The 57,671-nt window shown below is 64.1% G+C and carries 48 protein-coding genes (2 of these 48 cut by a window edge); 27 read left to right on the plus strand and 21 right to left on the minus strand.

Annotated elements, in window-relative coordinates:
- Together BLT98_RS29675 and BLT98_RS14225 are read right to left on the minus strand one after the other, a co-directional pair.
- Positions 1–103, minus strand: the 5' portion of a protein-coding gene (locus BLT98_RS29675; protein WP_092608861.1) for a S8 family serine peptidase. Its footprint begins 3,062 nt before the window's first position; the window shows 103 of its 3,165 coding nt (coding positions 1–103); the start codon lies at positions 101–103; the stop codon falls past the left edge of the window.
- 1 nt (position 104) lies between these two features.
- Positions 105–920: an NF038120 family PEP-CTERM protein gene (locus tag BLT98_RS14225; protein ID WP_170846387.1), complete on the minus strand. Its 816-nt coding sequence runs from the start codon at positions 918–920 to the stop codon at positions 105–107.
- Positions 921–1,349: 429 nt separating this feature from the next.
- On the opposite strand from BLT98_RS14225, the gene BLT98_RS14230 reads away from it, so the two are divergent.
- A complete protein-coding gene (locus BLT98_RS14230) occupies positions 1,350–2,258 on the plus strand; it encodes a histidine kinase (RefSeq protein ID WP_170846388.1) in 909 nt (302 codons plus the stop codon).
- Positions 2,255–2,923 carry a response regulator gene (locus tag BLT98_RS14235; RefSeq protein WP_244517493.1) on the plus strand — a complete coding sequence of 223 codons (669 nt, stop codon included), beginning with the start codon at positions 2,255–2,257 and terminating at the stop codon, positions 2,921–2,923. Before BLT98_RS14230 ends, BLT98_RS14235 begins: the two co-directional genes overlap by 4 nt.
- Here the strand turns inward: BLT98_RS14235 and BLT98_RS14240 are convergent.
- A complete protein-coding gene (locus tag BLT98_RS14240) occupies positions 2,920–5,418 on the minus strand; it encodes a TonB-dependent receptor (protein WP_244517494.1) in 2,499 nt (832 codons plus the stop codon). The genes BLT98_RS14235 and BLT98_RS14240 overlap by 4 nt on opposite strands.
- 92 nt (positions 5,419–5,510) lie before the next feature.
- Positions 5,511–5,972, minus strand: coding sequence for an Lrp/AsnC family transcriptional regulator (locus BLT98_RS14245; RefSeq protein WP_034784295.1), 462 nt, complete (start codon positions 5,970–5,972; stop codon positions 5,511–5,513).
- Positions 5,973–6,071: 99 nt separating this feature from the next.
- On the opposite strand from BLT98_RS14245, the gene ilvB reads away from it, so the two are divergent.
- Positions 6,072–7,832 (plus strand): biosynthetic-type acetolactate synthase large subunit, encoded by a 1,761-nt coding sequence (gene ilvB, locus BLT98_RS14250; RefSeq protein ID WP_092608870.1) that lies wholly within the window; start codon positions 6,072–6,074, stop codon positions 7,830–7,832.
- 98 nt (positions 7,833–7,930) lie between these two features.
- On the opposite strand, the gene BLT98_RS14255 is transcribed toward ilvB, so the two are convergent.
- The gene (locus BLT98_RS14255; RefSeq protein WP_225317173.1) at positions 7,931–8,788 is read right to left on the minus strand and encodes a helix-turn-helix domain-containing protein; all 858 of its coding nucleotides are present in this window, start codon (positions 8,786–8,788) and stop codon (positions 7,931–7,933) included.
- A gap of 114 nt (positions 8,789–8,902) precedes the next feature.
- On the opposite strand from BLT98_RS14255, the gene BLT98_RS14260 reads away from it, so the two are divergent.
- From BLT98_RS14260 to bamE, 5 genes are read left to right on the plus strand one after another with little or no spacing between them, the layout of a single operon-like run.
- Entirely contained in the window at positions 8,903–10,345 is a 1,443-nt protein-coding gene (locus BLT98_RS14260) for a cytochrome P450 (RefSeq protein ID WP_244517495.1), read from the plus strand.
- A 36-nt stretch (positions 10,346–10,381) separates the two neighbouring features.
- Positions 10,382–10,843: a GNAT family N-acetyltransferase gene (locus BLT98_RS14265; protein WP_092608877.1), complete on the plus strand. Its 462-nt coding sequence runs from the start codon at positions 10,382–10,384 to the stop codon at positions 10,841–10,843.
- Complete coding sequence (locus BLT98_RS14270) at positions 10,840–11,199, plus strand: nucleotide pyrophosphohydrolase (RefSeq protein ID WP_092608880.1); 360 nt, start codon at positions 10,840–10,842, stop codon at positions 11,197–11,199. The genes BLT98_RS14265 and BLT98_RS14270 overlap by 4 nt, the downstream gene beginning before the upstream one ends.
- 49 nt (positions 11,200–11,248) lie before the next feature.
- The gene (locus BLT98_RS14275) at positions 11,249–12,037 is read left to right on the plus strand and encodes a hypothetical protein (protein ID WP_092608883.1); all 789 of its coding nucleotides are present in this window, start codon (positions 11,249–11,251) and stop codon (positions 12,035–12,037) included.
- Positions 12,034–12,342 carry an outer membrane protein assembly factor BamE domain-containing protein gene (gene bamE, locus BLT98_RS14280; protein ID WP_034784303.1) on the plus strand — a complete coding sequence of 103 codons (309 nt, stop codon included), beginning with the start codon at positions 12,034–12,036 and terminating at the stop codon, positions 12,340–12,342. Before BLT98_RS14275 ends, bamE begins: the two co-directional genes overlap by 4 nt.
- 84 nt (positions 12,343–12,426) lie before the next feature.
- Here bamE and BLT98_RS14285 read toward each other — a convergent pair whose 3' ends face one another.
- From BLT98_RS14285 to BLT98_RS14295, 3 genes are all read right to left on the minus strand, one after another.
- Entirely contained in the window at positions 12,427–14,088 is a 1,662-nt protein-coding gene (locus BLT98_RS14285) for a methyl-accepting chemotaxis protein (RefSeq protein ID WP_092608886.1), read from the minus strand.
- A 436-nt stretch (positions 14,089–14,524) separates the two neighbouring features.
- A complete protein-coding gene (locus tag BLT98_RS14290) occupies positions 14,525–16,681 on the minus strand; it encodes a DEAD/DEAH box helicase (RefSeq protein WP_071653749.1) in 2,157 nt (718 codons plus the stop codon).
- A 271-nt stretch (positions 16,682–16,952) separates the two neighbouring features.
- Positions 16,953–17,798 carry an alpha/beta fold hydrolase gene (locus BLT98_RS14295; protein WP_092609893.1) on the minus strand — a complete coding sequence of 282 codons (846 nt, stop codon included), beginning with the start codon at positions 17,796–17,798 and terminating at the stop codon, positions 16,953–16,955.
- A 135-nt stretch (positions 17,799–17,933) separates the two neighbouring features.
- Here BLT98_RS14295 and BLT98_RS14300 point away from each other — a divergent pair, with 135 nt between their 5' ends.
- Positions 17,934–19,550 carry a M28 family peptidase gene (locus tag BLT98_RS14300; RefSeq protein ID WP_092608889.1) on the plus strand — a complete coding sequence of 539 codons (1,617 nt, stop codon included), beginning with the start codon at positions 17,934–17,936 and terminating at the stop codon, positions 19,548–19,550.
- Positions 19,551–19,641: 91 nt separating this feature from the next.
- On the opposite strand, the gene BLT98_RS14305 is transcribed toward BLT98_RS14300, so the two are convergent.
- From BLT98_RS14305 to BLT98_RS14315, 3 genes are all read right to left on the minus strand, one after another.
- Positions 19,642–20,058, minus strand: coding sequence for an SRPBCC family protein (locus BLT98_RS14305; protein WP_092608892.1), 417 nt, complete (start codon positions 20,056–20,058; stop codon positions 19,642–19,644).
- A 140-nt stretch (positions 20,059–20,198) separates the two neighbouring features.
- The gene (locus tag BLT98_RS14310; RefSeq protein WP_092608895.1) at positions 20,199–20,897 is read right to left on the minus strand and encodes a dienelactone hydrolase family protein; all 699 of its coding nucleotides are present in this window, start codon (positions 20,895–20,897) and stop codon (positions 20,199–20,201) included.
- A 249-nt stretch (positions 20,898–21,146) separates the two neighbouring features.
- Positions 21,147–24,158, minus strand: coding sequence for a polymer-forming cytoskeletal protein (locus tag BLT98_RS14315; RefSeq protein WP_092608898.1), 3,012 nt, complete (start codon positions 24,156–24,158; stop codon positions 21,147–21,149).
- A gap of 262 nt (positions 24,159–24,420) precedes the next feature.
- On the opposite strand from BLT98_RS14315, the gene BLT98_RS14320 reads away from it, so the two are divergent.
- Positions 24,421–25,425, plus strand: a complete 1,005-nt coding sequence (locus tag BLT98_RS14320) for a GlxA family transcriptional regulator (RefSeq protein ID WP_092608901.1) — start codon at positions 24,421–24,423, stop codon at positions 25,423–25,425.
- A 12-nt stretch (positions 25,426–25,437) separates the two neighbouring features.
- On the opposite strand, the gene BLT98_RS14325 is transcribed toward BLT98_RS14320, so the two are convergent.
- Positions 25,438–25,671, minus strand: a complete 234-nt coding sequence (locus BLT98_RS14325) for a hypothetical protein (protein ID WP_092608904.1) — start codon at positions 25,669–25,671, stop codon at positions 25,438–25,440.
- 125 nt (positions 25,672–25,796) lie between these two features.
- The gene (locus BLT98_RS14330) at positions 25,797–26,903 is read right to left on the minus strand and encodes an S-(hydroxymethyl)glutathione dehydrogenase/class III alcohol dehydrogenase (RefSeq protein WP_034784313.1); all 1,107 of its coding nucleotides are present in this window, start codon (positions 26,901–26,903) and stop codon (positions 25,797–25,799) included.
- 257 nt (positions 26,904–27,160) lie between these two features.
- Between BLT98_RS14330 and BLT98_RS14335 the strand changes: the two genes are divergently transcribed.
- From BLT98_RS14335 to BLT98_RS14345, 3 genes are all read left to right on the plus strand, one after another.
- A complete protein-coding gene (locus BLT98_RS14335; RefSeq protein WP_092608907.1) occupies positions 27,161–28,609 on the plus strand; it encodes a PQQ-dependent sugar dehydrogenase in 1,449 nt (482 codons plus the stop codon).
- Positions 28,610–28,740: 131 nt separating this feature from the next.
- The gene (locus tag BLT98_RS14340) at positions 28,741–29,184 is read left to right on the plus strand and encodes a thioesterase family protein (RefSeq protein ID WP_034784316.1); all 444 of its coding nucleotides are present in this window, start codon (positions 28,741–28,743) and stop codon (positions 29,182–29,184) included.
- Between the two features lie 41 nt (positions 29,185–29,225).
- Positions 29,226–30,023: a substrate-binding periplasmic protein gene (locus tag BLT98_RS14345; protein WP_211614967.1), complete on the plus strand. Its 798-nt coding sequence runs from the start codon at positions 29,226–29,228 to the stop codon at positions 30,021–30,023.
- On the opposite strand, the gene BLT98_RS14350 is transcribed toward BLT98_RS14345, so the two are convergent.
- Both BLT98_RS14350 and BLT98_RS14355 read right to left on the minus strand, forming a co-directional pair.
- Positions 30,011–30,553 (minus strand): DUF3016 domain-containing protein, encoded by a 543-nt coding sequence (locus BLT98_RS14350; protein ID WP_092608910.1) that lies wholly within the window; start codon positions 30,551–30,553, stop codon positions 30,011–30,013. The two genes, BLT98_RS14345 and BLT98_RS14350, sit on opposite strands and share 13 nt — an antisense overlap.
- Positions 30,554–30,710: 157 nt before the next feature.
- Complete coding sequence (locus BLT98_RS14355; RefSeq protein WP_092609900.1) at positions 30,711–31,214, minus strand: DUF3016 domain-containing protein; 504 nt, start codon at positions 31,212–31,214, stop codon at positions 30,711–30,713.
- A 436-nt stretch (positions 31,215–31,650) separates the two neighbouring features.
- On the opposite strand from BLT98_RS14355, the gene BLT98_RS14360 reads away from it, so the two are divergent.
- On the plus strand, positions 31,651–33,156 hold the full coding sequence (locus tag BLT98_RS14360; protein ID WP_070259910.1) for a DUF3369 domain-containing protein: 1,506 nt from the start codon (positions 31,651–31,653) through the stop codon (positions 33,154–33,156).
- A 193-nt stretch (positions 33,157–33,349) separates the two neighbouring features.
- Here BLT98_RS14360 and BLT98_RS14365 read toward each other — a convergent pair whose 3' ends face one another.
- Positions 33,350–35,305 carry a GAF domain-containing sensor histidine kinase gene (locus BLT98_RS14365; RefSeq protein WP_092608913.1) on the minus strand — a complete coding sequence of 652 codons (1,956 nt, stop codon included), beginning with the start codon at positions 35,303–35,305 and terminating at the stop codon, positions 33,350–33,352.
- Positions 35,306–35,490: 185 nt separating this feature from the next.
- Here BLT98_RS14365 and BLT98_RS14370 point away from each other — a divergent pair, with 185 nt between their 5' ends.
- The 5 genes from BLT98_RS14370 (at position 35,491) to BLT98_RS14390 (ending at position 43,203) form a co-directional block, all read left to right on the plus strand.
- Positions 35,491–37,038 carry a C13 family peptidase gene (locus BLT98_RS14370; RefSeq protein WP_170846389.1) on the plus strand — a complete coding sequence of 516 codons (1,548 nt, stop codon included), beginning with the start codon at positions 35,491–35,493 and terminating at the stop codon, positions 37,036–37,038.
- A gap of 42 nt (positions 37,039–37,080) precedes the next feature.
- Positions 37,081–37,455: a cation efflux protein, CzcI family gene (czcI, locus tag BLT98_RS14375; RefSeq protein WP_092608919.1), complete on the plus strand. Its 375-nt coding sequence runs from the start codon at positions 37,081–37,083 to the stop codon at positions 37,453–37,455.
- A gap of 91 nt (positions 37,456–37,546) precedes the next feature.
- Complete coding sequence (locus BLT98_RS14380; RefSeq protein WP_139179264.1) at positions 37,547–38,785, plus strand: TolC family protein; 1,239 nt, start codon at positions 37,547–37,549, stop codon at positions 38,783–38,785.
- Between the two features lie 13 nt (positions 38,786–38,798).
- A complete protein-coding gene (locus BLT98_RS14385; protein WP_092608922.1) occupies positions 38,799–40,022 on the plus strand; it encodes an efflux RND transporter periplasmic adaptor subunit in 1,224 nt (407 codons plus the stop codon).
- Between the two features lie 25 nt (positions 40,023–40,047).
- A complete protein-coding gene (locus tag BLT98_RS14390) occupies positions 40,048–43,203 on the plus strand; it encodes an efflux RND transporter permease subunit (protein WP_092608925.1) in 3,156 nt (1,051 codons plus the stop codon).
- Between the two features lie 70 nt (positions 43,204–43,273).
- Here the strand turns inward: BLT98_RS14390 and BLT98_RS14395 are convergent, their stop codons facing one another.
- Positions 43,274–43,783, minus strand: coding sequence for a hypothetical protein (locus BLT98_RS14395; protein WP_092608928.1), 510 nt, complete (start codon positions 43,781–43,783; stop codon positions 43,274–43,276).
- A gap of 359 nt (positions 43,784–44,142) precedes the next feature.
- Between BLT98_RS14395 and BLT98_RS14400 the strand changes: the two genes are divergently transcribed.
- Complete coding sequence (locus BLT98_RS14400) at positions 44,143–44,781, plus strand: Npun_F0296 family exosortase-dependent surface protein (RefSeq protein WP_092608931.1); 639 nt, start codon at positions 44,143–44,145, stop codon at positions 44,779–44,781.
- 84 nt (positions 44,782–44,865) lie between these two features.
- On the opposite strand, the gene BLT98_RS28810 is transcribed toward BLT98_RS14400, so the two are convergent.
- Entirely contained in the window at positions 44,866–45,102 is a 237-nt protein-coding gene (locus BLT98_RS28810; RefSeq protein ID WP_139144203.1) for a hypothetical protein, read from the minus strand.
- A gap of 212 nt (positions 45,103–45,314) precedes the next feature.
- On the opposite strand from BLT98_RS28810, the gene BLT98_RS14405 reads away from it, so the two are divergent.
- Entirely contained in the window at positions 45,315–45,689 is a 375-nt protein-coding gene (locus tag BLT98_RS14405; RefSeq protein WP_052140298.1) for a hypothetical protein, read from the plus strand.
- On the opposite strand, the gene BLT98_RS14410 is transcribed toward BLT98_RS14405, so the two are convergent.
- On the minus strand, positions 45,690–48,689 hold the full coding sequence (locus tag BLT98_RS14410) for a sensor domain-containing diguanylate cyclase (protein WP_244517496.1): 3,000 nt from the start codon (positions 48,687–48,689) through the stop codon (positions 45,690–45,692). It lies immediately after the preceding gene.
- A gap of 301 nt (positions 48,690–48,990) precedes the next feature.
- Between BLT98_RS14410 and BLT98_RS14415 the strand changes: the two genes are divergently transcribed.
- From BLT98_RS14415 to BLT98_RS14435, 5 genes are all read left to right on the plus strand, one after another.
- Positions 48,991–49,869, plus strand: coding sequence for a helix-turn-helix transcriptional regulator (locus tag BLT98_RS14415; protein ID WP_092608934.1), 879 nt, complete (start codon positions 48,991–48,993; stop codon positions 49,867–49,869).
- Between the two features lie 113 nt (positions 49,870–49,982).
- Positions 49,983–52,097 (plus strand): TonB-dependent siderophore receptor, encoded by a 2,115-nt coding sequence (locus tag BLT98_RS14420; RefSeq protein ID WP_092609909.1) that lies wholly within the window; start codon positions 49,983–49,985, stop codon positions 52,095–52,097.
- Positions 52,098–52,104: 7 nt separating this feature from the next.
- Positions 52,105–52,503 carry a cupin domain-containing protein gene (locus BLT98_RS14425; protein ID WP_092608937.1) on the plus strand — a complete coding sequence of 133 codons (399 nt, stop codon included), beginning with the start codon at positions 52,105–52,107 and terminating at the stop codon, positions 52,501–52,503.
- Positions 52,500–53,738 (plus strand): RhtX/FptX family siderophore transporter, encoded by a 1,239-nt coding sequence (locus BLT98_RS14430; RefSeq protein WP_092608940.1) that lies wholly within the window; start codon positions 52,500–52,502, stop codon positions 53,736–53,738. Before BLT98_RS14425 ends, BLT98_RS14430 begins: the two co-directional genes overlap by 4 nt.
- A gap of 46 nt (positions 53,739–53,784) precedes the next feature.
- Positions 53,785–54,468: a helix-turn-helix domain-containing protein gene (locus BLT98_RS14435; RefSeq protein ID WP_092608943.1), complete on the plus strand. Its 684-nt coding sequence runs from the start codon at positions 53,785–53,787 to the stop codon at positions 54,466–54,468.
- Here the strand turns inward: BLT98_RS14435 and BLT98_RS14440 are convergent.
- A complete protein-coding gene (locus BLT98_RS14440; protein ID WP_092608946.1) occupies positions 54,452–55,357 on the minus strand; it encodes a sterol desaturase family protein in 906 nt (301 codons plus the stop codon). The two genes, BLT98_RS14435 and BLT98_RS14440, sit on opposite strands and share 17 nt — an antisense overlap.
- Before the next feature lie 78 nt (positions 55,358–55,435).
- Entirely contained in the window at positions 55,436–56,158 is a 723-nt protein-coding gene (gene queC / locus BLT98_RS14445) for a 7-cyano-7-deazaguanine synthase QueC (protein WP_092608949.1), read from the minus strand.
- A gap of 222 nt (positions 56,159–56,380) precedes the next feature.
- Here queC and BLT98_RS14450 point away from each other — a divergent pair, with 222 nt between their 5' ends.
- Positions 56,381–57,671, plus strand: partial view of an autotransporter assembly complex protein TamA gene (locus tag BLT98_RS14450; RefSeq protein ID WP_092608952.1) — the 5' portion only. 623 nt of this gene lie beyond the right edge of the window; 1,291 of the gene's 1,914 nt are visible here — the first part of the coding sequence; the start codon lies at positions 56,381–56,383; its stop codon lies beyond the right edge, outside the window.

The following is a 57,671-nucleotide window of genomic DNA, read 5'->3' on the forward strand; positions in this document are numbered from 1 at the left end:
CGACCAATTGCACGATGTAGGAGCGGCGTTCCTGCGCCTGCGCCGCTTGCGCCAGGCTGGCGGCCAGCAGGAGGATACCGAGTGAAACGGGACGTAATTTCATCTCACGCTCCTTGTACGGTGAACGCTGCGAACTTGCCGGTGCGGCGGCGCGACAACATGCCGATGGCGCCCAGGCCGACCAGCATCAGCATGTAGGTCGACGGTTCCGGCACGGCGCTGATGTTGATATTGTCGAGCGCAAACTGGCCCTGGTTAAAGGCGGGGAAATCGATGGAATTGCTGCACGCGCCAGTGTCATTGAAAATGCACGCGTTGAAGGTCAGGCCCGTAAACGCGTAGTTGCTGAAGCCGCCCAGCAGGGAAGCGCCCTGGAAATGGTAATTGCCATCGCCGCCCTGGCCGGGAAACGCCAGCGAGGTGCTGATCACCTGGCCGTTGCTCAGGGTGCCGCTCAGCTGCAACTGGCCCCAATTCATGTTGGGCAAGCCGGATACGGGCGCGATGAAGGAATAATCGAAACCGGCCAGGCTGAACGCCTGGCGGTCGGCACGCGAAAAATTCACGCCGCCATCGTTGAGGATGGCCAGGTAATTGCCGGTGGCGCCCTGCGGGCAGGCGGCGATATCGCACGACGAGCCCACGCGGCCATCGAGGATGGCGCCCACGCCGCTGACGCCGCCGCCGGCCGCCGTGGTCGGATCGGCCAGGAACAGCAGGTTGTAGCTCGACGTATTGAGCGTCTGGCCGCTGGCATACACGTCGGGGCGCAAGTTATCGAAGGTCAGGACATCGGCCATGACCGGCGCCGAGGCCAGCACGGACAAGGTGGCCAGCGCGGCCAGGATGGTGGCGCGACCGCGGGTAGCGGGCGGATTGGCGGTGGCGGGCGATACCCGCGCATGTGATGAACGATTCATTCTATTCCCTTGTTTGTTGTGGATAGATAGGTCGGCAGGTCTGGCGCCCGCTTTCAGCTTTTTCACAAAAGTGTCAACAAATATAGCAAATCGCATAAAACAAATAACATATTTTTAATATCATTTATTTATTTTTTATCTAGCTCCGCGAAACTTTGTTTTGTTTTATCTATGAAAGCTTGAGCAATCTCAACGTTACATTGGAACAACAATGCTGCGCACTGCAGACGTGCGCGCCAGCGTGCCGGTCCGACTTCAGATAAGCTCGAAAACCGCGCCTGCCGCACCGTCATCTTCCCGTCACATCGCGGTACACCTGTTCCATCCTGGAACACTTGTCTCTCCCGCCACGCGCCCGGCCACAGCCCCTGCAGCGATGGCATGAAGCTTGCACAACAAAGAGATCGACCGTGCTCAGGGAGCAGCATCATGGAACACTACCAACTGGCCGGCAGCGGCCGCTCAGGCACGCTGCCGGCCCGGCGCATCATCGCGTGCGGCACGCTGGCGCTGGCTTTTTTCCTGCTGGCCGCCAGGCTGGACCTGGCCGAACGGCTGACGCGCGCGCTCTGGCGCCAGGAACACTGGCAACTCGATGAACTGGTCCTGAGCCTGTTGCTGCTGGTGCTGACGCTGGCCGGCTTTGCCGTGCGGCGCGGACGCCAGGTGGCGCTGCTGCTGGCGCAAAACCGCGCCCTCACGCAGCGCCTGCTGCGCGCGCAGGAAGAGGAGCGCTGCGCGCTGGCGCGCGAGCTGCACGATGAAGTGGGACAAGACTGCACGGCCATCCGCGCCGCCGCCAGCTACATCCTGCGCGCGCGCGATGGCGACCAGGCCAACGTGCAGGCCTGCGCCGCCAGCATCGCCCGCTCCTCGGAAGCGCTGCATGCGATGGTGCGCACCATGCTGCGCCGGCTGCGCCCGCCCGTGCTCGACAGCCTGGGCCTGGAAGCAGCCCTGCAGGCGCTGTGCGACAGCTGGGCCCAGCAGCACGGCATCGCCTGCCATTTCGCGGCGCACGCCATCCCCGCCGGCCTCGACGACAGCACCGCCACCGCCATCTACCGCCTGGTGCAGGAAGGCTTGACGAACGTGGCGCGCCACGCGGGTGCCGACCAGGCCACGGTGGAATTGCGCGCCGATGCGCGCGGCGTGCTGCACCTGGCCATCGAAGACAATGGCCGGGGCTTGCGCCAGGACATGCAGCAGGACTCCGGTTACGGCATGCTGGGCATGCGCGAGCGCGTGGCCGGCTTGCGCGGCCATATCCGCTGGATCAGCGCGCTGGGCAAGGGCTTGCGCATCGAAGTGGCCCTGGCGGCACGGTGCGCGGCATGAGCGCCATGCACGGCGGCATACGGCCGATCCGCGTGATGCTGGTGGACGACCACCCGGTGGTGCGCACGGGCTACCGCCGCCTGCTGGAACAGGGCGGCGACATCGCCGTCGTGGCCGAGGCGGGCAATGGCGAAACGGCGTATGGCTTGCACCTGGAGCAGGCGCCCGACGTGTGCGTGACGGACTTGTCCATGCCCGGCATCGGCGGCCTGGAATTGCTGCGCAAGCTGCTCGCCCGCGATGCCGGCGCCCGCGTGCTGGTGTTTACCATGCACGACACGCCGCAGCTGATCGCGCGTGCGCTCGATGGCGGCGCCTGCGGCTTCGTCAGCAAGCAGGCCGACCCGGAACACCTGGTCGACGCCGTGCGCGCCGCCCACGCGGGCCGGCGCTACCTGGACCCGCACAGCGCACCGGGCGTGCTGCAAGGCACGGCCCGCATGGAAGCGCAGCGCTTGAGCAGCCTGAGCCAGCGCGAATTCGAAATCTTCCGCCTGCTGGCCGAAGGCCGCAGCGCCGCCGACTGCGCCCGCCTGCTGCACGTGAGCAGCAAGACGGTGGCCAACCACCAGACCTGCATCAAGGAAAAGCTCGACGTGCCCGGCCCCGCCGCCCTCGTCCACCTTGCGCTGCGCAATGGCGTCATTGAGCAGGTCCACCCTTAAAACGCGTAGCGCAGGCCCACGTTCACGCTGCGCGGCGCGCCGGCCGCATAAAACGTGGCATTGACCATCGGATACTCACCGTTCACGGCGGGCAATGGCCGGGCGGCAAAATTGCCGCTGGCATCGAAACCCGTCGCGCCCAGCTGGGCCGCTGTCGCATATTTCCGATCGAACAGATTATTCACCTGGGCAAACACGCTGAGCCGGGGCGTCAGCTGGTACTTGCCGTTCAGCTCGACCACGGCATAGCCGCCGCTCTTGCCCGCGCCCAAGTACGATGGACCGCCCGCCTGGTGCTGGTTGTTTTCATTGCCGCGCGCATACGCGCTGGAGACGGCCGTCATGGCCAGGCCCACCGTCCAGTCGCGTCCGCCCTGATAATCCACATGCGCCTTCAGGATATGGCTCGGCGTCAAGGGAATCCGGTTGCCCGGCGCGATGGCGATATTGCCTTCCAGGCCGGGCGCCTCCGCATCGCTGCTGCTGTTGGCGCTGCCGTTGACGGTTTCCCGGCTTTGGTACGTCGCCTGCAGCCACGTGTAGTTGACGCCGAAGTCCAGCGCGCCCGCCTTGCCGTCCAGCGCCATTTCCACGCCCTGGTGGCGCGTCTTGCCGAAATTCTTGAAATAGCCGAAACCGGCCTGGTTGTCGGCGACGAACAGGATATCGTCATGGTTTTCCGCGCGGAACACGCCCGCGCTCCAGCGGGCCACGTCGCGCCACTGGCCGCGCACGCCCGCCTCCCACGTCTTCGTCACCACCTGTTTCAATGGCGGGTCGCCAGCCATGGCGTTGGGCAGGCGGCATGGGGTTTCCGGGTCGGCGCAACCAAGTTCGATGGCCGTCGGCGTGCGGCTGCCTTCGTTGTAGCCGAAATACGCGCCGGTACCTCCGGCCGGCGCATAGGCGAGGCCGATGGCGGGATTGAAGCGGCTGAAACGATGGTCGCCATCGAGCGAGCCGCTGCCGCCACCAGGCGTGATGGCATCGCGGTTGCGCACCGTGCTGCGGTTGTAGCGGCCGGAGATGGTCAAGGTCAGGTCTTGATTGAACGCCATGCTGTCGCTCGCATACACGCTCCACGTGCGCATGCGCCCGCTCAAGTCGACCCGGTTATCGACGGGCGTGCCATCGTCATCGATCTGCGTGCCATCGGCAAAGAAATCCACGGGCGTGATGCTGCGGTCGGGATTCAGATAGCCGAACTGGCTCGTCTGGCGGAAGGTGGCATGGCTCGTGTCGTAGGCGGCACCGGCTGTGACGGCATGGCGTGCTCCCGCCACGTCGGCCGGCGCGGTGAACTGACCCGAAAAACCATAATTTTCCTGCCGCGTATGGCTGCGGTTGAGCATGCCATTGCACTTTTCGGCCGGCTCATCGTTCAGCAGCACGTTGGCGATGCAGCGCCATTTGGGGAATGGTGTGTTGGATGCATTCGCCCCGCTGGAGGGAAAGCCCGTGTAGCCGGCCGCCGCCAGGGCCGCCCGCTCGGCCGCGCCGGGCTGGTAGACGGACTGGTCGAGCGACTCGTCGTTCAAGTCGCCATTGAACGTGTGCGTGTCGATCTTGCGGTAGTACACATTGCCGGACAAGAGCAAGGCAGCGCCGGCCTGGTGCTTGCCCGTCAGGTTCAGCAGGGTCGACCTGTTTTGCGTCAAATCGGGCTTGGTGTAGACGCTGCGATAGTCGCGCGCCAGCAGGCGCTGTTCCTGCAAGCCGTTGCCCGTCAGCGCATTGTCCGCGTGGGCCACGGTGACGGCGATGTCCGTGCGCGCATCGCTCCAGCCCAGCTTGCCAAACGCCTGGCGCACGTCGGACGGCGAATCGTCGCGCCAGCCCGCCTCCTTGAAGCGGTTACCCGTCACATACCAGTGCCAGCCCTGCGCATTGCTGCCGCCATGCTCGACCTCGACGCCGCGCCGTTTATCGGAACCCAGGCGCGCCTCGATGGCGGTGCCAGGACTGCTCCTGCCATCCTTGGTTTGCAGGGCCAGCGCGCCGCCCAGGGTATTCAAGCCGAACAGGGGATTCGAGCCCGGCATCAGGGTCAGCGATTCGATGGCCATGCGCGGGATCAAGTCCCAGCTGACGACGTCGCCAAACGGCTGGTTCAGGCGAATGCCATCCAGATACACGGAGAGCCCCTGCGGCGTGCCCAGCAGGGGCGAAGCCGTGTAGCCGCGGTAGCTGATGTCAGGCTGGAACGGGTTGTTCTGCACCTCGTTGACAACCACGCTGCCCAGGTTGCGGCGCAGGAAAGCGGAAATATCGAGCGCGCCGCTGCGGGTGATCTGCTGCGCGCTGGCCGTCTGCACGGGCGCGGCCAAGGCATCGCGCGGCTGCTCCACGGTAGGCAGCGGCATGCTGCCCGTGATGATGACGGTGGGCAAGTCACCCGAGGTGGCCAGGCTCGCGGCCAGGCTGGCGTCAGCGGCAAGGTCGGCGGCTTGCGCCTGGCACAGCGCCATGGCAGCGGCCAATAAAGTCAGTTTCATGCGTATCCCCAGTTTTATCGTGGTTTTTATTGCGTCCAGTATCGGACAGCCACCATCGGGGAACTAGGGAAAAACTCCCGCCGTGCGGGGAGCTAGCGCTGCAAGGGCAAATAGCTCTGCTTGAGCTGGCGCAAGACAAAGCTCGATTTGCTGTGGCGGATGCCGGGAATTTTATACAGGCGCTCGCGCAGCAGGCGTTCATAGTCGCGCGTGTCGCTGACGGCAATGCGCAAATAGTAATCGTAGTCACCCGAGACGAGAAACGCTTCCAGCACTTCCGGGATCATGGCCAGCGCGTGGCCGAATTCGAACAGGGCCTGGTCGGAATGGTCGTCCAGCGTGACTTGCACGATGACGGTGTCGGCCAGCCCCACCTTGGCCGCGTTGACGTTCACCGTATAGCCTTCGATGACGCCATCGTCTTCCATGCGCTTGATGCGGGCCCAGCATGGCGACGAGGTCAGGCCCACCTTGGCGCTCAGCTCATGCAAGCTGATGCGGGCATCCTGTTGCAGGGCCGTCAGGATGGCGAGGTCGAATTTATCCAGCTTCATTCTGTCATCTCCATATTTCACAGCAAATTTTGCTGAAGATTGCATTCTATACGAGAAAACCAGCAGCCTTTTCTGTCGGGGCAAGCAGAAAATAGACACATGAAACCCGATCCCGCTCCCCTCCTCGCTCCCGCCACCGATACTGCGCCGCGCAACGGCGCCAGCGTCCTGATCGACACCCTGCTGGCCCTGGGCGTCGACACCGTCTTCGGCTACCCGGGCGGCGCCGTGCTGCCCCTGTACGACGCGCTGCACGCGCAGCCGCGCTTGCGCCACGTGCTGGTGCGCCACGAACAGGCAGCCGTGCATGCGGCCGAAGGTTATGCGCGCAGCACGGGCCGGCCCGGCGTCGTCTTCGTCACGTCCGGCCCCGGCATGAGCAACACCACCACGGGCCTGCTCGACGCCCTGTGCGATTCGATTCCCCTCATCTGCATCAGCGGCCAGGTGGCCACCACCAGCATCGGCACGAACGCCTTCCAGGAATGCGACGCGCTGGGCATTTCGCGCCCCGTCACCAAGTGGAACCGGCAAATCCGCGCGGCCGACGAGACGGCTGGCGTGGTGCAGGAAGCGTACGCGCAGGCCACGCAGGGCCGGCCCGGTCCCGTGCTGATCGATTTTCCCAAGGATATGCAGTTGGCGCGGGTCGCGGCCGGCACGCCGCTGCCGTCCGTCGCCGCCGTCCCTGCCCCCCTGCCCGGCGCGGCTGATATCGAGCAAGCCGCCAGCCTGATCGCCGGTGCGCGCCAGCCCGTATTCTATGGCGGCGGCGGGCTTATCAATTCCGGCCTGGATGCCTGCGCCGCGTTCGGCCAGCTGGTGAAACTGGCGGCTGCGCCGTGCACCTTGACCCTGCTGGGCCTGGGCGCCTTTCCCGCCTCGCACCCGGCCTTCCTCGGCATGCTGGGCATGCACGGCACCCTGGAAGCCAACCTGGCCATGCATCATGCGGATTTGATCGTCTGCGTCGGCGCCCGCTTCGACGACCGGGTCACGGGGCGGCTCGATGCCTTTTGTCCCGGCGCGAAAATCATCCACATCGATATCGACCCGGCGTCGATCGGCAAGGTGGTGCGCGCCGACGTGGCCCTGCGCGGCGATTGCGCACCCGTGCTCGCGGCATTGCTGGCGCAGCTGCGCGGCCGCCTGCTGGCCGACCGCCAGCCGTGGTGGCAACGCATCGACGGCTGGCGCGCGCGGGAATCGCTGGCATTCAACGATACGCCGGAAGTGATCGCGCCGCAGGCGCTGATGCGGCGCCTGCAGGCGGCGCTGGACAGCATGGATGGCGTCGACGCCATCGTCGCCACCGACGTGGGCCAGCACCAGATGTGGGCGGCGCAGCACTTGCGCTTCGAGCAGCCGCGCCGCTGGCTCACCTCGGGCGGCGCCGGCACCATGGGCTATGGATTGCCAGCGGCCATCGGCGCGCAGATCGCCCATCCCGGCAAGCGCGTGGTGTGCGTCAGCGGCGATGCGTCGATTCTGATGAATATCCAGGAACTGGCCACGGCCGTGCAGCACCGCCTGCCAGTGAAAGTGGTGTTGTCGAACAATGGCTACATGGGCATGGTGCGCCAGTGGCAGGAACTGCACCACGGCGAGCGCTACAGCCACAGCTACACGGAGGCGCTGCCCGATTTCGTCGCCCTGGCACGCGCGTTCGGCTGGCAGGCACAGACGGTGAGCCGGCGCGAGGAGCTCGACGCGGCGCTGGCGGCCTGCCTCGCATCGGAGGGCCCGTACTTCCTCGACGTGCGCGTGCATGGCGCGGAAAACTGCTTCCCCATGATGGCGCCCGGCGCGGGGCACCATGAAGTGACCCTATCCAAGGGCAAGGTGTACAGCGAGCGGTAGGTCGGATTAGCGGCGCAGCCGCGTAATCCGACACCAGCGTCTTGCAACAATGTGGTCGGATTACGCGAGACCAGGCCTCGCTAATCCGACCTACGCCCTCAATTCCAGATTCTGTAAATCCAGTAACTTTCATCGTCGCGCATGGCCCGTACCAGCTCGGTGGGACTCAAGCCCGTGATTTCGCGCGTCTCGCGGCAGAAATGGGCCTGGTCGGCGTAACCGCCGCTGGCGGCGACGTCGGACCAGGACGCCGTGCCTTGCAGGATGGCGCCGCGCTCGTCGAGAAACAGCTGTTCCGCGCGGCGCATGCGGCGCAAGGTGCGCATGGGCTGGCCGGCCCAGGCCTTGATGCGGCGCTCGACATTGCGCGCGCTGCTGGCCAGGCCCGTCGATGCCGCCTGCACGCCAAGGCGGCGCACCCAGTCCTGCACGGCGCCGGCAGGATGGTCGCCGCTCTTGCGCGCCAGCTGCCAGCGCGGCGCGAGAAAATCTTCCACCAGCCTGACGCGGGCCTCGTCGTCCGGCGCCGCCAGCACGGCGTCGGACAGGGCCTGCCAGTCGGCATCGAACAGCGCGTCGAGCGGGCGAAACTGGTCCAACAGGGCATCCATCGACACGCCCGTCAACGCATGCAGCGCGGCCGGATAAAACATCACGACAAACGAACGCACGGGACCGGGGTTGTAGCTGACCAGCGGATACGAGCGGGGCCCGCCGAACAGCGCGGGCGGCATGCGCACGTCCCGCAGCGACAGGCCCGGCGCGGCCGCTTCCACGTCGCCGGCGACGGTCCAGATGATGCTGCACATGGGCGCAGCGGGAAAGCGGTTCAGGCGCTGCGCCGGCGGCAGGGGCGCGCAGCCCGTGGTGTCGCGCACGAGGAAGGCGCGCACGCAGGAAGCGAGCGCGGTGCGCGGCGCGATCAAACGGGTCAGGGGCGTAGGGGCGGCAGGCATGGCGACGATTGTACCGGCAATTTCTGGCCGCACGCGATGTCGTATTCGTTCAAGACGCGGGCGCGCAAGCGCGCTACAGTCATGCCATCGTTCCCACTGAAACAGGAGCTTGCCATGCCGCCACTCGACCACGCCGCCGCACCCGACATTGCCCGGCCGCTGCGCCAGATCCGCCGCTTGCCGGGGCCCTGCGCCCTGCCCATCGTCGGCAACAGCCTGCAACTCAAGCTCACGCGCATCCACCGCGACGTGGAAGCGTGGGTGCGGCGCTACGGCCCCTACATGCGCGCCTGGTTCGGCCGCACCCTGGTACTGGTGGTGGCCGACAGCGAGGCCGTCGGCGCCGTGCTGCGCGACCGGCCCGACGGTTTTCGCCGCCCGCTCAGCAGCTCCATCGTGTCCGAGGAAATGGGCGGCATCCCCGGCCTGTTCCTGGCCGAGGGCACGGAGTGGCGCAACCAGCGCCGCATGGTCATGGCCGGCATGGCGCCTGGCGCCATCAAGGCCTATTTCCCCGCGCTGGTGACGGTGGCCCAGCGCTTGCAGCGGCGCTGGCATCTTGCCGCCACGCAAGGTCAGGCGATCGACCTCGATGGCGACCTGAAACGCTACACGGTCGACATCATCGCCGGCCTGGCCTTTGGCACGGAAGTCAACACGCTCGAATCGGGCGAGGACGTGATCCAGCGCCACATGGACGACATCCTGCCCGCCGTGGCGCGGCGCAGCCTGTCCATGTTCCCGTACTGGCGCTGGTTCAAGCTGCCCGTCGACCGCCGGCTGGACCGCGACGTGGCGGCCCTTTCCGCCGCCGTGGCCGGCCTGGTGCAGCAGGCGCGCACGCGCATGGCGCACGACCCGGCGCGCCGCGAACACCCGCCCAACCTGCTCGAAGCCATGATCGCCGCCGCCGACCTGGAAGGCAGCGGCGTGACCGACCGCAACGTGGCCGGCAATGTGCTGACCATGCTGCTGGCCGGTGAAGATACGACGGCCAACACGATTTCCTGGATCATCTACATGCTGCAACGCAATCCGCACACCCTGGCGCGGGCGCGCGAGGAAGTGCGGCGCCTGGCGCCCGACGTGGCGCACTTCACGATCGAGCAGATGGATAGCCTCGACTACCTGGGCGCCTGCGCCAGCGAAGCCATGCGCTTGAAACCGGTGGCGCCCTTCCTGCCCGTCGAGGCGCTGCGCGACACGGTCATCGCCGACATCGCCGTGCCGGCCGGCACCCTCGTGTGGTGCGTGATGCGCCACGACACGGTATCCGATGCGCACTTTCCCGATGCCAGTGCCTTCCAGCCCGAACGCTGGCTGGCGGAAAGCGGCGAGGCGAACAACAAGCGCGCCTCGATGCCGTTCGGCGCCGGCTTGCGCACGTGCCCGGGCCGCTACCTGGCCTTGCTGGAAATCAAGATCGCCATGGCCATGCTGCTGGGCAGCTTCGACATCGCCGGCGTCGACACGCCCGATGGCGGCGAGGCGCAGGAACTGATGGGTTTTGTGATGTCGCCCATCGGCCTGACCATGCGCCTGGCGCAGCCGCAGTGATACCATGGGGGAAGTCCCATTCATTCGACCTCCCTCATGACTATCCGCCTGGAATCGCCGCAGCAAGCCGATGTGCAAACCCTGATCGCCGAGCTTGATGCCTATCAACAGACCCTGTACCCGGCCGAGTGCGTCTACTCGCTGGACCTGGCGTCCGTGCCGCCGGAGACCCTGCTGTTTGCCGTCGCCCGCGATGCGGCCGGTGCGGCGCGCGCCTGCGGCGCCATCGTCGTCACGCCCGCTTTCGGCGAGGTCAAGCGCATGTACGTGCACCCGGACAGCCGCGGCCTGGGCCTGGCCAAGCGCCTGCTGGCCCTGCTGGAAGAACAGGCGCTGGCGCGCGGCTGCCGCTTGCTGACGCTGGAGACCGGCATCCACCAGCCAGAAGCCATCGCCCTGTACGCGCGCCACGGCTACCAGCGGCGCGGACCGTACGGCGACTATCCCGACGATCCGTTCAGTGTCTTCATGGAAAAAACGCTGCAGGTGGCGGCATGAGCGCACCCGCCGACAGCTTGCTCGATATCCGCGCGCGCCTGCGCGCCTTTGCCGACGAACGCGACTGGGAGCAATTCCACACGCCGAAAAACCTGGCCATGGCCCTGTCCGTGGAAGTGGCGGAACTGGTGGAACACTACCAGTGGCTGCCCACGGGGGCGGACGCGGAACTGGACGAAGCGAAGCGCACGGGCATCCGCCACGAACTGGCCGACGTGCTGATGTATCTCGTGCGCCTGGCCGACAAGAGCGGCGTCGACCTGCATGGGGCCGTGCTGGAAAAGATGGAACTCAACGCACAGAAATACCCGGCGCAGCAGGTGCGCGGCGACGCGCGCAAATACAGCGAATACTGACACGCCCACGCGTGCGTGGCTGATGCGCAAAAAGGCGTAGCATCGGGCCATGCGTATCTCTCTTTCCCTGCTGCTTGCCTGCCTGCTCACTGGCCCCGTTGCGCTGGCGCAAACCGCGCCCGTGCCGCAAGTCAAAGTCGATGCCACGCGCGATCCCGTCGATAAATCGTATCGCAAGATGCTGCAGGGCGTGGACCGCTTCGAGCGCGACCATGCGCTGGCGCCGCAGGCCGTGCTGCGCTTTCGCTTGCTGCCGCGCCAGCCCGGCGTGGACATGACGGGCGTGCAGCTGCGCATCGCCGGCGACACCGTCAGCATCCCCTTGCCCTTGGCCGAAGACAACAGCTTTGCCCCCGTGCGCCATGCGCAGGCGGCGCGCGAAGACGCCGTGCTGATCGCCAACCGCAAGGCCACCACCATGAGCTGGCGCGCGCAAGTCATCACGCCCGGCTTGCCGCCCGGCACGCGGCGCCTGGGCGACTTGCGCCTGGAATGCCGCGCCGGCATGGATTCCGGCCTGATCTCGAACGACCCGCAAATCATTGCCTGGCTGTCCAGCATGCTCTACAGCACGGACAAGGTGTGTTCCGAGCCGGACGGCAATTATCTGTTTTTCACGGACCGCCCCCTGTTCGGCGTCACCCTCGTGCATGGCGAGCGCCGCCTGGCCCTGCCGTTCACCATGCTGTATGCGGGCGGCGAGCAAACGCCCGCCTCCCTGCCCTATTGCGACTGCCAGGTGCTGCTTGACCGCACGTATTACGCGCCCCTGTGGGATAGCAACTGGCCCGACGATACCCTGCTGGAATTTACTTATATGGACGAGGTGGCGCCATGAAGTGGCTCAGTGTCTTCGCGCTGGCGCTGCTGGCCGCCTGCTCCGGCACGCGCGCCTTGCAGGCGAGCAAGAATGTGCCTTACGCAACGCTGGAACAGACGGTGCAAGTGGGCAGCAGCACGCGCGAACAGGTGCGCGCCGCGCTGGGCGACAGCACATCCATCCGTTTCGACAGCGGCAATGAAGTGTGGATGTACACCTACCCGGCCGCCTCGGGCGCGCAGGGAGAATATGTGATTCTGTTTGGCGGGGATGGGGTGGTGCGGAAGGTGCGCAGCGGCGAGGTGTACCGGGTGAAGAAGTAAGAGTAGCCCCACGGACAAAACCCGGAGTCGTACCTTAAGGACTCGGCGTCCCCGTACGACCCCGGCCTTTCGCCGTTGGGGTAATTAGCGTGCTTTCAGCAAGGCCCGCGACGCCACGCCGGCAGCCACGCTGGGACTACGCCCCACGCCGGCAACCTTGCGCTTGGGCGACGCCTTCAATTTGAAGATGCCGATCGACTGGGCCACGCTGTCGGTGCGCTGCGCCAGGTTGGTGGCGGCGGCCGCCGCCTGCTCCACCAGCGCCGCATTCTGCTGCGTGATGCCATCCATGTGGATGACGGCCTGGTTAACTTGCCCGATGCCCTGGTTCTGCTCGCGCGTGGTGGAGGAAATCTCGTCCATCACTTCCGTCACCCTGGCCACCGAGGCGATCACTTCCGTCATGGTGGCGCCCGCATTGCTGGTCAGCACGCTGCCCGCGTTCACGGTGGCGATCGAATGGTCGATCAGGTTTTTCACCTCTTTTGCTGCCGTCGCCGAGCGCTGCGCCAGGCTGCGCACTTCACCGGCCACGACGGCGAAGCCGCGGCCATGCTCGCCCGCGCGCGCCGCTTCCACGGCTGCGTTCAAGGCGAGAATATTCGTCTGGAAGGCAATGCCGTCGATGAGGCCGATGATGTCGAGAATCTTGCGCGACGAAGTGCTGATCTCGTCCATCGTGGTGACCACTTCGCTGACGATGGTGCCGCCCTTGGCCGCGACGGTCGACGCCTGCGCCGCCAGGTCATTGGCCGTGGCCACGTGGTCGGCGCTGTTTTGCACCGTGGAGGTCAGTTCTTCCATGCTCGCTGCCGTCTGCTCGAGGCTGGACGCCTGCGATTCCGTGCGGCTGGACAGGTCCATATTTCCCGTGGCGATCTCCGCCGTGGTGATGCGGATATCCTCGAAGTTGGCGCGCACGTCGCCGATGATGCTGTGCAGGTTGATGTTGGTCTGGCGCAAGGCCGCCATCAATTGCCCCATGTCATCGTCGCGCACCTTGTCGATGACGCCCGTCAAGTCGCCACCGGCCATCTTGCGCGCCACGGTGATGGCGTCGCCCAGCGGTGCAACGAGGGAATTGTGCAGATGGGCCCAGAAATACAGCATCAGCGCCACGGCGGCGGCGGCAGCACCGCTGAGCCAGCTGCGCGTGGCCGTGCTCGTGTCACCGTCGATATTCCACACGGCGCAGCCGAGGATGGCCAGCACCACGCCAAACACGATGCAATGCAGGGCCAGGTCTTGCGACAGGCTCAGCTTGCGCCACTCGGCCAGCCTGGCGGCCCAGCCCTGGCGGACGACACGGCCATTGCGGATCGCCAGGTTGGCACTATTGCCGTCCTTAAAACTTTTATACAGGGCTGCCGCTTCATTGATCTGCTCGCGCGTGGGCTTGGTGCGCACGGACATATAGCCGATCGGGCGGCCGTTTTCGATGACGGGCGTGATATTGGCGAAGACCCAGTAGAAATCGCCATTCTTGCAGCGGTTCTTGACCATGCCGGTCCATGGCATGCCCGTCTTGATGGTGTCCCACAGGTCGGCAAACGCTTCGGCCGGCATATCGGGATGACGCAAGATATTCTGTGGCGCACCCAGCAATTCCATTTCTGAAAAACCGCTGACTTCAATGAAATACTGATTGGCGTAATTGATGTTTCCCTGTAAATCCGTGGTGGAAACAATCGTCATGCCTTCATTTAATACGTATTCATTTTGCGTGATAGGTGTATTGACCCGCATCGTCGCTCCTCTATTTTTTTTCAACTAGCATAACAAAAACATAAAAACAATATACCACATCAAGCACCCATGATATATCGCCTCGGCGACAGTGACGCCAGTCAAATAATTTAATAAAAGCCAATTCATTTATGTTTTAGAATTTACTTTGATTCAACTTGATTGATTTTATTGAATGTAAAATTTAAATTGCGCGCATACAAAATAATTAATAAAAAATTATGTATCGATGCACCAGCCGATAAATACGCTGCTTGTGCCGATAAAAATGCGCAGAGGGGCATGCCAATTACCGGCACATGGCGGCGCCAGTTGCCAACCATAACGCGGCAACCATGTTCATTTCTTGAGGGAAAATAAAAACTGGCGCGAATGCGCCAGTGGGGGAACTGTCTCCAATCCGCGACACAGGCGCCGGAGCGCCCGTGGGAATGGCTTACTTGTACGTTTTACGGGGTGGCGACTTCGGACGCGGTGGCGCAGGCTTGCGCTCCGTCGTGCCATCGTCAAGGCTGATGCGCAGTTTCTGGCCCGAGACCACGACCGATTTCAGGTGGTCGAGGATTTCCGGCGGCATGCCTTCCGGCAGGTCCAGCACGCTGTAGTTGTCAAAGATATCGATGCGGCCGATATGCTTGGCTTCCAGGTTCGCTTCGTTGGCGATGGCGCCGACGATGTTGCTTGGCGTCACAGCGTGCTCGCGGCCCACTTCGATGCGGTAGGCCGTCACGCCTGGGCGTGGACGTTCCTTCTTCGGCGCGCGCGGGGCAACTTCGCCCGCGTCCGCCGGCGCATCCTTGAACGCTGGCGCGGACTTGGCGGCAAACGGCTTGCGCGGCGCGGCTGGCGGCGCCAGGTCCGGCGCGTCGCCGTCGCGGCTGATGCGCAGCTGCTGGCCCGCCACCCACACGGTTTTCAGTTGGTCCAGCAATTCTTTCGGCATGCTGTCCGGCAAGTCCAGGACGCTGTAGTCGTCATAGATTTCGATGCGGCCGATGTTTTTCGAATCGATGCCCGCTTCGTTGGCGATGGCGCCCACGATATTGCCCGGCTTCACGCCGTGCTGATGACCGACTTCGATGCGGAAGGTCTGCATGCCGGCGTCGGCCGGACGCTGGATGCGTTCCTTTTTCGGGAAGGCCGGGCGTTCGCCACGGTCGCTGCGCTCGTTACGGTCGAAGCGGTCGCCCCGTTCCGGACGGTCGTTGCGCTCGAAGCGGTCTTGGCGCACGGGACGGTCGTCCTGCCACGTGGCTTGCTCGCGCGCCTTGTTCTTGTCCAGCAACAAAGGCACATTGCCACGCGCCATCTTCGCCAGGGCGGCGGCGATTTCGATGGCGGGAATGTTCTGTTCGCGTTCGAAATCCTCGATCAGCGACTGGAACTGTTCCAGTTCGCCCAGGGCCAGGGTTTCGCTGATCTGTTCCTTGAACTTGGCGATACGCACGTCGTTGACGGCCTGGATCGTCGGCAGTTCCAGCATGCCGATAGGCTGGCGGGTCGAGCGTTCGATGGCTTTCAACAGGTTCTTTTCACGCGGGGTGATGAACAGGATCGCTTCGCCGCTGCGGCCGGCGCGGCCCGTGCGGCCGATGCGGTGGGTGTAGCTTTCCGGATCGTGCGGCACGTCGTAGTTGACGACGTGGCTGATGCGCTCGACGTCCAGGCCGCGGGCGGCCACGTCGGTTGCCACGAGGATGTCGATCTTGCCGTCTTTCAACTGCTGGATCGTGCGCTCGCGCTGGGCTTGCTGAATGTCGCCATTGATGGCGGCAGCCGAGAAGCCACGGGCTTGCAGCTTGCCGGCCAGCTCTTCCGTGCCCAGCTTGGTGCGGGCGAAGATGATCATGCCGTCAAACGCTTCCGCTTCCAGGATGCGGGTCAGCGCGTCAAGCTTGTGCATGCCCGATACCAGCCAGTAGCGCTGGCGGATGTTGTCGGCCGTGCCCGTCTTGGCGGCAACCGTCACTTCGGCCGGGTTCACCAGGTAGGTGGTGGCGATGCGCTTGATGACGGAAGGCATGGTAGCCGAGAACAGGGCCGTTTGATGGCCTTCCGGCGTTTCTTGCAAGATGCGTTCGACATCGTCGATAAAGCCCATGCGCAGCATTTCATCGGCTTCGTCCAGCACCAGGGTCTTCAGTTTGGACAGGTCGAGCGAACCCTTGTCCAGGTGATCGATGACGCGGCCAGGGGTGCCGACGACGACGTGCACGCCGCGACGCAGGGCCGACAGTTGCGGGCCGTAGCTTTGGCCGCCGTAGATCGGCAGCACGTGGAAGCCGGGGATGTGGGCGGCATACACCTGGAACGCTTCGGCGACCTGGATGGCCAGTTCGCGCGTCGGTGCCAGGACCAGGGCTTGGGGTGAGCTTTGTTTCAGATCGATGCGCGACAGGATCGGCAAGGCGAAGGCGGCGGTTTTACCCGTGCCTGTTTGCGCCTGGCCCAGCACGTCGCGGTTCGCGAGCAATAATGGAATCGTGGCCGCCTGGATAGGCGACGGTGTTTCGTAACCGACATCCTTGAGCGCGCGAATCAGCGGCTCGCTCAGGTTAAGGTCGGAAAATAAGGAAATTGGTGTATCAGACATGAAATCACTCACAAGTTCGCTCGAATCGCCCAATGCGAAAGAGTGTATCTGCTAGTTTACTCTTTACTGGACCTTACCGGGTGGCCGCATGCCGCAGAACGCCGTTTTTTGCGCCATATCTACCGAAAAAAGCCAGAAAAATCGGCGATCCGCACGCAATTGGCGCGTGATTTTGCCAACATTAAACGATACACAACAATCTGCGGCCTGCGCCGGTTCCATGCGTCAACAGCAACGGCGGGCGCCTCGAGACGATGGCGCCCGCCCCGTTTCAGGTGCGCAAGAACTCCAGCAAGTCCTCGTTCAGCCGGTCCTTGTGCGTCGTCGCCAGGCCATGCGGCGCGCCCGCATACACAAGCAGCTTGCTGCCGATAATGAGCTCGGCAGTGCGCCGCGCCGAGGCGGCGATCGGCACGATCTGGTCGTCGTCGCCATGGATCACCAGGGTCGGCACATCGAACCTGGCCAGGTCAGCCGTAAAGTCCGTTTCGGAAAATTGCTTGATGCACAGGTAGGCGGCCGGCATGCCCGCCTGCATGCCTTGCCGCCAAAAACTGTCGCGCACGCCCTGCGACGGGGTGGCGCCGGGCCGGTTGTAGCCATAAAAGGCCTCGCTCAAGTCGCGGAAGAATTGGCTGCGGTCGGCTTGCACGCCGGCGCGGATGTCATCAAAAACGGATAGCGGCAAGCCCAGCGGGTTCTCCGCGGTTTGCAGCATCAGCGGCGGCACGGCGCCCACCAGCACGGCGCCGGCCAGACGCTGCGTGCCATGGCGGCCGATGTAGCGGGCCACTTCGCCGCCGCCCGTCGAGTGCCCCACGAGGGTGGCGCCCGTCAAATCCAGCGCGGCGATCAAGGCGGCCAGATCGTCGGCATAGGTATCCATGTCGTTGCCGTCGAACGGCTGGCTGGAGCGGCCATGGCCGCGCCGGTCGTGCGCGATGACGCGGTAGCCGCGCGAGGCAAGGTAGAACATCTGGTCTTCCCACGCATCGGACGACAATGGCCAGCCGTGGCTGAAGACGACGGGCGGGCCGCTGCCCCAGTCCTTGTAGTAGATCAGGGTGCCGTCGGCGGTACGCAGGGTATTGCTCGATTGCAAGTCAGGGGTAGTCATGGAACGCTCCTTGTCGGTGGACCAGCAGCCATTGTGGCCGCAATCGCCTTGCGCGCGCCGCGCGCTACGCCAGAGCATTGCGGTAGAGTAAGATTGCCGCTGCTTTGTTTTCCCGTATTCACTTTTGGAGTTGCCATGCGTTTTCCCTTCGTCCTCGCCGCCAGCCTGCTCAGCACGGCCGTCCTCGCCCAACCGCTCGTTACCGAAGCGCCCCTGCGCGCCCACCTGTCCTTCCTGGCCGACGATTTGCTCGAAGGACGCGGCACGGGCCAGCGCGGCGGCGACCTGGCCGTGCGCTACCTGGAAACGCAGGCAGCCGTGGCCGGCTTGCAACCCTTGCCGGACGGCACATATCGCCAGGCGCTGACCATCGTCGGCAGCAAGGCTTTGCCATCGAGCAAGGTGACCTTCAGCGCGGGCGGCAAGACCTTGTCTCCCGCCTTCGGCCAGGACATCGTCTTCGGCGCGGCGAATGGCCAGGAAAAAGTGGCGTTCGACGCGCCCGTGGTATTCGCCGGCTACGGCATCCACGCGCCCGAGGAAAACTGGGACGACTTCAAGGGTGCTGATTTAAAAGGCAAACTGGTCATCATGATGGTCAACGATCCGCAACCGACCGCCGCCGAACCGAACCGCTTTGCCGGCAAGTCGCTGACCTGGTACGGCCGCTGGGTCTACAAGTACGAGGAAGCGCTGCGCCAGGGCGCCGCCGGCGTGCTGCTGATCCATACGACGGCATCGGCCTCGTACCCATGGTCGGTGCCGGCCAACGGTTTCGGCCATGAGCGCTTCAACCTGGCCGGCGCAGGCAATGCCATGGAAGGATGGCTGCAGGAAGACCTGGCGCGCACGCTGTTCCAGGCCGGCGGACAGGACCTGGACGCCTTGCGCGCGCAGGCGGAAACGCGCGAGTTCCGCCCCGTGGCCCTGAACGCCACGGTCAAGGTGCAATTGAACAGCCAGATCCGCAGCATCGAGCAATTCAACGTGGCAGGCATCGTGCCGGGCACGGACCCGAAACTCAAGGACGAAGCCGTGATCTACTCGGCCCACTGGGACCACCTGGGCAAGGATGACGAAGGCAGCCAACGCGCCGGACAAAGCGACCATATCTACAACGGCGCCATCGACAACGCTTCGGGCGCGGCGGCCCTGCTGGCCATGGCGCAAGTGGCCGTGAAACAACCGGCGCGCCGCACGCAGATCTTCCTGTGGCCGGCCGGCGAAGAAACGGGCATGCTGGGCAGCACGGCCTATACGCGCAAGCCCCTGTGGCCACTGGCCAAGACGGCCGCCGACCTGAACCTCGACAGCATGAACTTCGTCGGCAAGACGCGCGACATCGGCGTGGCCGGCGCCGAGCGCAGCAGCCTGTACGCGAGTGCCGCCAAGGTCGCCAAGCGCATGGGCCTGCGTCTGGCGCCCACCATTCCCGACCTGTCCGGCGCCTTTTACCGGGCCGACCATTTTGCCTTCGCCAAGGCCGGCGTGCCCGCCTTCAACGTGGGCTCGGCCGTGTTTTCCGGCGATGGCTCGTTCGACTTCGTCACGGAACCGAAAGCCTCCGGCGAGCGCCTGGTGGCCTTTAAAAAGGATTACCACCAGGTGACGGACGAGTACAACCCGTCATGGGACCTGTCGGGCATGGTGCAGCAGGCGCAATTCACCCTGAACCTCGGCTATGAAGTGGCGAATGACAAGAATTTGCCTACATGGAACAAGGGCGAGGCGTTTGGAAAAGTAAAACGGTAAGCAGATAGCGGTGAACTAAGCCGCAAAGCAAAAAAGGCCGGGGTCAGGCCCTCAGGGTCTGACCCCGGTATTTGCCGTTAGCCTTGGCAAATCAAATTGCCATGATGCGTTTCAGGTCCACGAACGCGGTTTCGTACAAATGTTGAAACGCGCCGGTCATGACTTCTTCCACGCCTTCGGCCGCGTCGAACTCGCTCGACCATTGCGCCACGCAGGAAGCGCCGCCCGGTTCGCCCGTGACGCGCAAAGTAGAACGGTAGTTCTTGACGGGGATCGGGCCCGAGACGATGGTGTAGCTGTAGCTCTTGTCCGCTTCGCTGTAGCTTTGCAGGCGTTCGGCGATGATGGCGCCGTCCGTGGTTTTCAGGCGGCGCACGCGGCCGCCGTGCTCGGACAGGCTGGTCTTGATCGAGCTAGACCATTCAGCCAGCGACTGGAAGCCGCCGATAAAATCCCACACGCGTTCGGCGCTTGCCGCCAATGTTACAGAAACAATTACTTGGGCCATCTTTAATTCGGTTCCTCATCCAGGTTTGCCGGGCGCCGTGCCCGGCCGGCCGGAGTTGCCCGGCACAGCCGCTATTTTAACGCCCATGCGGCGTTGCTGCTGGGCGGAAAATAGCAACAGGCCAGCCTGGCGAGGCAGTCTTACAGATTTTCTGCCAGGAATATCAAGGAATTGCCATGGGCCTGGGCAGCGGCGCGCTGCTGGTAGCTGTCGCGGTGGGTGCAATTGAAACCGTGCTCGGCGCCCGGGTAGATATGGATTTCCACGTCTTGCCGGTCTTCGAAGCGCTCGGCGATCTTTTGCACGGCTTCCGGCGGGATATGGCTGTCCTGGCCGCCGAAATGCATGAGCAGCGGCACCTGGATCCGGTCAGCCAGGTCCAGCTTGTTCTGGATGCCGCCGCCGTAATAGGCGATGGCAACATCGACCAGACCGGCCGCGGCCGCCTGGAACGACAGCCGGCCGCCGAAGCAGTAGCCGACGGAAGCCAGCTTGCCCGTCACTTCCGGACGCGCGCGCAGGGCGGCGATGGTGGCCGCGATATCGGCGTCGGCATGCGGATTGTCGGTAGCCTGCATCAGTTCGACGGCGCGCTTCCAGCCGTCCGCGTCATAGCCCAGCTCGATGTGCGCGCCGGCGCGCCAGAACAGGTCGGGTACGAGCACCACGTAGCCATCGGCCGCGTACTGGTCGGCCACGGCGCGGATGTGCTCGTTGACGCCGAAAATTTCCTGCAACAGGATGACGGCGGGGCCCTTGCCCACGTGCGGCACGGCCAGGTAGGCCTGGAAGCTGCCGTCCGGGCCGGCGATATCGATCCACTGCGATGTTGTGCTCATAGAAAACTCCAGTCTGAGGTTGGGGGAATGCCACAGCCAGGCATGTTACTGGTTTTCCCCACTTTCTGCGCCCGCCCTTTGTCCAGGCTTGGAGCCTATCCCATTAGTGAGCGTCCTCTGCTGGCAGCTCATCCGGAGCGCGGACAAGGCGTGAGGAGGACGCGTGGCAAGCCACGCGAAGACGATCAACGCAGTCCCCGCTTCTGAGGGGCGACAGCGGAGGATGTATTCATCTACTGGGACAGGCTCTTAATACATCTCGCGCAGGTAAATCACGGGACCCGACTTGAAGACGCCAAAGACGACGGTGCCCACGGTGCTGGGCAGGTATGCAATGCCGGGCACGGAAACATCGACGCTGCCGCTCTTGCCGACGCCGGGCGCCGCCAGGGTCAGGCGTCTATTCGGCGGCAAGATACCCTTGTCGAACGTATAAGTAATAGTGGTGCCAACGGGGAATGCAAAATCCTTGCACACCAGGGTTTTCTTGCAATTGGCAAACACCACCAGCGTGTTGTCGAACGCACTGATGCTGTCCAGCAGGCTGGTAACCCAGGTCTTGCCATCCCAGTACTGCGCCTGCACCGCCAGGCGTACGGGATAGCGCTCGGAACCGTAATCATGCGGCACCATCAGGCGGCCCGTGAGCACGGTCAGTTGCGCCTCCATGCCATCGGCCGGCGCCGAGCTCACATTGCCGGCAGCCGGATAGGCATACGTCGCGCGCAGCAGCAGCCCCGTCGGCGATGCCAGTGCTGTCGGCTCCTTGGGCACGGCATAGGCGGCGGGGAAGCTGTAGGCGATGGTGCGCGTGGCAAGGCCATTGGTAAAACTGGTGACAGGCACGCCCGTCACGGCCGCAGCTGCTTTTGCCCCATCCGTCAGCGTGCTGCCCGATGTCGCCGTGGGCGGATAGCTGTTCTTCCCCGTGGCAGCGTCATAGGGGACCAGCGACACCTGCGTCGTGTTGATGCCGTCATTCCTGGCGTCGAAGTTCTTCGTCTCATTGCCAGCGGCCGTCTGGGCGCGGATGGTCAGATCAAAGGACTGGCGCGAATACACGGCACGGTCGCCGGCGCACACGAGCGGCGCGCTGCACGGGAAAGGAAACGGCATCTTCACGCCCCCCCCGCTGTCCACTTGCTTGATGACCAGTTCCGTCACAAAGTGGTGCGGGTAGAAGAGCACGGTGTCGCTCGGTCCCGGCGACGTCAAGCTGCTGCCCAGATATCCGTTTTGCAGCGCGGCCGTGAAATTGATCTTGCCCACTTCGGGCCAGACCAGCGGCGGCGCCGCGATGACGCCCCCTTTCTTCACGAAATCGAGATCGCCGCTGACCTGCGGATTGACTACGCTTGTGTAGAGCGGCGCCTGCAGATTACGGTCGAGCACGACTTTTTGCACAGCGACACCGCTTTCGTTGCCAAAGTTCTTCGTCACGGCATCGAGCGCATTGACGGCCGATAACGTGATGGTCGTCCCCGCCACGAGGGGCGCTGCCGCCAGGCCCGCGCGCTGCGTCGGCGCCAGCTTCGTGAACATAAATTTCTTCGGCGCCACGACGACCGTACCGCTGCCGTTCATGTCCAAACCTTTGTCGCTGCCGCTGTCCGGCTTGTAGGAAGCTGTCAGAAGCAGCGCTCCCGCATCGGCATACAGCATGTTCGGCTTGGCTACGCCGTCGGCGCCGAACGTCACCGTCACCTTGGTGCTCGACCCGCTGCAACTGCTCTGGTCGCTGGCCGCCAGGGCAACATAACTATTTTTGGTACTGTCAAAGATACGCGCAGGCAATGTTCCCTTGTCCGGATTGCTGTACCCGCAACTGAGGTTCAAGTCCTTGGTCTGGCTGGCGAACATGGGCACGCACACGTCCCTGTTGCCGGACGAGGTCTGCAAGGCGCTGATTTCCAGTACGGCCACGTCCTCCGCGTAGCGCGGAACGCCGCTTACCTGGAAGCCGCTGGAAAGAAAGCTGATCTGGCAATTGCTCGTGTTGCCGCCGCTCTTGCACACCAGCGCGCCCGTCGTGGCGGGCGTGCTGACCAGGCTCAGGGTGGCGATGCCCACCGTGGTCTGGCGCACCGTGACATCGGCGTTGACGCCGCTGGTATCGATCTGCGTCGGCACGCCGCCCGGGCTGACGGTAACGCTCACGCCATTCTTGTAGACCGCGCTGCAGCTGGCATCTGCGCAGGCCGTCACCTTCACCGTGGGCACCTGGCAAGTAAGCGCCGTCAGCGGGTGCTCGATCTGGAAATGGTGCAGCCCGCTCGGCGTGCCGGGCCCGCACTTCGGCCCCATCGGTTCATTGAAGGCCCAGCCGCTGTTGTTTGTCACGCAACTGCATGGGTTCGATGGCGTATACGCCTTGCAAGTGATGGTTTGCTGCACCCGGCCCTGCCAGCCCAGAGTGATGTGGTCGACCAGCGCATTGCCCGTGATATACGCGTTGGACGAGTCCAGCGTGACGTTGCCGCCCTCGACATTGCCCTTCACGCCGTTGCCGGAGGCGATGCTCAGGGAGCTGGACGCTTTCACGTCGCCCGTGACCAGCAGGCCCGAGGCCTTCAAGTCGATGGTCGGCGACGTCAGGTTGCCCTTCACCTGGCTGCCCGAACCGACTGTCAGCGAGGTACTGGCCGTGATATCGCCCTGCACCTGGCTGTTCGCTGCCTCGATGCTGACGACGGGCGCCTTGGTGGTGCCATTCAGGTTGCTGCCCGAACCAAGGCTGAACGTGTTGACAGCCGTCACGTCGCCCGTGATCGACACGCCGGAACTGGTGGTGATGCTGCTGCCGTTGACGGGTCCCGTTATGGTCGAGCTGGAGCCGATGCTGACGTTGCCGCTGGCCTTCACGCTGCCCGTGATCGTGACCTTGGAGTTGCCGCTGATCGAGCCGCCGCTGATGGCGCCATTCAGCGTCGAGCCGGAGGAAATGTCGATATTGCCTGTGGCCGTGATATTGCCCGTCACCTTCACGGGCGTGCCGCCCAGGGAGACGGACGCCGCCGAGATATCGGCCACGAGCACGGTGCCGCCCTGCGCCCCCACCTTGAAATTGCCGCCCTTGGCCGTCAGGCTGCCGCCCGTGATCTTCAGATTGGGCGGATTGACATTGCCGATGTCGATATTCTTGTTGGCAGTCAGGGCCGCCGTGCCGCTCATGCTCAAGCCCTGGTTGTAGTCGATGCTCACATCGCTGTTGACCGTCACGCCATAGCCGCTGGCGATGACGACATTGTCGGTGCTGCCCATGATCAGGCTGGCGCAAGTATATTGGTTGCTGGACGCCGGCAGAGTGCAGCCGTTGACAGCGCCACCATTGAAGTTGAGCGTAACCGCGTGGGCAAGGGATGAGCCCAACAGCAATGTCAGGGCGGCAAAAAGATGGAGTAAGCGCACGATATTCAGGAATCCGATGGTTGGGGAGCCAGCGGGCGCGCGGATTATTTCATGCTAATCTACGCCATCGCCGTTGTTGCATTATGGCAGTATTTATCCCCCTCGCGCATATCGCATGATCAAGCAAAACCCCAAAGAATTCCCCCTGCGCACCGTCGACATCATCGTCTATCCCGGTTTCAAGGCGCTCGAAGCCATCGGCGCCATGAAGGTGTTTGACTACGCCAACACCCATTTGCGCCTGCGTAACCTGCCCGGCGGCTACGACGTGTGCATCGCCTCGACGGCCATCGGCCCGGTCGAGTCGGACACCCTGATGTCGCTGCACGCCAGCAAGGCGCTCGATGCCAGCCGCCTGCCCGACCTGGCCGTCATCGTCGGCTGCCACCACGTCGAGCAAGTCTTGCAGGACATTCCCGCCCTCGCCGCCTGGGTAGCCGAAGCGGCACCCCGCATCGGCACCCTGGCGGCACTATGCACGGGCTGCTTCTTCCTGGCCGAGGCGGGCGTGCTCGACGGCAAGAGCGCGGCCACGCACTGGAGCGCCGTGGAAAGTTTGCGCCAGCGCTATCCATTGATACAGGTCAATGCCGATGCGATTTTCGTGCGGGAAGGGAAATTCTGGACGTCGGCCGGCGTGACGGCCGGCATCGATTTGGCGCTGGCCCTGGTGGAAGACGATTTCAGCCGCGATATCGCGCTGGAAGTGGCGCGCGACCTGGTGGTGTACTTGAAGCGGCCCGGCGGCCAGTCGCAGTTTTCCGTGCACCTGTCGAGCCAGATGACGACGCATCCGACCATCCGCCAGTTGCAGGGCTGGATCATGGAACATCTTGCCGAAGAGCTCACCGTGCCGCTGCTGGCGGCCAGGCTGGCCATGAGCGAGCGCAATTTTACGCGCGTGTTTCAGCGCGAAACGGGCACCAGTCCCACGGAATTCATCGACACGGCCCGCTTCGAAGTGGCGCGTCGCTTGCTGGAAGACAATGTGTATTCCTTAAAACAGGTGGCCGTGCAGGCGGGCTTGCATAGCGAGGAGAGGCTGCGCCGCCTGTTTCAAAAGAAACTTGCCATCACGCCGCGCGACTACCGCGAGCGCTTTTCCAGCACGGCGCGCTAGGCGCAGCGGGAATCAGCGCGGCTTGCCGTGACGCACGTGGCGCGTGGCCAGTTGGCGGCTCTGACGGGCCAGCGGTGTAAACAGCAGTGCGCACAGCAGATACGTGGCCAGCAGCGCCAGCCAGATGGCGGGCGTGGCAAGGATGGCGGCTTTGCTCCACCATAGGGCCAGCAGGGAAGACAGGGCCGCGCCGAGGAAGACGGGCAGCATGCGGCGCAAGGTCGCGAGGTAGGCAGTGGCAAACATGGACGGCTCCCAAAGCAAGGCGGATGTCTTCACACTAGCAGGGGCAGGCGGCGAAGTACAGCCTGCCGCCCTGCCCCGTCCGTCAAGTGTTGCGCAATACGTACATTCAGCTCAATCCAGCGCGCTTAATACAGCACCACGGAACGGATCGATTCGCCGCTCTTCATCAGGTCGAAGCCCTGGTTGATATCCTCGAGCTTCAGGCGGTGCGTGATCAGGTCGTCAATATTGAGCTTGCCTTCCATATACCAGTCGACGATCTTCGGCACGTCCGTGCGTCCCCGCGCGCCGCCGAAGGCCGAACCGCGCCATTCGCGCCCCGTCACCAGCTGGAATGGCCGCGTGGAAATTTCCTGGCCGGCCGCCGCCACGCCGATGATGAAAGACTTGCCCCAGCCCTTGTGCGTGCACTCGAGCGCCTGGCGCATCAGGGTCGTGTTGCCCACGCATTCAAACGAGTAATCGGCGCCGCCATCCGTCAGTTGCACGATGGCGTCGACGACGTTTTCCACCTCGTTCGGGTTGATGAAATGCGTCATGCCGAACTTGCGCGCGATGGCCTGGCGCGCCGGGTTGATGTCGATACCGATGATCTTGTCGGCGCCGACCATCTTCGCCGCCTGGATCACGTTCAGGCCGATGCCGCCCAGGCCGAACACGGCCACGTTGGCGCCCGCCTCGACCTTCGCCGAGAACAGCACGGCGCCCACGCCCGTCGTCACGCCGCAGCCGATGTAGCACACCTTGTCGAAGGGCGCGTCGGAGCGGATTTTTGCGAGAGCGATTTCCGGCACGACGATGTAGTTCGAGAAGGTCGATGTGCCCATGTAGTGGAACAGCGGCTGGCCATTCAGCGAGAAGCGGCTGGTGGCGTCCGGCATCAGGCCGCGGCCCTGCGTGGAACGGATGGCCTGGCACAGGTTCGTCTTTTGCGACAGGCAGAACTTGCACTGGCGGCATTCTGGCGTGTACAGGGGAATGACGTGGTCATCCTTTTTCAGAGTGGTCACGCCCGGGCCCACGTCGACGACGACGCCGGCGCCTTCATGGCCGAGGATAGCAGGGAAGATGCCTTCCGGGTCGGCGCCGGACAGGGTGTAGTAATCGGTGTGGCAAATGCCCGTGGCTTTCAGCTCGACCAGCACTTCGCCGGCGCGCGGGCCGGCCAGGTCGACTTCTTCGATGGTCAGCGGGGCGCCCGCCTTCCAGGCAATCGCGGCTTTGGTTTTCATGTGTGTCATTCCTGCTCGGTTTCAGATGCGCCATTATCGGGCGGCTGCGGGCGCGGCGGTGCCGCTGGACCCGCGCTTGTCTGAAAACGCGGCGCATTTGTCCGATGCCGCCGCACGGTGCAGCAGCGCACGGAAGTGCGGCCGCCACGCGGGGTATGCTTGCGCAAGCTCAATCATGCCGACGCCAAAACGCGCATTCTTGCAGCAAACCTAGCGCCATACCGTGCAGCCGTTCATCGTTCCCGCAGGAGACTGACATGCGCCACTTCCTATCCCGGTTTTCCCCTGCCTGGCCAGCCTTGCTGCTGGCCTGCTGCCTGAGCCTGCTGACATCGTGTGGCGGGGGCGGCGGCCACCATCAGCCTGCCGCCGGCACCGGCAGCCTGAATGTCAGCATCGGCGGCTTGCCTGCCGGCGTGGCGGGCGCCGTCACGGTGGGCGGTACCGCGTCATACAGCAAGGCGCTGACGGCGAGCACCACGCTCACCGGCCTGGCGCCCGGCGCCTACACGCTCAGCGCCGCCAGCGTGGCGCAAGGCACGGGGACGCTGGCGCCCACGCCCGTCACGCAGCAGGTGCAAGTCAATGCGGGGGAGACGGCCAGCGCCAGCGTCCTGTATGCGGCCGCCACGCCGCTGGCCCTGGGGCTGCAGGAAGTGGCCAGCGGCTTGAGCGCGCCCATCTTCCTCACGGCGCCGCCCGGCGACAGCCGTTTGTTCATCATCGAACGGGCCGGCCGCATCCGCGTGATGCAAAATGGCAACCTGCTGGCCACACCCTTCCTCGACATCAGTACGCTCACCACCACGAGCGGCGAACGGGGCTTGCTGTCGCTGGCCTTCCATCCGCAATACGCCAGCAATGGCTATTTCTTCCTGTATTACACCAACCTGGCCGGCGATATCGTCATCGAGCGGCGGCAAGTGTCGGCTGGCAACGCCAACGTGGCCAATCCCCTGTCCGCGCTGACCATCCTGACGATTGCCCACCCCACGTTCAGCAACCACTATGGCGGCTTGCTCAGCTTTGGACCGGACGGCTATCTGTATGCGGGCACGGGCGATGGCGGCAGCGCGGGCGACCCGCCCGGCAATGCGCAAAACACCAACGTGCTCTTGGGAAAACTGCTGCGCCTGGACGTCAACGCCAGCAGCGTCGCCCAACCGTATGCCATTCCGCCGGGCAACCCATTTGCGGCGGCAGGCGGGCGCCCTGAAATCTGGGCCTACGGCTTGCGCAACCCGTGGCGCTACGCTTTCGACGTGCCGGCCCAGCTGCTGTACCTCGCCGACGTGGGCCAGGGCAACTGGGAAGAGGTCGATGTGCGTCCCGTGGGCCAGGCGGGCAACAACTATGGCTGGAAGATCATGGAAGGCGCGCACTGCTACAACAGTGCCAGCTGCAACCAGACGGGGCTGGTCTTGCCCGCCATCGAATACGGCCACGATGCGGCCGGCGGCTGCTCGATCACGGGCGGCTATGTGTACCGGGGGGCGGCCTTGCCGGAGCTGGCGGGGCAGTACCTGTATTCGGACTACTGCAGCGGCTGGCTGAAGAGTTTCAGCTACAGCAATGGCACGGCATCGGCCGTGACAGACTGGGGCATCACGAACGTGGGTAACATCCTGTCGTTTGGCCAGGATGGTCAAAACGAGCTGTACATGCTGAGCGGCACGGGCAAGGTGTTCAAGATCGTCCGTAAATAGGCGTACGCAAACCTGCGTGCCAGTGAAGCGGACGGCACGCACGCGGCTGAGGGCATTTTTCGACGGGACGCGGGGAACCGGCTAGAATTGACATTTCCGCCGCGCCCTGCGCATCAGACCAAGAGAACACCATGGCCCGTTTGAAACTTGAATTTCCTGAAGACCAGTACTGCTATTCCTCGCAACTGACGGTACGCACGACGGACATCAATGCCGGCAACCATCTCGGCAACGATTCCATGATTTCCATGATTTCCGAGGCGCGCGCCCGCTTCCTGTTCGAATATGGCGTGCGCGACATCGAAGCGGACGGCACCGGCATCATCGTCACCGACCTGGCCACCACCTACCGCGCCGAAGCCCATGCGCGCGACCAGCTGCTGTTCGAAGTGGGCGTCATGGATTTCAACAAGTATGGCGGCGACATCACCTTCCGCATCACGCGCCCGCGCGACAACACCCTGATCGCCATGGCCAAGTCCGGTTTTGTGTTCTTCAACTATAAGCTCAGCCAGGTCGTGCCCATGGCGGAAGATTTCGGCAGCAAGTTCCCACAGGTAAACTGGATCGACTGAGGCGCGGTACATTCTGGCCATCATCCTGTATGCTTATCAGGATGACATGCAAAATTAACCTGCGCCACACCGGCGCCTGCCTGCTGGCCGCCTGCGCGATGGCGGCACCCGGCATCGGCCATGCCGCGCCGCAAACCGTCATCCTGTACGGCGACGACGATTATGCACCGTACAGCTATGTGGAAAAGGGCGTTTTCAAGGGCATGTATGTCGACATCCTGCGCCTGGCAGCCAGTGCGATGCCCGATTACCGGCTGGAACTGCAGCCACGCCCCTGGAAACGGGGGCTAGCCGCGCTGGAAAAGGGCCAGGTTTTCGGCCTGTTTCCACCCGGACGCAAAACGCAACGGCCGTACGTGCAACCGTATTCGGCCATGCTGTACCGCGAATCAGTGGTCCTGTTTTGCCATGATGCCGTCATGCGCACGCCGCGCACGCGGTTTCCCGCCGACTTTGCCGGCCTGACCATCGGCGTCAATACAGGTTTTTTGCTCTCGGAAAAACTGATGGCGCCGGCCCGCGAGGGGTTGCTGCGCCTGGAAGCGGCCAAGGGGAATGAAGCCAACCTGAAAAAACTGGCCTTGCGGCGCATCGATTGCTACGCCAGCGACCGCGGCGCGGCGCGCCACACGGCGCGCCAGCTGGGCGCCGAACTGGCCAGTTACGGCTTTCAATTGCACGAAGTGCTGGAACTGTCGTCCGAAGCCACCTACATCGCCTACAGCGCGCGCAATACGCCCGCCTACAAGGCCGATTTCATCCAGAAGATGAATGCCGCCCTGCTTGCCATGCGGCAGAACGGCGAGCTGGCGCGGATCGAGGGTGCCTACTTGCCCTGAACTTGCGGCGGTGTCAAGGAGCTTACCGGATTGCTGCGGCCCTTGGGAGTGATATCAAAGGCGCTTTTAAACCAATCATCGATCAACTGCTTTTCATAGCGCAACGCGTCACCGCTGGAATAGCGATTGAGACGCTGCAGATACGCCATATCGGACATGGCGGATTCGCCACTGGCAATGACCTTGCCATTTTGCTCGAGCACATAACGCAGACGCATGCGCGGCCAGTCACTTTGTCCATTCAGCACGCGCAGGTCACGGCCACCATGGCGTCCCGGCTCTTCGCGTCCCGCCATATCGACATCGGTGACTTCTATCTTCAGTTCCTGTCCCGGCCGCAAGCGCTTGCCGAGGAACTGAAAATGTTCTGCTAAACCCTTCAGCACATCTTGTCGGTCATGCGGTTTGAACGGCAAATCTGAAAACTCTTCCGGCTTGGCAAAAGTCACTTCAACGCCGGCAAAAGCACTACTGCTGGCTACCAGCATCACGGCGGCTATCCAGGTTTTCGTCGCTCTCGAAATGCGCATACAGTATCCCTTTCAAAAAGTCTTACAAGCGGGCAAGCTCCGAAATGCCATTCATCGCGGCACCTTGCTTAAATATACATCAAATGGGAATTTCTGTAGCGCAATATATCAAAAAAGACAAATAACGTCCTGACCTGTATCTCACCTTGCTGGCAACTTATTTACGCATTGATGGCTTTTTTTGCGTCTTGAAGGTGTCGGCAAACCAGTCGTCGATCATCTGTTTCTCGTAACGCAGCTTGTCGCCGCTGGAATAGCGGTTGATGCGCGTCAGATAGGACATATCGGACAGGGCTGCATCGGCATTGGCGATGACCTTGCCATCTTGCTCCAGCACATAGTGCAGGCGCATGCGCGGCCAATCGGCCCCGCCGGTCATCACGCGGAAATCCTGGGTGGAGCGCATGGCGGGATTTTCACGGCCAGCCATGTCCAGATCCGTCACATCGATCTTCACGGTTTGCCCAGGCTTGAGCGACTCTCCCAGTTTCTCGAAATGCGCCGTCAAGTCCTTGAGCACTTTCTCACGCTCCGTCTGATCGAAAGACAGGTCCGTGAATTGTTCCGGCTTGGTGAAATGCACTTCCGTGCCCGCCCAGGCGGCGGTGCTCGCCAGCAAGGCAAGACCAGCAATGAAGGTACGCGTCGTTTTCGTTTTCATGATGAGTCCTTTCAGGAATGTGGATGGCGCTCCGGCCATTCTTTACGTTTTAATATAGCGCGATGTGTTTCATTCTAAAGAGAAACTAATACATTGTTACTTTTCTTGCGCCGTGTAACGAACATGGCGCAGACACAGACTTTTTTTTCCAGATTCATTGGCAATATTAATTAAAACAAAGTATTGTCTTGAAAATATAGTTGCCTAAGCGATAAAGTATACATCGTGTCGCCAGCGTGGATTTAAAGTGCTTTTTTGATATGCATGTTGCATGAATTTAGTCAATTATTCTTGCTTGTTGTTAATACTTGGCTGTCAGTCTACAATCGATAAAATGCGCCCGAAAAACGCGCAACGCCAGTAGTGGCGCACAGGCAAGCCTGGCGCGGGCGTCTCAGCATTGCGTCAGTTATGCCTTTTAGCGGAACTCGCCCTTATGTCATTTTTGTCTTCAGCCTCACCCAAGTTACCTCCCTGGAAAGTCCTGCTCGTCGATGATGAACCCGACATCCACGACATCACCAAACTGACGCTGAGCCGTTTTCGCCTGGAAGGCCGCGCCCTGAGTTTCGTGCATGCATACAGCGGCGCCGAGGCCAAGCAGGTGCTGGCGCGCGAAGAAGACATCGCGCTGGTGTTTCTCGACGTGGTAATGGAACGCGAAGACAGCGGCCTGGAAGTGGCGCGCTGGATGCGCGAAGACCTCGGCAACCAGTTTACGCGCATCGTGCTGCGCACGGGACAGCCGGGACAGGCGCCGGAAGAACGGGTGATCGTCAACTACGACATCAACGACTACAAGGAAAAGACGGAACTGGACCGCACCAAGCTGTTCACCACCACCTTTGCCGCCCTGCGCGCCTACCGCGACATCATGAAGGTGGAAGAGGCGCGCCAGGCCCAGCTCCATTACCGCGAGGGGCTCGAGCGCGTCATCGCCGCCTCGGCGCACATTTTCAAGCAGCGCAACCTGCGCGACTTCGCCAGCGGCCTGCTGCAGCAAGTCGTCGCCCTGCTGCGCCTGGAAACGAGCATGCTGCTGCGCCTGCGTGGCGCCAGCGCCATCTCGGGCGAACAGGATTATGAAATCCTCGCGCAGATCGGCGACACGGACGACGGCATCCTCAGCCCGTCCCTGCTGTCACAGCTGGACGATGCCAAGAGCAACAAGATCTCGCGCCTGCATGGCGACACCTATGTCGGCTACTTTCCCAACAGCAGCGGCAAGGCCTCGCTGCTGGTGTTGAAAGGCGTGGAAGAAATTTCCGACCTCGACGCGCAATTGCTGGAAGTCTTCTGTTCCGGCGTGGCGATCGCCTTCGACAACATCCTGCTGACGCAGGAAATCACCGATACCCAGGCCGAGCTGATCCTGCGCCTGGGCGACGTCGTCGAATCGCGCTCGCACGAAGGCGGCAACCACGTGCGCCGCATGGCTGAAGTGTGCCAGCTGCTGGCGCAGGCCTCCGGCATGTCGGAAGAGGAAACCATGGTGCTGCGCCACGCGGCGCCCATGCACGACATCGGCAAGATTTCCACGCCCGACGCCGTGCTGCTCAAACCGGGCAAGCTCGACGCGGCCGAGTGGGAAATCATGAAGCAGCATCCGACGGTGGGCATGTCCATCCTCGACGGCTCGCAGCGCCCGCTCTTGAAGGCGGCCGCCGTGATCGCCCACCAGCACCATGAAAAATACGACGGCAGCGGCTACCCGCAAGGCCTGGTCGGCGAGCACATCCACAAATACGCGCGCATCGCCGCCGTGGCCGACGTCTTCGACGCCCTCATGCACAAGCGCTGCTACAAGGATGCCTGGCCCCTGGAGCGCGTGGTGGGCTACCTGCGCGAAGTAAGCGGCAGCCACCTCGACCCGCAGTATGTGGAATTGCTGATTGCAAATCTGGATGAGGCGCTTGCGTTGAATCAGCGTTTTCCTGACTAGTAGGCCCCACGAGCGGTACGCACGCCGGCAAAACACGCTTCGGCCCGCGCCCCCAACACGGGCATTCCGGGCCAAGCGGACCTGAAAAATGTCGAGGGCAAGGCGCAGCGACGCAGACAGTACGCATGTACGGCAAGGAGCTGCAACGCCGCCATCGGCATTTTCTCAGGCCCGCGTCTCCGGCCCGCCGTTTTTAGGTTTTCAAGGACACATCATTGAAACCGAGTGGAAAACGGATCTTGTAATGCAACCCCATCCCCGGCGCGCTGACCACCTTCACCGTGCCGCCCAGCGGCCCCGTCACCAGGTTGTAGAGGATATGCGCGCCCAAGCCGCTGCCGCCCGAACCCCGCTTGGTCGTGAAGAAGGGGTCGAACAGCTGGCCCAGGGTGGCGCTGTCCATGCCCATGCCGTCGTCGCTGTAGTCGAGTTCCAGCATCTCGCCGGCCGTCCGCACGCTGATCTTGATCTTGCCCGGTTCGCCTTCGGCAAAGCCATGCACGAGTGAATTGACCACCATGTTCGTGACGATCTGCGAGACGGCGCCCGGATAGCTGCGCAGCTGCACCTCGGGCGCGCAGTCGATGTCCACCTTGACCAGCTTGCCCTTCAGCTTTGGTTGCAGGGACAGCAGGATTTCATCGAGGTATTTGCGCAAGTTAAAGCTGCGCAATTCGTCCGACGACTGGTCAACGGCCACCTGCTTGAAGCTGCGCACCAGCGCCGCGGCGCGCTGGGTATTCGTCGTCATGATGCGCAGGGTCTGGTCGATGATGTCGAAAAATTGCAGCAAGCCATCTTCATCGAGCTGGCCGCCTTCCAGGTCTTCGCGCGTGAGCTTCAATTCCTGCACCAGGTGGCTGGTGGCCGTCACGCATATGCCCAGCGGCGTATTGATTTCATGCGCCACGCCCGCCACCAGGCGGCCCAGCGAGGCCAGTTTTTCCTGGCGCACCAGTTCCGACTGCGCTTCCTGCAAGGCGCTCAGGGCGCTGTTCAGGGCCGCGTTCTGCTCTTCCAGCGCTTCCTTGGCCTGGCGCATGGCGTTGTCGGCCTGGATGCGGGCCATCGCCACGGCCACATGGCTGGCCATGAAGGCCAGCACGTCCAGTTCCGCCTGGCCATATACGACGGACGTGTCGTAGCTTTGCACGATGATCACGCCATATTTCCGGTCACCCAGCAGCATGGGCGCGCCCATCCAGCTGGCGATGCCGACATTGCCCAGCGGCTCGTCCATTTCGCCGCTGGCCACCAGCGCCGCATAGCTGCCTGCATCCAGCAGACAGGCTTGCCGGCGCGCCAGCACATACGAGCTCATGCCGATGCCGTAATGAAAGCGTTTCACGGGCGCCTGCGCATCCTTTTCATCGACGAAATACGGGATCGTGATGTCCTTGTTGTCCGGGTGATACAGGGCGATGAGGAAATTTTTTGCCGTCACCAGTTCGCTGATGATGGCGTGCAGGCGCGCGTACAGGATCGTCGCATCGGAAGCCTGCGCCGACAGGTTGGCGATTTCATACAGCGCATGCTGCAGGTTTTCCGCGCGGCGCCGCTCGGCCACCTCGTGCGCCAGCAGGGCCGTGCGCTCCTGCACCGCCTTTTCCAGCCGGTCCATGCTTTGCATGCCTTGCAGGGCGCTCGATACGTGCGTGGCGATCAGCGCGAACAGGGCCTGGTCTTCCAGGCTGAAGCGGTGCTGCGCGTCATAGCTCTGGATGACGATGGCGCCCAGCACCTGGTGCTGCTGGTCCAGCAGCGGACAACCGATCCAGTGTTCGGCCGCCGTGCCGCCGCCCCAGGCGCCGCCGCCGATGGCGCGCATGGCGTCGTCGTCGGCCGTCATCACCAGCTGCTTGCGGTTGACGATGACCCACGCCGTGGGCGACTGCGCGGCGCTGGCCAGGCGCACGCCCTCGTCCGGGTCGGGCGCGGCGTCGAATTCATCGACAAAATAGGGAAAGCGCACGAGGCCGTCGTCACGGTCGCTGAGCGCCACGTAAAAGTTCGCCGCATACATGATGCGCCCCAAGGCTGCATGCACCGCCCGCAGGAATTCACTGATATCGCTGCAGGTGCTCGAGCGCTGCCCGATTTCCAGCAACACGGTCTGGACGGCTTCCAGGCGGCTGAGACGGCTTTCCATGGGTGACTATGTACCTTGTGCAAGTATATGTTCTGAAAATCAATATTATCAGTTCAGCCCAGCCTTGGCACGGCATAAAACGGAGAATCTTGCCTTGAAGCAGAGCAACACACGCCACGCGCGCATTTGCCACGATGGCAATACAGTGGCAGACTAGGCCCCTTCCTACAGACCAGACCGTCCTCATGACTGCCACGCTACGCGCCTCGCTTCGCCCCTACACCCTCGCCGGCCTGCTGGCCTTTGCCGCGCTGGGCATGCCGCCGCTGTGCGCCGCGCCAGCCAAGGCGCCGGCGGCGGAAACGGCCGATGGCGGACGCTATTTCGGCCCCCTCGTCGCGGGCAAGATGCATGGCCAGGGCCGGCTCGAATACGCGAGCGGCGCGTTTTACGAAGGGGGCTTCGCGCGCGGCGTGTTTTCCGGCCAGGGCAAGCTGCGCCAGGCTTCCGGCGTCGAATACACGGGCGCCTTCCGCCAGGGCGCCTTCGACGGCATCGGCCGCTACACCTCGCCCAAGGGCGAGATTTATACGGGCAGCTTCGTCAAGGGCAGCTTCGAGGGCCAAGGCCGCTTCCAGGGCGCCGATGGCGCCACCTTTGAAGGCCATTTCAAGCACTGGCGCCCGCATGGCGCCGGCAAGCTGACCGACACGGACGGCACCGTCTTCGAAGGCGAATTCGTCCAGGGCCAGGTGCAGGGCAAGGCCAGGGTCACCACCAGCGACGGCATCCATTACGAAGGCGAATTGAAGGACTGGAAATTCGAAGGCGAAGGCGTGCTGCGCACGGCCGAGGGCGACGAATACCGGGGCAGCTTCAAGAATGGCCAGTTCGACGGAAAGGGCGTGCTGCGCTATGCAGTGGCGCAGGCGGATGGACGGCGCGAAGACAGCGGCAACTGGACGGAAGGCCAGCTGGACGATCCGGCCCTGGACAAGCTCACGCGCGACAATATCGAGCTGGCCCTGTACGGCCAGCAATCCTTGCTGGAACGCAGCCTGGCCCGTGTACTGCCGCGCGACGCGGCGAAAAAAATCAATCTGTATTTGCTGGGCGTGGCCGGCGATGGCGCGCAGGAAGTGTTTCACCGCGAAACGGCCTTCGTGCAGCGCCAGTTCGACCGCGACTATGGCACCGTAGGCCGCTCCTTGATGCTGGTCAACAGCCGCAACACGGTGGCGCAGCAGCCGATGGCCACGCGCACCAGCATCGCCGCCAGCCTCGATGCCCTGGGCGCGAAGATGGACAAGAATAACGATATCCTGTTCCTGTTCCTCACCAGCCACGGCTCGCCCGAGCACGAACTGGCACTGGCGCAAAACGGCATGGACCTGCACAGCCTGCCCGCGCAAGAGCTGGCGTCCATGCTCAAACACAGCGGCATCCGCTGGAAAGTCATCGTGATCTCGGCCTGCTATGCGGGCGGCTTCATCGCGCCACTAAAGGATGACAACACCCTCATCATCACGGCCGCGCGCAGCGACCGCACCTCGTTCGGCTGCGATGACCAGAACGATTTTACCTACTTCAGCGAAGCATATTTCAAGGAAGCGCTGCCCAGGAGCGCCGGCTTTGCCGAAGCCTTCGACAAGGCCAAGGTGCTGGTGCAGGCCCGTGAAGAAGCCGATTTCCGCGAAGGCGGCATGGAGACGGAAGAGCATTCCGAGCCGCAGCTGTTCCAGGGCAAGGCCATCGCCGCGCAGCTCAAGGCGTGGCGTGCCCAGGCACGCTGACATGGGCACGGCCGCCCGCCTTTCTGTACAATAGTCGTCACCATGCGCCGATTCTTCCTCATTTTGCTGCTGTTCGTGCTTCCGCTCCAGATGTCCTGGGCTGCGGCGAGCGCGTATTGCCTGCACGAGGAAGGCAAGGCGGCGCAGCACCTGGGCCACCACAGCCACCAGCACAAGGCGGAAGCCGATGCGGACAAGCAGCCCTTTGGCGACAAAAAAGTGGCGGACCAGCAGAAAAAAGGCCAGCCGCACAGCGACTGCAACGTCTGCCACGGCATCGGCCACGCATGGCTGCCGGCCGGCTCCAGCCTGCCCGTCGGCGACACGGCTTCCGTGAATGCGGACACTTCCCCCTTCTTTTACGCTTCCCACATCCCGGACGCTCCCAAGCGCCCTGACTGGTCGTCGGCCACCTAGGCCGACGGGACGTTTCAATCACTTTTCGCAGTAAGCCAGGCGCCAGCCTGCGCGTCCCGTCGAATTCTTTTCCATGCTTTTGGAGAATTCGATGTACCGATCCATCTATCTGTTATTACTCTCCGCTGGCCTGCTGGCTGGCAACTTTGTCCATGCGCAAGCTCCACAGGAGCCTGCCGGCCCCCTGACCTTGCCTGCCGCGCTGCTGCTCGCCGAGGGCGGCAACGCCACTTTGTCCGCTGCCCGCCATGAACTGGCGGCGCAAGGGGGCGCCCTGCAGCAGGCGCGCGCCCTGCCCAATCCGGAACTGCAAACCGTGCTGGAAGACACGCGGCGCGCCTCGCGCAGCACCACCGTGCAGCTCAACCAGCTCATCGAACTGGGCGGCAAACGGGGGGCGCGCGCCGCCGTCGCCCAGCGTGGCGAAGATCTGGCGCAAGCGGGCCTGTCGCTGCAGCAGGCGGAAACCCGCGCCGCCGTGACTTCCGCCTTTGTCGACGTGCTGGCGGCGCAGGAAGGCTTGCGCCTTGCCGACAGCGCGCAGGCGCTGGCCGCGCGCGCCAGCGACATCACGGCGCGCCGGGTGACGGCCGGCAAGGCTTCGCCCGTCGAGGAAACCCGCGCCAGGGTCGCCGAAGCGAGCGTGCGGCTGGAGCTGAACCTGGCCCGCAGCACCCTGGCCAGCGCCCGCAAGCGCCTGGCCTCCCTGTGGGGCAACGCCACGCCACGTTTTACCCTCGCGGAGGGACGCCTGGAAACCGTGCCCGAGCTGCCGCCGGCCAGCGAACTGGCGGCGCGCCTGGCTCAGGCCCCGGCCGTGCGCCAGGCGCAAAGCGCGCTGGCCCAGCGGCAAGCCATGCTGGACGTGGAACAGCGGCGCGCCACGCCCGACGTCACGGTCAGTATCGGCATGAAGCGTTCGGAAGAGCTGGGCCGCAACCAGGCCATCATCGGCCTGGCCTTGCCGCTACCGCTGTTCGACCGCAATGCCGGCAACAAGCTCGACGCACTGCGGCGCAGCGACAAGGCCAGCGACGAGCTGGCCGCCGCCCGCATCGCCGTGCAAACGGACGTGGCCGCCGCCACCGAACGCCTGGCCACGGCCCGGCTCGACGTGGAAAGCTTACGCCAGGACATCTTGCCTGGCGCCCAGAGCGCCTACGACGCGGCCAGCAAGGGCTTCGAGTTCGGCAAGTTCGCCTTCCTCGACGTGCTCGATGCCCAGCGCACCTTGCTGCAAGCCAAAAACCAATACCTGCGCGCGCTGACGGAAGCGCAGCACGCCGCCGCCGACATCGAGCGCCTGCTGGGCACTCCAGCTCCCCTGTAAGGAATCCCCGACCATGAATATCACACTCAACAAAAAGCAGGCGATCGCCATCGTCTCCATCGCCGCCGCCGGCATCGTCCTGGCGGCTCTGATCCTCGGCACGGGCAAGTCCAGCGCTCCTCCTGCCCCTGCCGTCAAGGCGGAAGCACATGCTGAAAAGAAAGACGAACATGGCCACGACGAAGTGGAAGGCCGGCTGGAATTGACGGCTGCGCAAAGCAAGGCAGCCGGCGTCGTCATCGCCACGGCCGCGCCCGGTCGCATCAAGACGACTGTGGCACTGCCCGGCGAAATCCGTTTCAATGAAGACCGCACGGCCCACGTCGTGCCGCGCCTGGCCGGAGTGGTGGAAGCCGTGCACGCGGACCTGGGCCAGCTGGTCAAGAAGGGACAAGTGCTGGCCGTCATCGCCAGCACGGAACTGTCGGAACAGCGCAGCGCGCTGCTGTCGGCGCAGCGGCGGCTGTCGCTGGCCCGGTCCACGTATGAGCGCGAAGAAAAGCTGTGGCGCGAAAAAATCTCGGCCGAACAGGATTACCTGCAGGCGCAGCAAGCATGGCGCGAGGCGGAAATCGCCGTGCAGAATGCGCAGCAAAAGCTCAGCGCGCTGGGCGCCAGTGGTTCCGGGACCGGGACCGGGGCCAGCAAGGGCCCGCTGAACCGCTACGACATCCGCGCGCCGTTCGACGGCATGGTGCTGGAAAAACATATCACCCTGGGCGAAGCCGTCAAGGAAGACGCGAACATCTTCGTCATTTCCGACCTGTCGACCGTGTGGGCGGAAATCGCCGTGCCGGCGAAAGACCTGGCCACCGTGCGCATGGGAGGCAAGGCGGAAGTAAAAGCGTCCGCCTTCGATGCCAGCGCGCAAGGCACGATCACCTATGTGGGCGCGCTGCTGGGCGAGCAGACGCGCACGGCCAAGGCACGCATCAGCTTGCTGAACCCGGACATGGCCTGGCGCCCGGGCCTCTTCGTCACGGTGGAAGTGGTCTCCGGCGAAGCGGACGCGCCTGTCACCGTGCACAGCACGGCGATCCAGACGGTGGAAGACAAGCCCGTCGTCTTCGTGCAGGTGAAAGATGGCTACCAGGCCACGCCCGTGGTGCTGGGCCGCAGCGATGGCACCTTGACGCACATCAAGCAGGGGCTGGCCGCCGGCACGCCGTACGCGGCGCAAGGCAGTTTTGTCCTGAAGTCCGAGCTGGGCAAGGACTCCGCCGGTCACGAACACTGATCACGTCAAGGCTAAGGAAACCATCATGTTTGAACGCTTGATCCGCTTCGCCATCGACCAGCGCTGGCTGGTGATGCTGGCCGTGGCCGCCATGGCTGGCCTGGGCATCTACAGCTATCAAAAGCTGCCCATCGACGCCGTGCCCGACATCACCAATGTGCAGGTGCAAATCAATACCCAGTCCGCCGGCTATTCGCCGCTGGAAACCGAGCAGCGCGTGACGTTCCCCATCGAGACGGCCATGGCCGGCTTGCCCAACCTGGAACAGACGCGTTCGCTGTCACGCTACGGCCTGTCGCAGGTCACCGTGATCTTCAAGGATGGCACGGACATTTATTTTGCGCGCCAGATGATCAACGAGCGCTTACAGGAAGCCAAGGAAAGTCTGCCGGCCGGCATCACGCCGAAGATGGGGCCCGTTTCCACGGGCCTCGGCGAAATCTACCTGTGGACGGTGGAAACGCAGGACGGCGCGAAAAAGCCCGATGGCACGCCGTACACGCCGACGGACTTGCGCGAAATCCAGGACTGGATCATCAAGCCGCAGTTGCGCAATGTCACGGGTGTCACGGAAATCAATGCCATCGGCGGTTACGCCAAGCAATACCAGGTGGCGCCGTATCCGGAAAAACTGGCTGCCTACGGCATCAGCCTGCAAGACGTGGTGACGGCGCTCGAGCGCAACAACAGCAACGTGGGCGCCGGCTACATCGAAAGGCAAGGCGAGCAGTTGCTGATACGCGCGCCGGGCCAGGTGGCATCAAAAAGCGACCTTGCCAACATCGTCGTCGCCAATGTGCAGGGCGTGGCGATCCGCATCCGCGACGTGGCCGACGTGGTGCTGGGGCGCGAGCTGCGCACGGGCGCGGCCACGGAAAACGGCCGTGAAGTGGTGCTGGGCACGGTGTTCATGCTGATCGGCCAGAACAGCCGCGCCGTCTCGCAAGCCGTCGACAAGAAGATGCTGGAGATCAACCGCAGCCTGCCGAAAGGCGTGCACGCCGTCACCGTGTATGACCGCACGGTGCTCGTCGACAAGGCCATCAATACGGTGAAGAAAAACCTGCTCGAAGGCGCCGTGCTGGTGATCGCCATCCTGTTCCTGTTCCTGGGAAATATCCGCGCGGCCGTCATCACGGCCATGGTGATTCCGCTGGCCATGCTGTTCACGTTTACGGGCATGGTGCAATACCACGTGAGCGCCAACCTGATGAGTTTGGGGGCGCTGGACTTCGGCATCATCATCGATGGCGCCGTGGTGATCGTGGAAAACTGCGTGCGCCGCCTGGCCCATGCGCAGCAAAAACTGGGACGGCCGTTGACCTTGCAGGAACGTTTTCACGAAGTGTTTGCGGCATCGCAAGAAGCGCGCCGCCCCCTGCTGTATGGCCAGCTGATCATCATGGTCGTGTACCTGCCCATCTTTGCCCTGACGGGCGTGGAAGGCCGCATGTTTACGCCGATGGCCCTGACGGTCGTCATCGCCCTGCTGGGCGCCATGCTGCTGTCGATCACCTTCATCCCGGCCGCCGTGGCGCTGTTTATCGGCGACAAGGTAGCGGAGAAGGAAAACGCCATCATGCGCGCCGCCAAGCGCTGGTATGCGCCGCTGCTGGACAAGGTGATGCGCAACACGCCCGTCGTGCTGACGGGCGCGGCCGTGGCCGTAGTGCTGTCGGGCTTGCTGGCCACGCGCATGGGCAGCGAATTCGTGCCCAGCCTGAACGAGGGCGACATCGCCATCCAGGCCCTGCGCATCCCCGGCACCAGCCTGACGCAATCGCTGGCCATGCAGCAGCAGCTGGAACGCAAGCTGATGGCAAACCACAAGGAAATCGCGCGCGTGTTCGCCCGCACGGGTACAGCCGAGATCGCGTCCGACCCCATGCCGCCGAATATTTCCGACGGCTACATCATGCTCAAGCCCCGCGACCAGTGGCCGCAACCCGGGAAATCGCGCGAGCGATTGCTGGCGGAAATCGAAGCGACGGCCACCAGCTTGCCGGGCAACAACTACGAGTTTTCGCAACCGATCCAGCTGCGCTTCAATGAACTGATTTCCGGCGTGCGCAGCGACGTGGCCGTGAAACTGTTCGGCGACGACATGGCCGTGCTCGACGGCACGGCGGCGAAGATCGCTGGCGTGCTTGGGAAGATTCCGGGCGCCACGGAAGTGAAGGTCGAGCAGACGACGGGGCTGCCCATGCTGACGGTGCAGATCGACCGCGAGCAGACGGCCCGCTACGGCCTCAACATTGCCGACGTGCAAGCGGCGATTGCCACGGCCATCGGCGGGCAGGAGGCGGGCACCCTGTTCCAGGGCGACCGCCGCTTCGACATCGTCGTGCGCCTGCCCGACAGCCTGCGCAGCGACCTGGAGCAACTCAAACGCCTGCCCATCGCCCTGCCCCAGGGCGCGGCGGCGGAAGGCCGCGCGCGCTTCATCCCGCTGGGCGAAGTGGCCAGCCTGCAAGTGGCGCCGGGGCCGAACCAGATCAGCCGCGAAGACGGCAAGCGCCGCATCGTCATCAGCGCCAACGTGCGCGGCCGCGACATCGGCTCGTTCGTGGCCGACGCCACGCAACAGCTGCAAGCGCAGGTAGCCATTCCCCCCGGCTACTGGACCAGCTGGGGTGGCCAGTTCGAGCAATTGCAGTCGGCCACGAAACGCCTGGAGCTGGTGGTGCCCGTGGCGCTGGCCCTCGTCTTCGTCTTGCTGTTTGCCATGTTCGGCAACGTGAAGGATGGCTTATTGGTGTTCAGCGGCATCCCGTTCGCCTTGACGGGCGGCATCGTCGCCCTGTGGCTGCGCGACATTCCCATGTCGATCTCGGCCGCAGTCGGCTTCATCGCCCTGTCCGGCGTGGCCGTGCTGAACGGCCTCGTGATGATCGCCTATATCCGCCAGCTGCGCGAACAGGGCATGCCCTTGCAGGAGGCAATACGTGTAGGGGCGATCACGCGCTTGCGGCCCGTGCTGATGACGGCGCTGGTGGCCTCGCTGGGTTTCGTGCCGATGGCCATTGCCACGGGCACGGGCGCTGAAGTGCAGCGTCCGCTGGCCACCGTGGTGATCGGCGGCATTTTATCTTCGACGGCATTGACCCTGCTGGTGCTGCCGCTGCTGTACCGGCTGGCGTATGCCGCAAGAGGTAGGTCGGATGAGCGCGCAAGCGCGTAATCCGGCACATTATTGACGCTGGTGGTGGCGTCGGATTACGGCCTTTCAGGCCTAATCCGACCTACGCCTGTCATGGCCGACGGTAGCCGCCTTCGATCCAGTTCGCCGCTGATGTGGCGTTGAACTTGAAGGCGGCCGAGGTGCGCACCTTGGCGATCTGCTCGCCGTCGGCATCGTAGGCGCTCAGTTCCGCGTACGGGTGCTCTTCGTCGGGCACGATGTCGAACATCACCTTGACTTGCCCCTCGTCGGTGGCGACAAACAGGTTCTTGTGCAATTGCGCATGCAGCTGCTGCTCATGGCGGCGCAGCACTTCCGAAGCCGTCTTGACCAGCGTGTTGAACGCGTTGACGTCGAGCGGCTTCGGATTTTTCTTGTCGCGTCCCATGGTCCACGGGCCCACCAGGGCCGGCTCCGGTTCGCCATCCTTGATCATGGCCACGGCCCAGCCCTCATCTTCCTCGTTCTTGATCACGCGCGCCGTCCAGCCATTGCCTACCCACAGGCGCGGCTCCTGGACCGGGGCGTCATTGTCTTGCTCGGCTGCTTCGTCGGAAAAGTCGGGAAAATCGGTACTCATGGCGGTGCTCGTGATGGAAGGTCGGGGCTAGCATGATAGTCGAAAACGCCCACCCGTGCCGCCTTGCCGCAAGGTAAGGCGCGGCCCGCCATAGTCGATCCAGGCAAGAAGACAAGCTATCAATGTAGTAGCTTTATTCTAGTAATCGAGCTTTGATATTCCTCAAGTAAACCTATTATTATTTTGCAATCTGAATTGTGTTTTTTGTATTTAAATATTGCATGTAGTAATGCTTGGCTCCAAGAAATTCTTTTGTCACGCGACGTCCCTCGTCCCCGCGCGCCGCATTGCCCCGCCACGCCAGGCATCTCTATCGTCCATTACCGCTGCATATAACTATACTCATCAGAGGGACTCACATGAAAATCTTGACTACGCTGGCCTTGGCCACGCTGACGGTCGCCGCAGGTACCGCAAGCGCCGTCCCCACCTTCACTGCCGGCGGCACGGCACTGGCAGGGGAAGGCCTTGTCACCTCGGTCGCAGGCGCCACGACGATCAATTTCAACGATGGTTTATTACCCGGCAACTACACGGGCGCCGTGTTTACCAGCAACCACCCCAGCTACGCCGCGCAACCGCCGAATGACTTGACGGCCTTCTATTCCGTCGGCGTCTCGGATGGCCAAATCACGCCAGGCACGGCCACCTTCAGCGGCGGGCTCAGCTATTTTGGCTTTTACATGGGATCGCCCGACACGTACAACAGCATCGTCTTCAGCATGGGCGACAACAGCACAGTCGTCCTGACCGGTTCGCAAATGGCCGCCCTGGGCGGCGTCAGTCCGAATGGCGACCAGTCCGTCGGCCTGTATATCAACGCCTGGGCCGGCCAAGGGGCAAGCTTCACCTCGGTCGCCTTCCATTCGCCAAACACGAACGCGTTTGAAAGCGACAACCACGCCTACATCGCCGCCGTGCCGGAACCAGGAACATACGCCATGCTGCTGGCCGGTCTGGGCCTGCTGGGTTTCATGCTGCGCCGCAAAGCGTCATAACACGGTCATGCGCAAGCCAAAGCCCGCGATGCGGGCTTTTTTCACAACCAGCCATCGCATGGACGGCAACGCTTTATAGCCGCCTCAACACATGGACATGGCAGGCCGGCTGGGCCAGGTCAGCGGAGGACCGGGCGGCACCCAGCGCGGGTCGATGGCCGGCAGCGGTGCATGGTAGTTGAATGGGGTGATGATGATCGGCGGTATCGCCGATGGCGCGCCGACGGGCTCGGCGCAGGACTGCGTGGCGCTACGCTGGCGCGTGATTTGATGGTCAGAGGGGGATAGCGATTGATCCCCGGTATCTGCAAACAAAAGCATGTTGCCCTCCTTGCGAGACTGAGGTATTCAGTATAGGACGGCTTGCGCACATTACAAGAAAAGAAATCTTGTTCCAGATCAGCGTTTTTCGCCCCGCCAGCGCCTTCCATACCGTGAAAATGACGGCCTGTCGCACGCCGCTGGCGGCAAGCCGGGCGCGCCCCTACAGTGTGATCATGCAACACCCCATCACCCACACACTGAGGCTCACCATGAAAAAATTGCTCACCTTCGTCCTCATCGTCATGCTCGCCTGCCTGTTCCTCGACAAGATCGGCGGCAGCGACATGCACATGCAGTTCAACGGCGACGATGTCGACGGTCCGCTGGAATGGCTGTTCGGCCTGGTGTTTGCCGGCGGCGGCTTGCTGATCGCCGCCATTGCGGTGGTGTGCGCCGCCGTCATCACCGGCGTCGTCCTGGCCGGCGTGGGCGTGGTGCTGATCGCGGTGGTGGCGCTCTGCGTGGTACTGGCGCTGGCATTGAGCACGCCCGTGCTGCTGCCGCTGCTCATTCCCGTCGCCATCGTCTGGCTGATCGTCAGCCGCAACCGCAAGCAGGCGCAAGCGCGTCAGCACAGCCTGTAATCATTGCGCCATGAACTTGCTGAGCACGCCGTCGCTGCCGCCGTCATTCTGCTCGATGCGGTTGCGCCCGCCCCGCTTGGCCCGGTACAGCGCCTCGTCGGCGCGCGCCAGCACGGCGTCGCAATCGGCATCGGTGCCGGCCATGGCGGCCATGCCGATGCTCACCGTGACGGTGATCACGATGCCGCCATCGATGGTCAGCGAACTTTCCGCCACGCGCCGGCGCAGCCGTTCGGCAAACACGGCCGCTGCCGACAGGTCGGTGCCCGGCAGCAGGATGGCGAATTCTTCGCCGCCCACGCGGCCCGGCACGTCGACCTTGCGCAGCGCCTGGCACATCAGCGCGCCCAGGTGGCGCAGCACGGCATCGCCCACGGCGTGGCCATACTCGTCGTTGACGCGCTTGAAGTGATCGATGTCGAGCATCAGCACGCTGGCGCAGCTGGCCAGCTCGCGCTGCAAGCGGGCATGCTCGTTTTCCAGTGACGCCATGAAGTGGCGCCGGTTCGGCAAACCGGTCAGGAAATCCGTGGTAGCCAGTTGCAGCAGTTCCGCGTTCATGCGCTTGCGCTCGGTGATATCGAGCGAGGACACCATGACGAAATCGAGGCTGTCCGCATGGCCGGGCATCACCAGCAAGCTCAATTCATTTTGCCGCGCCGCACCGTCGAGACGCACGAAGCTGCTCTCGCACTCGTACAGGTGGGCGCCGCCAGCCAGCGCCAGCAGCGCGTCGCCGAAACGGGGCAAGGCGCTGTCGTCGAAATTCTGCGCCAGGCCCAGCGCACCGCGGCGCTGGTCGTCCTCGTTGGCGCGCACCTGCGCCAGCGCGGCGCCGTTCGCATCGATGATGCGCACCAGCCCCGCCAGTTGCCGCAGCGCGTCCGGATTGGCCTGGAAGTGGGCGCCCAGGTCGCGCACGCCCGCTTGTTCGAAGGCATCGAGCGAGGCGCGCACGGCCGACCAGTCCTGCTCCCACAGGGCCACGGGCGCATGGTCGTACAGGCTGCGGAAACGCGCTTCGCCGGCGCGCAGCGCCAGCGCCACTTGCGCCTGTTCGATGGCCATGCCGGCCAGGTGCGCCGCCTCGCTCAGCCGCGCCAGATGCGCCGCGCCCGGCAGCGTCGGCTGGCGGTGATACGCCATCAGCACACCGAGCAGCTTGCCCGAGCCACCACGCACGGGCTCGGCCCAGCACGATTGCAGCTGGGCCCGCCACGCCAGTTCCATCGTTTCCTGCGCATCGGCATGCAGGTCGCCGACGATCACGCGCTGGCCGTCGCGCACGGCTTGCGCGGCGATGCCATGCACGCCCTGCAGGGTGTCGAGGTCATGGCCATGGCTGGCCAGGTTGAAAAACGCAGGCAAACTCGGCGCCGCGCCCAGCACCAGGCGGTGGCGGCTTTCATCGAGCAGCAAGATGCTGCACAGCATGGCGGGATGGTCCGCTTGCACGCTCAGCACCACGCTTTCCAGCACCCGTTCCAGCGGCGCGCCCGTGGCCAGCATTTCCAGCACTTGCCGCCGCGTATGTTCGCGCCGTTCCATCTGGCTGCGCTCGCTGATATCGCGGAAGGTCCACAGGCGCGCCTGTTCATTGCCCAGTTGCATGCTGCGCACATATTGCTCGACCACCCGTCCATCGCGCAGGTGCAGCACGTCGCGCCGCTCGCGGTGGCCATGCGGCGCGTGGGCGCGTGCCCCAAGGAACGGCGCCGCCTGCTCCAGCTGGCTTTCCACATGGCGCACCAGCGCCGCGCCATCGGCTTGCCAGTCGAGCGCATCGGGCACTTGCCACAGGTCGCGGAAGCGCCGGTTCGACGTGAAGATGCGGCCATCGGTATTGTCGACCAGAATGCCGTCGATGGTCGAATCGAGGATGCTGCGCAGCATGGCCTGGCTGCGCTGCGCCGCCTCGGCCATGGCCAGCACGCTCGCCTGCCCCTGCTCCAGCTGGCCGGTCAATTCGCTCGAGCGCGCCAGCGCCGCCTGGGCGCGGGCGCGACCCGCCGCCAGCAGCCAGGTGGCCAGCGCCAGCCCGATGCTGGCCAGCAAGCCGGTCCAGGCCACCAGGCGGGGCCGCGCCAGCAGTTCGCCATCAAAGCCCGGCATGGCGCGCATGCGCAAGGTCCAGGCATGGCCGGCGATGGTGATCGCCTGCTGCGACACCAGGCTGTCCGAGGCGGCAGACGACAAGGCGCCCGGCAAGCTGTCATACATCAGGGCCGCCTCGGCCAGTTGCGCGCCATCATAGATTTCCAGATCCAGCTGGCGCGCGCCCTCGCCGCCCACGCCCGCCATCAGATCACCCATGCGGAACGGCGCAAACACCCAGGCGCGCAAGGCGGCGCGCCGCTGCTCCACGCTGGCGTGCGGCAAGCCATTGTCATACACGGGCAATACGACCAGGAAGCCATGCGCCCGGGCGCTGCCGCCATCCTGCACCAGGTGGATCTTGCCCGTCATGGCGGCTTGCCCCGTGTCGCGCGCCTGCTCCAGCGCGGCCCGGCGCACGGATTCGGACCCGATGTCATAGCCGAAGGCCAGCAGGTTGCTCTCGCTCAAAGGTTCCAGATAAGTGATGGGCGCATGCCAATCGCGCTGGCCGTGCGGACGCACGGCATAGCCGGGATAGCCGTCCGCGCGCACGCTGGCCTCATGCCGTGCCAGGGCGGCGCCGGACAGCAGCGGCAGGTAGCCGATGCCATGAATACCGGGAAAGTGGCGGTCCACTTGCTGCACCGCCAGATAGGCATGGAATTCGCGGCGCGTGACTTCCTGCGAACTGGCATACAGGCCCTGCACCCCGTGCAGCACCTGGATGTAGGTCTGCATGCGGCCGACGATGTTGCCCACCAGTTCGCGCACGCGGAAATCGAAATCGGCCTGCACCTGCTGTTCGCTGGCGTCGTCGGCATTGCGCCAGGCGCCATACGTCAATCCCAGGCACAGCGCCAGCACCAGCGCGGCCAACGCGCGCGGTCCCAGCCAGTGCGACACTGAACGAGCAAACCACGACGTAGACGCGCGTGTAGACATGGCAGGCGAAAAAGCAGGACGGACATCAAACCGCTACACGGCCAGCAACATGGCTGGCGGCGGGCCGCACGACTACCATCGGTAGTCGATGAGAATGATAGTACGTTACAGCGGGCGCCCTTGCAATGCTGAATATTGTATTAAAAAGACCACGAATTGCGAAGCTGCAACTGAGTTTTCCCAGCACAAAGTCGACGCCATCGCAACTGATAATGATTCTCATTTATAATGATCATCCCGCTTTTCCTCCACACCCTCGACGATGCCCTCCCAGCCGCCTTCCTCCCATGACACTTCCTGGCAACTACCGCTGGCCACGCCAACGCTGGAACTCAGCGCGGGCACCCTGTCCTTTCCGGCGCCGGCGCACAGCATCGAACACAATGAGGCAGGACTGAAACTGGTGCTGGTCCTGGGCGGCCAGCTGGATTATCAACTGCAAAGCGGTGGCGCCGTGAGTGTCGAAGGCCCGGCCTTCCATATCAGCCTGAGCGACACGCCGTTTTCCGTCAGCCACCACTATGCGGCACGGCAACCGCTGCAGTACCTGAGCGTACGCATGCCGATGCAGGCCTTGCACGACACCTTCGGCGCCGAGCTGGGTTCGCTGGCGCGGCGCATCGCTCCGGCCGCGCGGCAGACCATGGCCACGGCGAACGGATACGCCGGCAAGGCCATGCAGGCGCTGGGCCGGCAAATCATGCTGTGCCCGCTGGCCGGTCCGCTGCGTCAGCTGTATTTATCCGGCAAGGCGCTGGAACTGACAGCGGCCGTGATGGACGGCCTGACCGGCACCGGCGCCGCGGCCGAGACGGCGCCCGGCACGCGCCAGCTGCGCTGCCTGCAGCAGGCGCGCGACATATTGCTGCAGCGCCTGCACGCACCGCCGACCTTGCCGGAACTGGCGCGCCTGGCCGGCACCAACGCCAGTACCCTGAGCCAGGGCTTTCGCCAGCAGTTCGGCACCAGCGTCTTCGCCTACGTGCGCGAGCAGCGGCTGGAACTGGCGTACCGCATGCTGACGGCCGGCAACATCAGCGTAGCCGACGCGGCGCATGCCTGCGGCTACACGGATTCGCATTTCAGCAAGGTGTTCCGGCAGCGCTACGGCGTTTCCCCCAGCGACCTGCGCTGCGCCTGACGCAATACGCGCAATCGCCAGGAAAACAGCGGCAATCCTTAACGCCCTGACGCCCTCCGTCCTTACCATATTGAGATTGATTCTCAATACGAAAGGTCCGGTTTTTCATGGCAATGTTTCCCCTCCCCCCACGCGGCGTGCGCTGGCCCCGGCATACCCTGCACGTCCTGGCCGCCCTCGGCTGCAGCCCCCTGGCGCAGGCGGCCGACGCGCCGGCACCCGAGGCCAGCCTGTCCGTCATCGCCGTCACGGCCACGCGCGAAGCGGGCGCCAGCATGGGCAAGACGGGCGCCTCGCTGAAGGACACGCCGCAATCGCTGAGCATCATCAGCCAGGAGCGCATGCAGGAACAAAACCTGCAGACGCTCGACGACGTGCTGCAGCAGGCGACGGGCACCACCGTGCAGCCGTTCCAGCTGCTGACCACGGCCTACTATGCGCGCGGCTTCAAGATCGATTCCTTCGAACAGGACGGCGTGCCCGTGCTAATGGGCAACATGGCCAGTCCGCAGCAAGACATGGCGATGCTGGAACGCGTGGAAATCCTGCGCGGCGCGAATGGCTTGCTGCATGGCAGCGGCAACCCTGCCGCCACCGTCAACCTGGTGGCCAAGCGACCGCAAAAGAACTTCGCCGCGCAAGGTGCGCTGTCGGCCGGCAGCTGGGACCGGCGCCGCGGCGAAGCCGACATCGGCGGCCCCCTGAACGCCGCAGCCACGCTGCGCGCGCGCGTCGTCGCCACGCACGAGGAACGAGGCTTTTTCTATGACGTGGCGCAGCAGAACAGCAGCAATCTGTATGGCGTCGCCGAGCTGGACCTGGCGCCGGGCAGCACGCTCAGCGTGGGTGTACAGAAACAGCGCATCCGTTCCATCACCAACATGGCAGGCGTGCCCCGCTATGCGGACGGCGGCGATATCGGCTTGCCCCGTTCCACCTACCTCGATGCGGCCTGGGACCAGTTCGACTGGGATACCCAGCGCGTCTTCGCCAGCCTGGAGCAGCATTTTGCCAATGGCTGGCAAGCCAAGGTGCAGGCCAATCACCTGTCCGGGGATTCCTTCCTGAAATACGCGGGCGCGTATGGCGCCGCGCGCCGCGACCAGCGTCCATCCTCGAGCGTGATGGGCGCCGCCTACCGCTTCGACAATGGCCAGAACAGTGTGGACGCCTACGCCAGCGGTCCCTTCCGCCTGGGCGGACGCCAGCATGAACTATTGTTGGGCGCCAACGTCCAGCACACGTCCAGCGAACAGTTCTCCGCCAGCTTCCTGCCGCCGCCGAAGGGCACCCATGACGTCTTCCACTGGAACCCCTACGCGCTGGCGGAACCGGCCACCAGCGCGTATGCCTCGCGCGGCCCGACCAAGGTCAGTCAGTGGGGCGCCTATGCCATGGGGCGCTTCCAGGTGAGCGACGCGCTGACGGCCATCGCCGGCACGCGCCTGAGCCGCTGGAAACAGGAAACGCGCACGGCGCGCGTGGAACCGGATACCCAGCTGACACCGTATGGCGGCCTGGTCTACGCCCTGTCGCCGCAATGGTCCGGCTATGGCAGCTACACGCAAGTGTTCCAGCCGCAAAGCCAGGCCACCGTCGACGGCAAGACGCTGGACCCGGTAACGGGCAACAACCTGGAAGCGGGGATCAAGGGCGCGCTGGCGAATGGCAAGCTCGACGTTTCCCTGGCCGTGTACCAGATCAGCCAGAACAAGCGGGCCCAGGAAGATCCGAATTTCCCTTGCGCGGGCAACGTCTGCTACTACATCGCCGGCGGCGAAGTGCAAAGCCGCGGCCTGGAAGCGGAAGCGAACGGCCAGCTGACGCCCGACCTGAACCTGTCGGCCGGCTACAGCTACAACACGACGCGCTACCTGAAGGATGCCGCATCGCAGGGCCAGCCGTTTGCCAGCTTCGCGCCCGCCCACATCCTGCGCGCGTGGGCCAACGCCACCCTGCCATGGGCCGGACGCCGTTTGAGCGCCGGGCTGGGCGTGCAGGCGCAAAGCCGCTACAGCGTCACCTCGGGCGGCGTGACGCTGCGCCAGGGCGGCTATGCGCTGGCCAATGCCCGCCTGGGCTGGCGCATCGACCGCCACTTCACGGCCGCGCTCAACGTCAACAACCTGTTCGACAAACACTATTACCAGAGCCTGTCCGGCACGGCCTGGAACAACCGCTATGGCGAGCCGCGCAGCGTGATGCTGTCCCTGCGCGCCCAGTATTGAGGCCCCCATGAACGACAACACCTTGACCATTTTCCCGCTCGATGGCCACCTGCTCGCGCTGCACCCCGATGCGCTGGCCCTGGCCATTCCCTACCATGCGCGCGGCAAGAGCCGCGCCGACTGGATCATCGGCGTCAAGCACGTCAGCGACGCCCAGTCCGTGCACGGCGACCATTGGGAGCGCCACCCGCGCGGCGACGAAACCCTGTGCCTGCTCGAAGGCAGCATCGAACTGGTGCTGCAAACGGACGATGGCGCGGAACGCCGCATCGCCTTGCAGGCGGGGCAAGCCTGCATCGTGCCGCGCGGCACCTGGCACCGGCTGCAGGTGGACGTCCCCGGACGCCTGCTGTTCATCACGCCCAGCATCGGCAGCGAACACCGCAAAGTGGGCGGTGCCGCATGAGGCCGGCACTGCGGCGGGCGCACCTGTGGCTGATGGTGGCGGCCCTGTATTTCACGCAAGGCGTGCCGCTGGGGCTGGCCATGGAAGCGCTGCCGGCCATGCTGCGCCGCGACGGCGCGCCACTCGACGCCCTGGCTTTTTTGCCGCTGGTGGGCTTGCCCTGGGTGCTGAAATTCCTGTGGGCGGCGCAAGTCGACAACCGCTGGAACGCGCGCGTGGGCCGGCGCCGCAGCTGGCTGCTGCCGATGCAGGCGCTGGCCACCGCCTGCCTGCTGGGCGCCGCCCTGCTGGGGCTGTCTGCCGCCACGGCGCCGCTGATCGTCGCCCTGGCCACGCTCGGTTCGCTGGCCAGCGCCACGCAGGACATCGCCACCGACGGCCTGCTGGCCGAGCGCTTCGAAGGCGCCGCGCTGGGCCGCGCCAATGCCTTGCAGGTGGGCGGCACCATGGTGGGCTTTTTCACGGGCGGCTCCGGGGTATTGATGCTGTCGGGCATGTTCGATCAACGCGTGGCGCTGCTGGCGCTGGCGGCGATCGGTGCCGCCAGCCTGGCGCTCGTCGTGCTGTGGCGCGAGAGCCCGCTCGCGGCCGCGCTGCCCGCATCGGTCCCGGTCCCGGGACCGGCGCCACGCAAGGCCAGCTTGCGCGGCTTCATCCACCGGCCCGGTGCGCCGGCGCTGCTGGGCATCGCCTTTTTGTCGTCCATGACGGCCGTGGCCGGCTATGGCCTGTCGAAGCTGCTGCTGGTCGACGCCGGCTGGCCGCTGGAAGATGTCGGCAAGGTGGGCATGGCCGGCGGCATGATCACCGTGCTGCTGGGCTGCGGCGGCGGCGCCTGGCTGATCGGCCGCCATGGCCCGCAGCGCATCTTCCTGCTGGGCATAGGCGCGTCGGCGGCCGCTGCCGGCCTGTGGCTGTGGCTGGCAGCGATGGCGGCGCTCCTGCCGTCCAGCCTGGTCTGGCTGGCGACGGCGCTGGGCTGCTTCGGCGCCGGCTGTGCATCGGTCTCCATGCTGACCATGGCGATGCAGTTTGCCCGCCAGAGCGGCCAGGCGGGCACGGATATGACGGCCGTGCAAAGCATGCGCGACGGCGGTGAAATCCTCACCTCGTCCACCTTGACGGGCGTGGCGGCCACGGCCGGCTACGGCGGCAGTTTCACGCTCGGCATCGTCTGCGCCCTGCTGGCCATGCTGCTGGCGCGCCAGTTGGCGCAGCAACGCCAGCGGGCCTGAGCGCGCTGCTGTACAGTGCTGGCGATTGCAGACACGGGAGCATCGCTTGCACGACGACCGCTGGCAGGGAACCCTATGGCTGGCGCCAGACTTTGCCATTTTGCATGGCGCAGCGGGCGCCACGGACAGCCACGCCCATTATGCGCACCAGCTGATGCTGAGCACGGGCGCGCCCTTCACGGCCAAGCTCGACGGCATCGTCCACACGGCGCGGCACTTGCTGATCGACAGCCTGCGCCCGCACGCCATCCTGGCTGCGCCGGCGCCCATGCTGACCATCTATGCGGAGCCGCAGCGCCTGGGCGGCGCGGCCCTGCTGGCAGCAGCCGCCAGCGCCGGCGTACCCAGCCTGGACAATCTGGCCGCCGCGCTGCAGGCGCAGCCACGCGAGCGCTTGCCCGATCCCCGCTTGCTGCGGGCGCTGGACAAGGTCGATGCGCTGCTGTCGGGCAAGGTCAGCGCGGCCGCCGTGGCCGAGGCGGCACATTTGTCGCTGAGCCAGCTGGAACGCCTGTTCAGCGCCCAGCTGGGCCTGCCCGTGCGGCGCCTGGTGCTGTGGCGCCGCCTGCGCCTGGCCATCCGTTTCATCTTGCTCGGCAGTACACTGACGGAGGCGGCCCACGGCGCCGGCTTTGCCGATGCCGCGCATTTTTCGCGCACCATGCGCAGCCTGTTCGGCGTGCGCGCCGACCGCAGCTTGCGCGACCTCGACGTCAAGCTGCTCGATTGATCACTTTACGCAAACCGGCTGGCGGCTCGGGCGCGCGCACGCCCTCTTCCGCGCGGAACGGTTCCAGCAGTTGCGCCCCGTATGCGGCCGGATAATCGGGACGGCTGCCGATGCCCAGGTCCTCGCCCCGCATGCGGTAGCCCGGTGCATCGAAACGCGTGCCCAGCAAGCGGTCCCAGCAGGTAAAAAACAGGCCGAAGTTCACGTCGCCGGCCGTGCCGTATTTCATGTGATGAAAACGGTGCAATGGCGCCCAGGCGAATATCTGGCGCAGCGGGCCCATGCGCATGTCGACATTCGCATGCTGCAGCAACAGCTGGATCGCCACGGCAAACGCCAGCACGGCCATGACACGCTCCGGCATGCCCAGCAGCAGCAAGGGCAGCATGCCGCCCGCCGCTTCCAGCAGCAGGTGCAGCGGGTGCTTCATCCAGCCATTGAAGCCATACAGGCGCTGCACGCTGTGGTGCACGGCATGCAGTTTCCACAGAAAATAATAGCGGTGGCTCAGGTAATGCACGAGCGTGATGCCGCAATCGGCGATGACGATCGCCAGCAACAGTTGCGCCCAGAACGGCAGCTGGACTGGCCAGAATGCGCCCAGCGCCAGGTGCCCGGCCAGCAGGGGAAAGGCCGCCAGGCCCAGCAGATACAGCGCTTCATTGACGAGCGCATGCAGGCTGTCGCGCCAGCCGTCGCCGTGATCGTGGTTCCACGCGCCGTCATACGGCAGATAGCGTTCGGCAAGAAAGGAAGTGAGCAGGGCCAGCAGCAGCAAGGGCGGCAAGACCCAGAGAGAATAATGACACACCGCAATCAGGTAACTGGCGGCGCCGATGAAGCCGGCCCAGAACGCGGGGCCGTACAGCGCGGCAATGAGGGATTTCATGGCAAGGTACTCCTGTGGCAAAAACCACAGCTTGGCCTTGTCCCCCTCCCCGCCGCTTGAAGAAACGGCGCAACCTGCTTATTTGGCCTGCTTTGCAGCCTTTCTCGCCGCGTATTGCTGGTAGCCATTCGCGCGCAGGGCGCAGGCGGGGCAGGTGCCGCAGCCATAGCCCCAGTCGTGCAACTCGCCCCGCTCGCCCAAGTAGCAGGTATGCGTGCCGCTGCGGATCAGGTCAACCAGGGGCTGGCCGCCCAGGTCTTCCGCCAGGTCCCAGCTTTGCGCCTTGTCCAGCCACATCAGCGGCGTTTCCAGCTTCAATCGCGTATCCATGCCCAGGTTCAGGGCCACTTGCAGGGCCTTCATCGTGTCGTCACGGCAATCCGGGTAGCCCGAGAAATCCGTCTCGCACATGCCGCCGACGAGCACCGTCAAGCCGCGGCGGTACGCCACGGTGGCGGCCACGGTCATGAACAGCAAGTTGCGTCCAGGAACAAAAGTGTTCGGCAAGCCGTTTTCCTGCATGACGATCTCGACGTTCTGCGTCATGGCCGTATCGGAAATGGCGGAAATCAGGGACAGGTCGATCATGTGATCCTGGCCCAGGCGGCTATCCCATTCGGGCGATTGCTGGCGCATCTGTTCCAGTACGCCAGGGCGCACGGTCAGTTCGATCGCATGGCGCTGGCCGTAATCAAAGCCGATGGTTTCCACGCGGCTATAGTGTTTCAAGGCCCAGGCCAGGCAGGTGGTGGAATCTTGTCCACCGCTGAAGAGCACCAGTGCGGAGTCCGTTGCTAGCATAAATTTTCTTTCTATGTTTTTATCTGTTGCAATAGTGCGCAGGGAAACATGATTCCCCATGCAAAAAATACTTATTCGTCCGCCATCAGTTTACCTATTCCGGTAACATGCAGTCAGCATTTACTCATCTGGAGCACCATGTTTTCTGCACGACCCATACGGCATACGGCTGCCGGCAAGGCGATACGACCACGGATTTTGGCACAAGTAGTGACAAAAGTAATGGGTCAACTGACACTGGCGGCCGCCGGCAGTGTCATCCTGGCATGCCCGGCCGTCCAGGCGCGCGCGCAGGAGGAAACGCAAGAGCGTCCGCAAGACGCGGCCGCCGGCACCCCTGCCACGGAAGCGGCGCCCGCCCCGCTGCAGTACGAGGTCAAGGTCAACGCACCGGGCGACCTGGATGAGTTGCTCGAAAAAAACCTGGATCTGGAACGCTTCCGCGGCAACCCGCGCATGGACCGCGAGCAATTGCAGCGCCTCGTGCGCGATACGCCCGAGCAAGCCAAAAACCTCGTCGCCACGGCCGGCTATTACACGCCCGTCGTCACGGTGCGCGTCGATACGACGGGCGCCAAACCCGTCGTCATCGTCGACCTTGACCCGGGCCAGCCGGTGACCATCGACAAGGTCGAGCTGGAATTGCGCGGCTTCGACCCCACGCCGCCGCTGGCCGCCAGCGAACCCTACGATACGGAAGCCCTGAAGCGCAGCTGGTCCTTGAAAACGGGCAGCGTGTTTCGCCAATCCGACTGGGAATCGGCCAAGCGCGCCCTGCTGCGCGAAGTGGTGCAGACGCGCTACCCGCGCGCCCAGCTGGTCGATACGCAAGCCGTGGTCGACCCGGAAACGCACAAGGTCTCCCTGCTGGTGGTGCTCGACAGCGGCCCCGAGCTGCGCTTCGGCGAGCTGCGCATCGAAGGCTTGAAACGCTACGATGCCAGCATCATCCGCAACCTCGACAAGATACGCCCTGGCGAGTACTACAGCGAATCGGCGCTGCAATCGTTCCAGGCGCGCCTGCAGGACACGGGCTATTTTGCCAGCGTGGAAGTGAGCGCCGACATGAGCAGCATCCTCAACGAGCAGATCGAGGCGGGCCAGGAAAGCCAGCAAGCCGAGGTCGAAGATGCCAGCGCCGCCGCCGAGGCCAAGCCGGCCAACCGCGGCCCCGCGCCGCTGCTGCCGCTGGTGGTGCGCGTCACGGAAAACAAGCAGCAGAACGTCAGCGCCGGTCTCGGTTTCAGTACGAACACGGGGAATCGCGCCCAGCTCAACTATGACAACCTGAACGTGTGGGGCACGCGCTTCAAGAGCGCGATCACCATGGAAACGAAGAAGCAGGCGGCGCACGCCAATTTTTACTTTCCCACGACCGAGCGCGGCTACAACGACAGCGCGGGCGCCTCGTTCGAGCGCAGCGACATTTCCAACGAAATCACGGCCGTGACCACCATCTCGGCCAAGCGCAACTGGGGTGGCACCAACCTCGAGCGCAGCCTGACGTTCGAGT

Origin of the sequence: Janthinobacterium sp. YR213 (genome assembly GCF_900099875.1) — a bacterium.
Taxonomy (GTDB): domain Bacteria; phylum Pseudomonadota; class Gammaproteobacteria; order Burkholderiales; family Burkholderiaceae_D; genus Janthinobacterium; species Janthinobacterium lividum.

Bases quoted from the DNA above. Each gene is read 5' to 3' on its own strand.
- BLT98_RS14315 (WP_092608898.1), bottom strand. From the start codon at position 24,158: ATGGGCAGCACCGACAATGTCGTCATCGCCAGCGGCTATGGCGTGACG.
- BLT98_RS14325 (WP_092608904.1), bottom strand. From the start codon at position 25,671: ATGTTTGCCACTGCCTACCTCGCGACCTTGCGCCGCATGCTGCCCGTC.
- bamE (WP_034784303.1), top strand. From the start codon at position 12,034: ATGAAGTGGCTCAGTGTCTTCGCGCTGGCGCTGCTGGCCGCCTGCTCC.
- ilvB (WP_092608870.1), top strand. From the start codon at position 6,072: ATGAAACCCGATCCCGCTCCCCTCCTCGCTCCCGCCACCGATACTGCG.
- BLT98_RS14400 (WP_092608931.1), top strand. From the start codon at position 44,143: ATGAAAATCTTGACTACGCTGGCCTTGGCCACGCTGACGGTCGCCGCA.
- BLT98_RS14240 (WP_244517494.1), bottom strand. From the start codon at position 5,418: ATGAAACTGACTTTATTGGCCGCTGCCATGGCGCTGTGCCAGGCGCAA.
- BLT98_RS14390 (WP_092608925.1), top strand. From the start codon at position 40,048: ATGTTTGAACGCTTGATCCGCTTCGCCATCGACCAGCGCTGGCTGGTG.
- BLT98_RS28810 (WP_139144203.1), bottom strand. From the start codon at position 45,102: ATGCTTTTGTTTGCAGATACCGGGGATCAATCGCTATCCCCCTCTGAC.
- BLT98_RS14345 (WP_211614967.1), top strand. From the start codon at position 29,226: ATGACATGCAAAATTAACCTGCGCCACACCGGCGCCTGCCTGCTGGCC.
- BLT98_RS14295 (WP_092609893.1), bottom strand. From the start codon at position 17,798: ATGACTACCCCTGACTTGCAATCGAGCAATACCCTGCGTACCGCCGAC.
- BLT98_RS14330 (WP_034784313.1), bottom strand. From the start codon at position 26,903: ATGAAAACCAAAGCCGCGATTGCCTGGAAGGCGGGCGCCCCGCTGACC.
- BLT98_RS14285 (WP_092608886.1), bottom strand. From the start codon at position 14,088: ATGCGGGTCAATACACCTATCACGCAAAATGAATACGTATTAAATGAA.
- BLT98_RS14385 (WP_092608922.1), top strand. From the start codon at position 38,799: ATGAATATCACACTCAACAAAAAGCAGGCGATCGCCATCGTCTCCATC.
- BLT98_RS14370 (WP_170846389.1), top strand. From the start codon at position 35,491: ATGACTGCCACGCTACGCGCCTCGCTTCGCCCCTACACCCTCGCCGGC.
- queC (WP_092608949.1), bottom strand. From the start codon at position 56,158: ATGCTAGCAACGGACTCCGCACTGGTGCTCTTCAGCGGTGGACAAGAT.
- BLT98_RS14350 (WP_092608910.1), bottom strand. From the start codon at position 30,553: ATGCGCATTTCGAGAGCGACGAAAACCTGGATAGCCGCCGTGATGCTG.
- BLT98_RS14260 (WP_244517495.1), top strand. From the start codon at position 8,903: ATGCCGCCACTCGACCACGCCGCCGCACCCGACATTGCCCGGCCGCTG.
- BLT98_RS14225 (WP_170846387.1), bottom strand. From the start codon at position 920: ATGAATCGTTCATCACATGCGCGGGTATCGCCCGCCACCGCCAATCCG.
- BLT98_RS14415 (WP_092608934.1), top strand. From the start codon at position 48,991: ATGCCCTCCCAGCCGCCTTCCTCCCATGACACTTCCTGGCAACTACCG.
- BLT98_RS14255 (WP_225317173.1), bottom strand. From the start codon at position 8,788: ATGCCTGCCGCCCCTACGCCCCTGACCCGTTTGATCGCGCCGCGCACC.
- BLT98_RS14365 (WP_092608913.1), bottom strand. From the start codon at position 35,305: ATGGAAAGCCGTCTCAGCCGCCTGGAAGCCGTCCAGACCGTGTTGCTG.
- BLT98_RS14305 (WP_092608892.1), bottom strand. From the start codon at position 20,058: ATGGCCCAAGTAATTGTTTCTGTAACATTGGCGGCAAGCGCCGAACGC.
- BLT98_RS14235 (WP_244517493.1), top strand. From the start codon at position 2,255: ATGAGCGCCATGCACGGCGGCATACGGCCGATCCGCGTGATGCTGGTG.
- BLT98_RS14245 (WP_034784295.1), bottom strand. From the start codon at position 5,972: ATGAAGCTGGATAAATTCGACCTCGCCATCCTGACGGCCCTGCAACAG.
- BLT98_RS14275 (WP_092608883.1), top strand. From the start codon at position 11,249: ATGCGTATCTCTCTTTCCCTGCTGCTTGCCTGCCTGCTCACTGGCCCC.
- BLT98_RS14230 (WP_170846388.1), top strand. From the start codon at position 1,350: ATGGAACACTACCAACTGGCCGGCAGCGGCCGCTCAGGCACGCTGCCG.
- BLT98_RS14270 (WP_092608880.1), top strand. From the start codon at position 10,840: ATGAGCGCACCCGCCGACAGCTTGCTCGATATCCGCGCGCGCCTGCGC.
- BLT98_RS14380 (WP_139179264.1), top strand. From the start codon at position 37,547: ATGTACCGATCCATCTATCTGTTATTACTCTCCGCTGGCCTGCTGGCT.
- BLT98_RS14310 (WP_092608895.1), bottom strand. From the start codon at position 20,897: ATGAGCACAACATCGCAGTGGATCGATATCGCCGGCCCGGACGGCAGC.
- BLT98_RS14300 (WP_092608889.1), top strand. From the start codon at position 17,934: ATGCGTTTTCCCTTCGTCCTCGCCGCCAGCCTGCTCAGCACGGCCGTC.
- BLT98_RS14395 (WP_092608928.1), bottom strand. From the start codon at position 43,783: ATGAGTACCGATTTTCCCGACTTTTCCGACGAAGCAGCCGAGCAAGAC.
- BLT98_RS14420 (WP_092609909.1), top strand. From the start codon at position 49,983: ATGTTTCCCCTCCCCCCACGCGGCGTGCGCTGGCCCCGGCATACCCTG.
- BLT98_RS14430 (WP_092608940.1), top strand. From the start codon at position 52,500: ATGAGGCCGGCACTGCGGCGGGCGCACCTGTGGCTGATGGTGGCGGCC.
- BLT98_RS14360 (WP_070259910.1), top strand. From the start codon at position 31,651: ATGTCATTTTTGTCTTCAGCCTCACCCAAGTTACCTCCCTGGAAAGTC.
- BLT98_RS14425 (WP_092608937.1), top strand. From the start codon at position 52,105: ATGAACGACAACACCTTGACCATTTTCCCGCTCGATGGCCACCTGCTC.
- BLT98_RS14405 (WP_052140298.1), top strand. From the start codon at position 45,315: ATGAAAAAATTGCTCACCTTCGTCCTCATCGTCATGCTCGCCTGCCTG.
- BLT98_RS14340 (WP_034784316.1), top strand. From the start codon at position 28,741: ATGGCCCGTTTGAAACTTGAATTTCCTGAAGACCAGTACTGCTATTCC.
- BLT98_RS14320 (WP_092608901.1), top strand. From the start codon at position 24,421: ATGATCAAGCAAAACCCCAAAGAATTCCCCCTGCGCACCGTCGACATC.
- BLT98_RS14335 (WP_092608907.1), top strand. From the start codon at position 27,161: ATGCGCCACTTCCTATCCCGGTTTTCCCCTGCCTGGCCAGCCTTGCTG.
- BLT98_RS14290 (WP_071653749.1), bottom strand. From the start codon at position 16,681: ATGTCTGATACACCAATTTCCTTATTTTCCGACCTTAACCTGAGCGAG.
- czcI (WP_092608919.1), top strand. From the start codon at position 37,081: ATGCGCCGATTCTTCCTCATTTTGCTGCTGTTCGTGCTTCCGCTCCAG.
- BLT98_RS14440 (WP_092608946.1), bottom strand. From the start codon at position 55,357: ATGAAATCCCTCATTGCCGCGCTGTACGGCCCCGCGTTCTGGGCCGGC.
- BLT98_RS14355 (WP_092609900.1), bottom strand. From the start codon at position 31,214: ATGAAAACGAAAACGACGCGTACCTTCATTGCTGGTCTTGCCTTGCTG.
- BLT98_RS14265 (WP_092608877.1), top strand. From the start codon at position 10,382: ATGACTATCCGCCTGGAATCGCCGCAGCAAGCCGATGTGCAAACCCTG.